This is a genomic window from Mycobacterium sp. ACS4331, from assembly GCF_001667265.1.
Taxonomy (GTDB): domain Bacteria; phylum Actinomycetota; class Actinomycetes; order Mycobacteriales; family Mycobacteriaceae; genus Mycobacterium.
This window is the reverse complement of the sequence record NZ_LZHW01000020.1, coordinates 1-56,799: the sequence shown is the minus strand read 5'-3', so window position 1 is coordinate 56,799 and position 56,799 is coordinate 1. Positions and strand designations below refer to the sequence as shown.

57 protein-coding genes (1 of these 57 only partly in view) are annotated in these 56,799 nt (G+C 67.7%); 33 read left to right on the top strand and 24 right to left on the bottom strand.

Annotated features, from left to right (window positions below; translation table 11 throughout):
* The 8 genes in view from paaE to A5727_RS06190 are tightly spaced (at most 42 nt apart) and all read right to left on the bottom strand, a layout consistent with a single transcriptional unit that may run on beyond the window.
* Positions 1–328, bottom strand: partial view of a 1,2-phenylacetyl-CoA epoxidase subunit PaaE gene (gene paaE, locus A5727_RS06225; RefSeq protein ID WP_068246258.1) — the start only. The gene continues 785 nt to the left of window position 1, outside the view; only the first 328 of its 1,113 coding nucleotides appear in the window; its start codon is at positions 326–328; its stop codon lies off the left edge, out of view.
* A 1-nt stretch (position 329) separates the two neighbouring features.
* On the bottom strand, positions 330–848 hold the full coding sequence (paaD, locus tag A5727_RS06220) for a 1,2-phenylacetyl-CoA epoxidase subunit PaaD (protein ID WP_197507604.1): 519 nt from the start codon (positions 846–848) through the stop codon (positions 330–332).
* Positions 848–1,759, bottom strand: a complete 912-nt coding sequence (gene paaC, locus A5727_RS06215; protein WP_068246254.1) for a 1,2-phenylacetyl-CoA epoxidase subunit PaaC — start codon at positions 1,757–1,759, stop codon at positions 848–850. Before paaC ends, paaD begins: the two co-directional genes overlap by 1 nt.
* A gap of 20 nt (positions 1,760–1,779) precedes the next feature.
* Complete coding sequence (gene paaB / locus A5727_RS06210) at positions 1,780–2,091, bottom strand: 1,2-phenylacetyl-CoA epoxidase subunit PaaB (RefSeq protein WP_068246251.1); 312 nt, start codon at positions 2,089–2,091, stop codon at positions 1,780–1,782.
* On the bottom strand, positions 2,088–3,056 hold the full coding sequence (paaA, locus tag A5727_RS06205; protein ID WP_068246248.1) for a 1,2-phenylacetyl-CoA epoxidase subunit PaaA: 969 nt from the start codon (positions 3,054–3,056) through the stop codon (positions 2,088–2,090). The genes paaB and paaA overlap by 4 nt, the downstream gene beginning before the upstream one ends.
* Before the next feature lie 42 nt (positions 3,057–3,098).
* Positions 3,099–3,899 carry an enoyl-CoA hydratase/isomerase family protein gene (locus A5727_RS06200; RefSeq protein ID WP_068246245.1) on the bottom strand — a complete coding sequence of 267 codons (801 nt, stop codon included), beginning with the start codon at positions 3,897–3,899 and terminating at the stop codon, positions 3,099–3,101.
* 24 nt (positions 3,900–3,923) lie between these two features.
* Entirely contained in the window at positions 3,924–4,793 is an 870-nt protein-coding gene (locus tag A5727_RS06195) for a 3-hydroxyacyl-CoA dehydrogenase family protein (RefSeq protein WP_068246242.1), read from the bottom strand.
* Complete coding sequence (locus tag A5727_RS06190; RefSeq protein ID WP_068246287.1) at positions 4,790–5,506, bottom strand: enoyl-CoA hydratase/isomerase family protein; 717 nt, start codon at positions 5,504–5,506, stop codon at positions 4,790–4,792. The genes A5727_RS06195 and A5727_RS06190 overlap by 4 nt, the downstream gene beginning before the upstream one ends.
* 162 nt (positions 5,507–5,668) lie before the next feature.
* On the opposite strand from A5727_RS06190, the gene A5727_RS06185 reads away from it, so the two are divergent.
* The 4 genes from A5727_RS06185 to A5727_RS06170 all read left to right on the top strand — a co-directional run bounded on the left by A5727_RS06185 (position 5,669) and on the right by A5727_RS06170 (position 11,268).
* Complete coding sequence (locus tag A5727_RS06185; RefSeq protein WP_068246284.1) at positions 5,669–6,289, top strand: TetR/AcrR family transcriptional regulator; 621 nt, start codon at positions 5,669–5,671, stop codon at positions 6,287–6,289.
* 74 nt (positions 6,290–6,363) lie between these two features.
* Positions 6,364–8,400 (top strand): phenylacetic acid degradation bifunctional protein PaaZ, encoded by a 2,037-nt coding sequence (gene paaZ / locus A5727_RS06180; RefSeq protein WP_068246239.1) that lies wholly within the window; start codon positions 6,364–6,366, stop codon positions 8,398–8,400.
* 26 nt (positions 8,401–8,426) lie between these two features.
* A complete protein-coding gene (locus A5727_RS06175) occupies positions 8,427–8,747 on the top strand; it encodes an EthD family reductase (protein ID WP_068246236.1) in 321 nt (106 codons plus the stop codon).
* Positions 8,748–8,877: 130 nt separating this feature from the next.
* Positions 8,878–11,268, top strand: coding sequence for a xanthine dehydrogenase family protein molybdopterin-binding subunit (locus A5727_RS06170; RefSeq protein WP_068246233.1), 2,391 nt, complete (start codon positions 8,878–8,880; stop codon positions 11,266–11,268).
* Positions 11,269–11,283: 15 nt separating this feature from the next.
* Here A5727_RS06170 and A5727_RS06165 read toward each other — a convergent pair whose 3' ends face one another.
* From A5727_RS06165 to A5727_RS06135, 7 genes are read right to left on the bottom strand one after another with little or no spacing between them, the layout of a single operon-like run.
* Entirely contained in the window at positions 11,284–12,195 is a 912-nt protein-coding gene (locus tag A5727_RS06165; protein WP_068246230.1) for a DUF1028 domain-containing protein, read from the bottom strand.
* Positions 12,192–12,590 (bottom strand): SCP2 sterol-binding domain-containing protein, encoded by a 399-nt coding sequence (locus A5727_RS06160; RefSeq protein WP_068246227.1) that lies wholly within the window; start codon positions 12,588–12,590, stop codon positions 12,192–12,194. Before A5727_RS06160 ends, A5727_RS06165 begins: the two co-directional genes overlap by 4 nt.
* Positions 12,587–13,123 carry a (2Fe-2S)-binding protein gene (locus A5727_RS06155; RefSeq protein ID WP_068246224.1) on the bottom strand — a complete coding sequence of 179 codons (537 nt, stop codon included), beginning with the start codon at positions 13,121–13,123 and terminating at the stop codon, positions 12,587–12,589. The genes A5727_RS06160 and A5727_RS06155 overlap by 4 nt, the downstream gene beginning before the upstream one ends.
* Complete coding sequence (locus A5727_RS06150; RefSeq protein ID WP_068246282.1) at positions 13,120–13,977, bottom strand: FAD binding domain-containing protein; 858 nt, start codon at positions 13,975–13,977, stop codon at positions 13,120–13,122. Before A5727_RS06150 ends, A5727_RS06155 begins: the two co-directional genes overlap by 4 nt.
* On the bottom strand, positions 13,977–14,789 hold the full coding sequence (locus A5727_RS06145; RefSeq protein ID WP_068246221.1) for an alpha/beta fold hydrolase: 813 nt from the start codon (positions 14,787–14,789) through the stop codon (positions 13,977–13,979). The genes A5727_RS06150 and A5727_RS06145 overlap by 1 nt, the downstream gene beginning before the upstream one ends.
* A 31-nt stretch (positions 14,790–14,820) precedes the next feature.
* The gene (locus tag A5727_RS06140; protein WP_068246219.1) at positions 14,821–15,261 is read right to left on the bottom strand and encodes a YybH family protein; all 441 of its coding nucleotides are present in this window, start codon (positions 15,259–15,261) and stop codon (positions 14,821–14,823) included.
* A 31-nt stretch (positions 15,262–15,292) separates the two neighbouring features.
* On the bottom strand, positions 15,293–16,273 hold the full coding sequence (locus A5727_RS06135; protein WP_197507603.1) for an LLM class flavin-dependent oxidoreductase: 981 nt from the start codon (positions 16,271–16,273) through the stop codon (positions 15,293–15,295).
* Positions 16,274–16,387: 114 nt separating this feature from the next.
* Here A5727_RS06135 and A5727_RS06130 point away from each other — a divergent pair, with 114 nt between their 5' ends.
* The 3 genes from A5727_RS06130 (at position 16,388) to A5727_RS06120 (ending at position 19,445) form a co-directional block, all read left to right on the top strand.
* On the top strand, positions 16,388–17,020 hold the full coding sequence (locus A5727_RS06130; protein WP_068246213.1) for a TetR/AcrR family transcriptional regulator: 633 nt from the start codon (positions 16,388–16,390) through the stop codon (positions 17,018–17,020).
* Positions 17,017–18,225, top strand: coding sequence for a metal-dependent hydrolase family protein (locus tag A5727_RS06125; RefSeq protein ID WP_068246208.1), 1,209 nt, complete (start codon positions 17,017–17,019; stop codon positions 18,223–18,225). The genes A5727_RS06130 and A5727_RS06125 overlap by 4 nt, the downstream gene beginning before the upstream one ends.
* A gap of 167 nt (positions 18,226–18,392) precedes the next feature.
* Positions 18,393–19,445: a Glu/Leu/Phe/Val dehydrogenase family protein gene (locus A5727_RS06120; RefSeq protein WP_068246206.1), complete on the top strand. Its 1,053-nt coding sequence runs from the start codon at positions 18,393–18,395 to the stop codon at positions 19,443–19,445.
* Between the two features lie 7 nt (positions 19,446–19,452).
* On the opposite strand, the gene A5727_RS06115 is transcribed toward A5727_RS06120, so the two are convergent.
* Positions 19,453–19,917, bottom strand: a complete 465-nt coding sequence (locus tag A5727_RS06115; RefSeq protein WP_068246203.1) for an Lrp/AsnC family transcriptional regulator — start codon at positions 19,915–19,917, stop codon at positions 19,453–19,455.
* Between the two features lie 155 nt (positions 19,918–20,072).
* Between A5727_RS06115 and A5727_RS06110 the strand changes: the two genes are divergently transcribed.
* The 5 genes from A5727_RS06110 to A5727_RS06090 all read left to right on the top strand — a co-directional run bounded on the left by A5727_RS06110 (position 20,073) and on the right by A5727_RS06090 (position 25,624).
* On the top strand, positions 20,073–21,197 hold the full coding sequence (locus tag A5727_RS06110) for a thiamine pyrophosphate-dependent dehydrogenase E1 component subunit alpha (RefSeq protein ID WP_068246200.1): 1,125 nt from the start codon (positions 20,073–20,075) through the stop codon (positions 21,195–21,197).
* Positions 21,194–22,198 (top strand): alpha-ketoacid dehydrogenase subunit beta, encoded by a 1,005-nt coding sequence (locus A5727_RS06105; protein WP_068246196.1) that lies wholly within the window; start codon positions 21,194–21,196, stop codon positions 22,196–22,198. Before A5727_RS06110 ends, A5727_RS06105 begins: the two co-directional genes overlap by 4 nt.
* A complete protein-coding gene (locus A5727_RS06100) occupies positions 22,195–23,391 on the top strand; it encodes a dihydrolipoamide acetyltransferase family protein (RefSeq protein WP_068246193.1) in 1,197 nt (398 codons plus the stop codon). Before A5727_RS06105 ends, A5727_RS06100 begins: the two co-directional genes overlap by 4 nt.
* Positions 23,388–24,767: a dihydrolipoyl dehydrogenase gene (gene lpdA / locus A5727_RS06095; protein WP_068246190.1), complete on the top strand. Its 1,380-nt coding sequence runs from the start codon at positions 23,388–23,390 to the stop codon at positions 24,765–24,767. The genes A5727_RS06100 and lpdA overlap by 4 nt, the downstream gene beginning before the upstream one ends.
* A gap of 83 nt (positions 24,768–24,850) precedes the next feature.
* Positions 24,851–25,624 carry a thioesterase family protein gene (locus A5727_RS06090; RefSeq protein ID WP_157521247.1) on the top strand — a complete coding sequence of 258 codons (774 nt, stop codon included), beginning with the start codon at positions 24,851–24,853 and terminating at the stop codon, positions 25,622–25,624.
* On the opposite strand, the gene A5727_RS06085 is transcribed toward A5727_RS06090, so the two are convergent.
* Together A5727_RS06085 and A5727_RS06080 are read right to left on the bottom strand one after the other, a co-directional pair.
* Complete coding sequence (locus tag A5727_RS06085) at positions 25,621–25,890, bottom strand: YdeI/OmpD-associated family protein (protein ID WP_068246184.1); 270 nt, start codon at positions 25,888–25,890, stop codon at positions 25,621–25,623. The two genes, A5727_RS06090 and A5727_RS06085, sit on opposite strands and share 4 nt — an antisense overlap.
* Before the next feature lie 40 nt (positions 25,891–25,930).
* Complete coding sequence (locus A5727_RS06080) at positions 25,931–27,136, bottom strand: cytochrome P450 (RefSeq protein WP_068246181.1); 1,206 nt, start codon at positions 27,134–27,136, stop codon at positions 25,931–25,933.
* 104 nt (positions 27,137–27,240) lie between these two features.
* Here A5727_RS06080 and A5727_RS06075 point away from each other — a divergent pair, with 104 nt between their 5' ends.
* Positions 27,241–27,870, top strand: a complete 630-nt coding sequence (locus tag A5727_RS06075; protein WP_082949625.1) for a TetR/AcrR family transcriptional regulator — start codon at positions 27,241–27,243, stop codon at positions 27,868–27,870.
* 121 nt (positions 27,871–27,991) lie between these two features.
* Entirely contained in the window at positions 27,992–29,452 is a 1,461-nt protein-coding gene (locus A5727_RS06070) for an aminotransferase class I/II-fold pyridoxal phosphate-dependent enzyme (RefSeq protein WP_068246176.1), read from the top strand.
* Position 29,453: 1 nt separating this feature from the next.
* Here A5727_RS06070 and A5727_RS06065 read toward each other — a convergent pair whose 3' ends face one another.
* Entirely contained in the window at positions 29,454–30,443 is a 990-nt protein-coding gene (locus A5727_RS06065; protein WP_068246173.1) for a tocopherol cyclase family protein, read from the bottom strand.
* A 512-nt stretch (positions 30,444–30,955) separates the two neighbouring features.
* Here A5727_RS06065 and A5727_RS06060 point away from each other — a divergent pair.
* The 8 genes from A5727_RS06060 to A5727_RS06025 are packed head-to-tail and all read left to right on the top strand — an operon-like array spanning position 30,956 to position 40,084.
* Positions 30,956–31,684: an MlaE family ABC transporter permease gene (locus A5727_RS06060; RefSeq protein ID WP_197507606.1), complete on the top strand. Its 729-nt coding sequence runs from the start codon at positions 30,956–30,958 to the stop codon at positions 31,682–31,684.
* Complete coding sequence (locus tag A5727_RS06055) at positions 31,681–32,535, top strand: ABC transporter permease (protein WP_068246170.1); 855 nt, start codon at positions 31,681–31,683, stop codon at positions 32,533–32,535. Before A5727_RS06060 ends, A5727_RS06055 begins: the two co-directional genes overlap by 4 nt.
* Before the next feature lie 5 nt (positions 32,536–32,540).
* The gene (locus A5727_RS06050) at positions 32,541–33,890 is read left to right on the top strand and encodes an MCE family protein (protein ID WP_082949624.1); all 1,350 of its coding nucleotides are present in this window, start codon (positions 32,541–32,543) and stop codon (positions 33,888–33,890) included.
* A 25-nt stretch (positions 33,891–33,915) separates the two neighbouring features.
* Positions 33,916–34,944: an MCE family protein gene (locus A5727_RS06045; protein ID WP_068246167.1), complete on the top strand. Its 1,029-nt coding sequence runs from the start codon at positions 33,916–33,918 to the stop codon at positions 34,942–34,944.
* Positions 34,941–36,188, top strand: a complete 1,248-nt coding sequence (locus A5727_RS06040) for an MCE family protein (protein WP_068246164.1) — start codon at positions 34,941–34,943, stop codon at positions 36,186–36,188. The genes A5727_RS06045 and A5727_RS06040 overlap by 4 nt, the downstream gene beginning before the upstream one ends.
* Positions 36,185–37,492: an MCE family protein gene (locus A5727_RS06035; RefSeq protein WP_068246161.1), complete on the top strand. Its 1,308-nt coding sequence runs from the start codon at positions 36,185–36,187 to the stop codon at positions 37,490–37,492. The genes A5727_RS06040 and A5727_RS06035 overlap by 4 nt, the downstream gene beginning before the upstream one ends.
* A gap of 29 nt (positions 37,493–37,521) precedes the next feature.
* Entirely contained in the window at positions 37,522–38,634 is a 1,113-nt protein-coding gene (locus tag A5727_RS06030; RefSeq protein ID WP_197507602.1) for an MCE family protein, read from the top strand.
* A gap of 1 nt (position 38,635) precedes the next feature.
* Positions 38,636–40,084 carry an MCE family protein gene (locus tag A5727_RS06025; protein ID WP_068246153.1) on the top strand — a complete coding sequence of 483 codons (1,449 nt, stop codon included), beginning with the start codon at positions 38,636–38,638 and terminating at the stop codon, positions 40,082–40,084.
* 4 nt (positions 40,085–40,088) lie between these two features.
* Here A5727_RS06025 and A5727_RS06020 read toward each other — a convergent pair whose 3' ends face one another.
* A complete protein-coding gene (locus tag A5727_RS06020) occupies positions 40,089–40,742 on the bottom strand; it encodes a TetR family transcriptional regulator (protein WP_068246152.1) in 654 nt (217 codons plus the stop codon).
* Between the two features lie 469 nt (positions 40,743–41,211).
* Positions 41,212–42,777 carry an aldehyde dehydrogenase family protein gene (locus A5727_RS06015; RefSeq protein WP_068246151.1) on the bottom strand — a complete coding sequence of 522 codons (1,566 nt, stop codon included), beginning with the start codon at positions 42,775–42,777 and terminating at the stop codon, positions 41,212–41,214.
* Between the two features lie 183 nt (positions 42,778–42,960).
* Between A5727_RS06015 and A5727_RS06010 the strand changes: the two genes are divergently transcribed.
* The 8 genes from A5727_RS06010 (at position 42,961) to A5727_RS05975 (ending at position 51,087) form a co-directional block, all read left to right on the top strand.
* Positions 42,961–43,152, top strand: coding sequence for a ferredoxin (locus A5727_RS06010; RefSeq protein ID WP_068246148.1), 192 nt, complete (start codon positions 42,961–42,963; stop codon positions 43,150–43,152).
* Between the two features lie 260 nt (positions 43,153–43,412).
* The gene (locus tag A5727_RS06005) at positions 43,413–44,279 is read left to right on the top strand and encodes an SDR family NAD(P)-dependent oxidoreductase (protein WP_068246146.1); all 867 of its coding nucleotides are present in this window, start codon (positions 43,413–43,415) and stop codon (positions 44,277–44,279) included.
* A 20-nt stretch (positions 44,280–44,299) separates the two neighbouring features.
* The gene (locus A5727_RS06000) at positions 44,300–45,532 is read left to right on the top strand and encodes a cytochrome P450 (RefSeq protein ID WP_068246142.1); all 1,233 of its coding nucleotides are present in this window, start codon (positions 44,300–44,302) and stop codon (positions 45,530–45,532) included.
* Between the two features lie 4 nt (positions 45,533–45,536).
* Complete coding sequence (locus A5727_RS05995) at positions 45,537–46,718, top strand: aromatic ring-hydroxylating oxygenase subunit alpha (protein ID WP_068246140.1); 1,182 nt, start codon at positions 45,537–45,539, stop codon at positions 46,716–46,718.
* Between the two features lie 7 nt (positions 46,719–46,725).
* Complete coding sequence (locus tag A5727_RS05990) at positions 46,726–47,622, top strand: hypothetical protein (RefSeq protein WP_068246138.1); 897 nt, start codon at positions 46,726–46,728, stop codon at positions 47,620–47,622.
* A complete protein-coding gene (locus tag A5727_RS05985) occupies positions 47,619–48,368 on the top strand; it encodes a Zn-ribbon domain-containing OB-fold protein (protein WP_068246136.1) in 750 nt (249 codons plus the stop codon). The genes A5727_RS05990 and A5727_RS05985 overlap by 4 nt, the downstream gene beginning before the upstream one ends.
* Entirely contained in the window at positions 48,368–49,534 is a 1,167-nt protein-coding gene (locus A5727_RS05980; RefSeq protein WP_068246133.1) for a thiolase C-terminal domain-containing protein, read from the top strand. Before A5727_RS05985 ends, A5727_RS05980 begins: the two co-directional genes overlap by 1 nt.
* 26 nt (positions 49,535–49,560) lie before the next feature.
* Positions 49,561–51,087 (top strand): class I adenylate-forming enzyme family protein, encoded by a 1,527-nt coding sequence (locus A5727_RS05975; RefSeq protein ID WP_068246130.1) that lies wholly within the window; start codon positions 49,561–49,563, stop codon positions 51,085–51,087.
* A gap of 47 nt (positions 51,088–51,134) precedes the next feature.
* On the opposite strand, the gene A5727_RS05970 is transcribed toward A5727_RS05975, so the two are convergent.
* Positions 51,135–52,574, bottom strand: a complete 1,440-nt coding sequence (locus A5727_RS05970; protein WP_157521244.1) for an aldehyde dehydrogenase — start codon at positions 52,572–52,574, stop codon at positions 51,135–51,137.
* A 383-nt stretch (positions 52,575–52,957) separates the two neighbouring features.
* On the opposite strand from A5727_RS05970, the gene A5727_RS05965 reads away from it, so the two are divergent.
* Positions 52,958–53,293 (top strand): hypothetical protein, encoded by a 336-nt coding sequence (locus A5727_RS05965; protein WP_231991971.1) that lies wholly within the window; start codon positions 52,958–52,960, stop codon positions 53,291–53,293.
* A gap of 38 nt (positions 53,294–53,331) precedes the next feature.
* On the opposite strand, the gene A5727_RS05960 is transcribed toward A5727_RS05965, so the two are convergent.
* A complete protein-coding gene (locus A5727_RS05960; RefSeq protein WP_068246127.1) occupies positions 53,332–53,739 on the bottom strand; it encodes a hypothetical protein in 408 nt (135 codons plus the stop codon).
* A 224-nt stretch (positions 53,740–53,963) separates the two neighbouring features.
* Here A5727_RS05960 and A5727_RS05955 point away from each other — a divergent pair, with 224 nt between their 5' ends.
* Entirely contained in the window at positions 53,964–54,563 is a 600-nt protein-coding gene (locus A5727_RS05955; protein WP_068246122.1) for a TetR/AcrR family transcriptional regulator, read from the top strand.
* A 452-nt stretch (positions 54,564–55,015) separates the two neighbouring features.
* Here the strand turns inward: A5727_RS05955 and A5727_RS05950 are convergent, their stop codons facing one another.
* A complete protein-coding gene (locus A5727_RS05950) occupies positions 55,016–55,870 on the bottom strand; it encodes a mycofactocin-coupled SDR family oxidoreductase (protein WP_068246119.1) in 855 nt (284 codons plus the stop codon).
* 452 nt (positions 55,871–56,322) lie between these two features.
* On the opposite strand from A5727_RS05950, the gene A5727_RS05945 reads away from it, so the two are divergent.
* The gene (locus tag A5727_RS05945) at positions 56,323–56,652 is read left to right on the top strand and encodes a cupin domain-containing protein (protein WP_068246116.1); all 330 of its coding nucleotides are present in this window, start codon (positions 56,323–56,325) and stop codon (positions 56,650–56,652) included.
* Positions 56,653–56,799 lie beyond the last annotated feature (147 nt).

Here is a 56,799-nt window from a genome sequence, read left to right as displayed (position 1 = left end):
CGATCTCATCCCCCTCGGCCACGTCGTGCACCAGCCAACCGGAGAACAGACCGCCGGGCACCGCCCGCACCCCGATCCGGGGCGCCGCCCCGACCGGCGCGCAGATCGAGTAGCTGCGGCGCTGCTCGGCGCCGTCGATCACGCGTCGCACCGTCACCGACTGTCCCGGCGCGAAGCGGAATTCGTCTTGGTACCGGTCGGGCACCGCGAAGGCGATCGCGGCCGCGTCGTCGCACAGCCGCTGCACGTGTGCGACGCGCACGGTGCGGAACGGGCGGTTGCGCGCGCCGCGGCCCGTCAAGGGCGCGGACAGTTCAGCGGTGGTCATATCAGTGTTCCTTGATCCGGTTGAACGGTTCACCGCAGCGCGTGCAGCGATGCATCGACGTGCACGGCGTTGCCCCGAACTCTGAGGTCTCCGCGGTGTCCAAGGAATCGCAGCGCGGGCAACGCACCCTCGGACGGCGACGGACCAGCGTCAGCGGGATGGGCCCGTCAGGCTGCTGTCGCACTGGCTCTGGCGGGGCGACACCGAGGCGCCTGAGCTTGCGCCGGCCGGTGTCGGTGATCCAGTCCGAACTCCAGGCCGGCGCCAATGCCGTGTGCACCTGCACGCGATCGAAACCTGCTGCGATGAGTGCATGTTCGAGGTCGGCGCGCATGGTGGCCATCGCCGGGCAGCCCGAATAGGTGGGCGTGATGGTGACGACGACGGTGCCGTCGGCGTCCTGGCGGACCTCTCGGAGGACCCCGAGATCGAGCAGTGTCAGCATCGGCATCTCGGGGTCGGGGACCCTGGCCGCGATGCCGAACGCGCGGGCCTGAACGTCGGCGCCGATGGTCGACATCACCATGCCCCAGCCGGATGTGCGCGGGCGACCGACTGCATCTCGGCCAGCAGCCGGCTCAGCTCCTCAGTGTGGATGCCGTCGCGGCCGGATCTGCCGGTGACCACCGCGGCCGGGCGCGAGGCCGGCACCGACAGCTTCGCGGCACGCAGAACCTGACCGATCACGGCGTCGAACTCCTCGCGCAGGCTGGATGAGTCCACGGCAACATCCGCCAGCGCCAGCTCGGCGGGGTGCGCGAGGAACAGTTCATCGACGAATGGCCACACCAACTCGATCGCGTCCGCGATCCTGCGGCGCGACTCCGCGGTGCCGCAGGCCAGCGTGACGAACCAGCGGGCGGCGTAATCGCGGTGATAGGTCAGCTCTTTGACGCCCTTGGCCGCGACGGCCGCAAGCACGGGATCGCGGGATTTCCGAAGCCGTTGCAGCGCGGCCAGGCGGTGGGTGCAGAACAGCAGCAGTCGGGTGATGCTGTGGGCGAAGTCGCCGTTGGGCAGCTCGACCAGTCGCACGCAATGGAACTGCGCGGTGTCCCGGAAGAAGGCCAGCGCGTCCTCGGCCGGTGCGGATGCGCCCTCGGGCAGGACGGGAACGACGGCCGGGTCGGCGGCGGCGGCCCGTGCGAGCAGCAGCCTGGCCTGGCCCAGCAGGTCCAGGCCGATGTTGGCCAGCGCGACCTCCTCCTCCAGTTCGGGCGCCCTGGTGCACCACTGGGTCAGGCGCTGCGCACTGATCAGCGCGTCGTCGCCGAGCATCAGGCAGTAGGTGGCCAGGTCGGCGCCGTCGACGCCATCCGGCAGCTTGGTGTCGACGCCGGCCAGCGGATCGTCGAACCCGGTCCCGAATGCCCACTGGTCGGCCGAGTCGGCGTCGATGAGCCCGGCGTACGCGGAGTCGTGGTCGTTCATCGTGATCGGTCCTCACCTGCTCACATGTGGGGGACGTGGTCGGGGATGGCGTAGAACGTGGGATGCCGATACACCTTGTCGCCGCTGGGGGCGAAGTACGGATCCTTCTCGTCCGGGCTCGAGGCCACGATGTCGACGGAACGCACGACCCACAGGCTGACCCCCTCGTTGCGCCGGGTGTAGACGTCCCGGGCGTGCCGCAACGCCATCTCGTCGTCGGAGGCACGCACAGATCCGACATGGACATGGTTGAGGCCGCGCCGTCCCCGGACGAACACCTCATACAGCGGCCAGTCCGCGGCGGCGCCGGTGCCTGTGTTCACGTGGCTCATGCGTGCTCACCCTCCGATTCACGATGGTCGGCGGCGAAGGCCGTGGCGGCCTCCCGAACCCACCGGCCGTCCTCGTGGGCCTGCCTGCGGGTGGCGATGCGTTCGGCATTGCATGGTCCGTAACCCGCTATGACGGAGAAGAATTCGTCCCAGTCCGGGGTACCGAAGTCGTAGCACCCGCGTTCGGTGTTCCACCGCAGCTGTGGGTCCGGCAGCGTCACACCCAGCGCTTGGGCCTGCGGCACGGTCATGTCGACGAAGCGCTGCCGAAGCTCATCGTTGGTGTGGCGTTTGATGCCCCACGCCATGGACTGTGCGGTGTTGGGTGAGTTGTCGTCGGGGGGCCCGAACATCATCAGCGCCGGCCACCACCACCGGTCGACGGCATCCTGCACCATGTCGCGCTGAGCGTCGGTCCCCGACATCATCGTCATCAGAAGTTCGTAACCCTGCCGCTGATGAAACGACTCCTCCTTGCACACCCGGATCATGGCCCGGCCATATGGACCGTAGGAGCTGCGGCACAGCGGCACCTGATTGCAGATCGCCGCACCGTCGACCAGCCAACCGATCACGCCGACGTCGGCGAAGGTCAACGTCGGGTAGTTGAAGATCGAGGAGTACTTCTGCCTGCCGTCGATCAGTTTCGCGGTGAGCTCCGCGCGATCCGCGCCGAGCGTCTCCGCCGCCGAGTACAGATACAGGCCGTGGCCGGCTTCGTCCTGCACCTTGGCCAGCAGAATCGCCTTGCGGCGCAGGGACGGTGCGCGCGTCAGCCAATTGCCCTCGGGCTGCATACCGATGATCTCCGAGTGCGCGTGCTGGGCGATCTGGCGGATCAACGTGGCACGGTAGCCGTCGGGCATCCAGTCCCGCGGTTCGATGCGTAGACCGTCGGCGATCAGCGCCTCAAAGTGATCGGCCGGCCCGGCCTCGGATTGATCCCGCACTGCGGTGTCGCTCATGGGAGCCTCCTCAAAGGATGTCGAGTTCGCGGCGGCGGGCGATCAGTGACCGACGAACACCGGTGCGGTCTTGGCCAGGAAGGCCGCCACCGCGGTGCTGTGGTCGTCTGATCCGCCAAGGTGCTGCTGGGCCCAGGCTTCACGCTCCAGCACGTCCGGCAGCGGTGCGCCCGCGTTGTCGCGCAACAGCGCCTTGACCGCTCGGAACGCAGCGGTGGGGCCGGTCGCGAGCCGGGCCGCCAACCCGGTCGCGACGTCCAGGACCGCGTCGTCGTCGACCACCTGGTGCACCAGTCCCCACGCCTGCGCGGTGCCGGCGTCGACGGTGTCACCGAGCAGGAACATCGCGGTGGCCCGGCTGGCACCGATGAGTCGCGGCAGCGACGCCGACAACGCGGAGTCGGCGGCCAGCCCGACCCCGGTGAACGCCGTGCCGAACTTCGCCCTCGTCCCCGCGATGCGGAGGTCGGCACCCAGGGCCAAGCCCAGACCGGCACCCACACAGGCGCCGTTGATCGCGGCGACCACGGGGACCTCGATGGCGGCCAGGGCCGTCATCATCGGGTTGTAGTGTTCGCGCACGGTGTCCATGGCGTGCGCGGGATCCGCCCGCAACGCCTCGACGTGTTCGGCGAGATCCTGACCGACGCAGAAGTTTCGCCCGCCGGCCGCGATGACGACGGCGCGCACTGACGAGTCGCCCTGCAGTTCCGAGAGGGACTGCAACAGTTCGTCTTTCATGGCGCGGTTGAGCGCGTTCGACGCGCCGGGGCGGTCCAGGGTGATGGTCGCGACGCCCGCATGCAGCTCACGGCCGACCAGGGCGGTCCCGGTTGTGTTCATGGTTCCTCCTTCGAGACGTGGGGGTCAGCTGGGCCAGCGGTGGAATCCGCGCCCGGTCTTTCGGCCAAGCTCGCCGACCGCGACCTTGTCGCGAAGCAGCTGCGGGGGCTCGAAACGCGGCCCGAGGGTGGCGTACAGGTGCTCGGCGATGGCCAGCCGCACATCGAGTCCGACCAGATCGGTGGAACGCAGCGGCCCCATCGGGTGGCGATAACCCAGTTCCATCGCGCGATCGATGGATTCGGCGTCGGCCACACCGTCCTCGAGCATGCGAATGGCCTCCAAGCCCAACGCCACCCCGAGTCGGCTGGTGGCGAAGCCGGGCGAATCACGCACCACCACGTGGGATTTCCCCAATGCTCGGACCCAGCTCAGTGCCGTCTGCACGACCTCATCGGCCGTCTCGGGCGCACGGACCAGTTCGACCAACTCGGCCACCGGAACCGGATTGAAGAAGTGCATTCCGATCACCCGCGCGGGATGCCGCAGGGCCGCAGCGAGTTCGGCGATGGGCAGCGAACTGGTGTTGGAGGCCAGCACTGCCGTGGGTGCGACCACCCGCTCGGCCGCCACCAGCACATCGAGCTTGGCGCTGATGATCTCCGGCACCGCCTCGACCACCAGTTCGGAGTCAGCGGGCAGCTCCGCGATCGAGCAGACGGTGGCCATCCGGGCCGAGACCCGCTCGGGCGATTCGGCCAGCGCGTCGCGTTCGGCGGCGCGGTGCAGGCCCGCCTCTACTCGCCGCAGCGCGGCCTCGGCGGCTGCGGGATCGGTTTCGACGATCGTGACGCGCGCACCGGCGACCGCAAAGACGTGCGCGATGCCGGCGCCCATCCGTCCGCCGCCGATGACGGAAACCGTTGCGGGGACACCGTTGTGCATTGCGTTCATCCCGCGCTCCGGTCGAGGAAATGGGTCATGCGCTTGGCCTTGTCCGGGCTGTCGAACAACACCGCCTGGGCGAGGTCGTCGAGCAGTGGGTGCGGGGACTCGGCGTCGAGCACAGCCTTGGACAGTCGCAGTGCCAACGGAGCCTGCCGGGCGATGCGGTCGGCAAGCGCGCCGGCCGCGGTCAGTGCGGTGCCATCGGCCACCACCTCGGCGACCAGACCGCAGGCCAGTGCGGCGGTGGAGTCCAGCACGCGGCCGCCGAGGATCACCTGCTTGGCGATCGACCCGCCGACCAGCCCGGGCAACCGGTAGCTGGCACCCGCCGCGGCCAGGATGCCTAGGCCGGGTTCGGGATTGCCGAACCGGGCACCGACTCCGGCAATCCGCAGATCGCAGGCGTAGCTCAGTTCAGCCCCGCCGCCGAGGGCGTTTCCCTCCACCGCGGCGATGGTCGGCAGCGACAGGGCGGCGATCCGGTCGAAGACCGTCCGGTTGATTCCGGCGAGCGCGTCGGCGGCACCGCGTGCACGCAGTTCGGCGATGTCGGCACCGGCGGCGAAGTCTCGGCCGGCCCCGGCCAGGATGAGGATCCGCGGTTGCGCCTCGATTCGGGCACAGACCGCGTGCAGTTCGGCGACCATCGCGGCATTGATCGCATTGCGCTGCGCGGGCCGGTTCAGTTCCACCACCACTCGGTCGGCAGCGGACCGCATCCGCAGAGTCGAGAACTCGTCGTCGCTCACAGCACCCGTTCCAAGCTGTACCCCACTTTCGTCGCGTCCATTAATAACCGATCGTTCGGTCGGTTGTCCAGACCCGCGGCCCCCAGACAACGAACCGCACCGCACAGCGGGCGCAATGGGATGATGTTCGACATGGCTTCGCCGCGCACACGGTCCACCGGCCAGGTGGGCCGCCCGGGCTACGACTTGGACTCCCTGCTGGCCGTCGCCGTCGGCGTCTTCAACCAGCGCGGCTACGACGGCACGTCGATGGAACACCTGTCCGCCCGACTGGGGATCAGCAAGTCCTCGATCTACCACCACGTCAGCGGCAAAGAGGAACTCCTGCGCCTGGCGGTCGACCGCGCCCTGGACGCACTGTTCGCCGCCACACAGACCCCTGACACCACCACCGGGCCGGCCATCCAGCGACTGGAGAACCTGGTCAAGCGCAGTGTTGTGGTGCTGGTCGACGAACTGCCGTACGTCACCCTACTGCTGCGGATCCGCGGCAACACCGCGGTGGAGCGGCGCGCCCTGGCCCGTCGCCGGGAGTTCGACCAGATCGTCGGCAGCCTGGTCGAGGAGGCCTGCGACGAGGGCAGCATCCGCCCGGACGTGGACCCCGGACTGACCAGCCGACTGATCTTCGGCACCGTGAACTCACTCATCGAGTGGTACCGGCCCAGCCGCGCCCTCTCCGGCGAGGAACTCGCCGACGCGGTCACCACGATGATCTTCGACGGGCTGCGCACCCGGCCCAGTTCGCACTGACCTCCTTGACGACAGCGGGCGGTCACTGCCACAGTGATTACCGAACGAATGGACGGTTGGTAAGGAGATCAACAGTGACCGCGGTGCTGCAGAGCTATGTGAACGGCAGATGGACCACTCCCGCCGACGAGGCCGATCCGCTGCTCAGCGCGGTCACCGGCGCTGAGGTCGCCCGGTATCCCTCCGGCGGCGTGGACATCGCCGGGGCCATCGGGTACGCCCGCAAGGTCGGCGGACCCGCACTGCGAGCGATGACCTTCCACCAACGGGCCGCGGCGTTGAAAGCGCTGGCCAAGCACCTGACGGCGGCCAAGGCCGACTTCTGGCCGTTGTCCGCGGCCACAGGCGCCACCACCGCCGACTCAGCCATCGATATCGACGGCGGGTTTGGCACTCTGTTCAGCTATGCCGCCAAGGGCGTCCGGGAACTGCCCAACGACACCATCCACATCGATGGTCCAGTCGAAAAGCTCGGACGCACAGGGACATTCGTCGGGCAACACATCTACACCTCCAGGCCCGGTGTCGCGGTACAGATCAACGCCTTCAACTTCCCGGTCTGGGGAATGCTGGAGAAGCTCGCTCCGGCATTCCTGGCCGGCGTGCCCTCCATCGTCAAACCGGCACACCAGACCGCATATCTGACCGAACTCGTCTTCCGGGCCATCATCGACTCCGGCACGCTGCCCGAAGGCTCGGTCCAGCTGGTGTGCGCCCGGCCGCCTGCACTGTTCGAGCACCTCGACAGCCAGGACACCGTCCTGTTCACCGGTTCCGCGTCGACGGCGGCCAAACTGCGCGGCCATCCCACGGTGGTGGCCGGTGGGGTGCGGTTCAACGCCGAGGCCGATTCGCTGAACTGCTCCATCCTGGGGCCCGACGCCACCCCCGACACCCCCGAATTCGGGCTGTACATCAAGCAACTCGTCGCGGAGATGACCACCAAGGCCGGTCAGAAGTGCACCGCGATCCGGCGCGCGCTGGTCCCCGTCGAGCTGCAGGACGCCGTGGTCGAGGCCACCGCGGCTCGGCTGTCGACGATCGTCGTCGGCAATCCGGAGCTCGAGCGCGTGCGCATGGGCGCGCTGGCCAGCATCGAACAGCGTGACGAGGTGCTTCGCGCCCTGAAGACGCTGCGTGACTCGGCCACACTGGTTTTCGGCGATCCCGAGTCGTTCCACGTGGAGGGTGCCGACGCCGAACGGGGCGCGTTCCTGCCGCCCCTGCTGCTGCGCGCCGACGATCCCACCGCCGCGGCGGTGCACGACGTGGAGGCCTTCGGCCCGGTGAGCACCGTGATCGGCTACCGTGACCTCGACGACGCCGTCGAACTCGCCGCCCGCGGCCGGGGCAGCCTGGTCGGTTCACTGGTCACCCACGATCCCGAGGTCGCGCGCGCGGTCGCCGTCGGCATCGCGCCGCATCACGGCCGCATCCTGGTGCTCGACCGTGACGACGCCGGGGAGTCCACCGGCCACGGCTCACCACTGCCCACCCTGGTGCACGGCGGACCCGGCCGGGCCGGCGGTGGCGAGGAACTGGGCGGCATTCGAGGAGTCCTGCATTTCATGCAGCGCAGTGCCATTCAGGCCAGCCCCGACATGCTGACCGCCATCACCGGGCGCTGGACGACCGGTGCGGCGCGCACCGTCACCGAGGTTCATCCGTTTCGCAGCCATCTCGAGGATCTGCGCATCGGTGACACCATCGTCGGCGGTCCCCGCGTGGTCAGCCTGGCCGACATCGACCATTTCGCCGAGTTCACCGGAGACACCTTCTACGCACACACCGACCCCGCGGCCGCGGAACAGAACCCGCTGTTCGGCGGCATCGTCGCGCACGGGTATCTGGTGGTGTCGCTGGCCGCGGGTCTGTTCGTCGAGCCCAACCCAGGCCCGGTGCTGGCGAACTTCGGCGTCGACGGTCTGCGGTTCCTGACCCCGGTCAAGGCCGGCGACGCGCTCACCGTCACGCTGACCGCCAAGCAGGTGACGCCGCGACTGTCCGCCGACTACGGCGAGGTCCGCTGGGACGCGGTGGTGACCAATCAGAACAACGAACCGGTGGCCACCTACGACGTCCTGACCCTGGTCGCCAAGCGGGCATCGTGAACCACCCAGCCGCCCAGGAGGACACCATGTTCCGCATCTCGGTCTGCTACGGCCATCCGGCGGATCCGGAGGCCTTCGACCGCCACTACTCCCAGACCCATATCCCGCTGACGCTGCAGATCCCCGGCCTGGCCGGGTTCAGCACCGGCAGACCGCGCTCACTGATGCCCACGCAGGACGCGCCCTATCACCTGGTCGCCAGCTTGAGCTTCACCTCGGCCGAGGAGTTGAAGGCAGCGCTGAAGTCGCCCGAAATGGCCGCCGCCAGTGCCGATGTCGCGAACTTCGCCACCGGTGGCGTCACCCTCTTCAGCACCGAGGAGATCGACCACCGAACCCAGCGCTGAGGCGGACGGCCGCGGCGCGGCGGAAATCGACGTGTGCCCAGCTCAGAGCAGTCCAGCAGTATATGGACGACTATGTTGACATGGTGTCACACCTGTCGTTACGTTCACCGGTGAGAGTGGAGGAGACACGATGACCAGGGCACCCCACGTCGGTCAGAGTCCGCCCGGCCAGAAGTTGCGGCGACTGGTCGCCGGCGGCGGCAGCTACCTCGCCGACGAGCAGTCCGCTGGTGAACTGCACCTGGTGATCGTGCGCTCCCGCGAGGCGCACGCGCGCATCTCGGTGGACACCACACGAGCCAGCGCCGCCCCCGGGGTGCACGCGGTGCTCGTCGGCTCCGATGTCCGGCCCCACACCGATCCGATGGGTTTGATGTGGACGACCCAGATCCAGGCCGACGCGCCGACCTGGTGCCTGGCCGGGGACAGGGTCCGCTATGTGGGCGAGCCGATCGCCGCGGTGATCGCCGACGACGCCTACCTCGCCGAAGACGCTGCCGAACTCGTCGAGGTGAGCTATGACAGGTTGCCGGCGGTGGTCGAGCCCAGTGCCGAGAGCCGGCCACTGCTCTACGACGACTGGACCGACAATGTCTTCGGTCGCACTCGATTCGAGGCCGGCGATCCTGGTGCCGCCCTGGCCACTTCGGCGCTGGTCGTGTCCGGCCGCTACACCAGCAGTCGGGTGGCCGGGTTGCCGCTGGAGACCCGCGGCGTCCGCGCGATGTGGGACGTCACCGGCGACTGCCTGACGATGTGGACCTCCACGCAGGCGCTGCACCAGGTCCGAGCCTCGTTGAGCGACACGCTGCGGATACCCGAATCCCGGGTTCGGGTGTGCTGTCCCGACGTCGGGGGCGCGTTCGGGAACAAGGTGTGCGCCTACATCGAAGAGACACTGGTCGCCTTCGCCTCCCGCGTGGTGCGTCGCCCGGTCCGGTGGATCGAGAGCCGGCCGGAGTCGTTCGTCGCCACCGTCCACGGCCGCGGGACGGCGGTCGACCTGGAGCTCGGACTCAACGCCGACGGCACCATCACCGGTCTGCGGGCCACCGTGCTGCTCGACTGTGGGGCCACCCCCTATATGGCCGGTGCGGGATCCGGCGTGGTCACAGCAGCCATGCTGACCGGACCGTATCGGGTCGGCGACGCGCTGGCCGAACTAGTGGCGGTGGTGACCAACAAGACGCCCATCGGGGCCTACCGCGGTTTCGGAATGCCCGAGGCGACGTTCGCGATCGAGCGGGCGCTCGACGAGGGGGCCCGCCGACTGGAGATCGATCCGATGGAGATCCGCCAGCGCAATCTTCTTCAACCGGAGGAACTTCCGTATTGGACGGCGGCCATGATGTGTCTGGACAGTGGCCGCTACGGCGAACTGCTGGGCCTGGTCGCCGACCGGCTCGACTGGGACCGGGCCCGGCGCGAGGCGGCCGATGCCCGCGCTGCGGGCCGGCTGGTCGGTGTCGGCGCGGCCTGCTATCTGGAGGCCTCGAACTTCGGCCCATCCACCTCCGCGGCCATGATGGGCATCAACAACCCCGGCCACGACCGCGCGGTGGTGCGGATGGACGCCTCCGGACTGGTGACCGTGCTGACCGGGCAGACCCCCATGGGCCAGGGCGTCGAGACGGCGCTGGCGCAGGTGGCCGCCGACGAGGTCGGCGTCGCGCTAAGCGACGTCACGGTGGTCTGCGGTGACACGCAGGCCTGCCCCTACACGGGCTACGCCAGCGGCGGCAGCCGCGGCGCCGGGGTCGCCGGGTCCGCGGTCATGATGGCGGCTCGCGGCCTGCGCACCCAGATGCGAGCGATCGCCGCACACCTGCTGGAGGTCGACCCCACGGCGCTCCTCGACAACGGATTCGGCTTCGAAACCGCGTCCGGGACGCGGATCAGCGTCGCCCAGGTGGCCGACGCCGCTTGGCGGGCAACGAATCTGCCCGCCGGACTCCAACCCGGGCTGGAAGCCGGGTACACCTACGATCCGCAGAACTTCGCGTTCACCTTCGGCGCGGTGGCCGCCGTGGTCGAGATCGACCGCGCGACCGGCACCGTGACGGTACAGCGACTGGTCTACGGGCACGACTGCGGCGTACAACTCAATCCCGCTCTGGTCGAAGGGCAGATCCATGGCAGCACGGCCCAGGGCATCGGTGCGGCGTTGTACGAGGAACTGCCCTACACCGCCGACGGGCAGCCCGTTGTGCAGTCGCTGTGGGACTACGCGCCGCCGCTGCCCGACAACATGCCGCCGATCGAGACGGTCCATCTCCAGACCCCGTCTCCGTTCTCACTCAACGGGGCCAAGGGCGCCGGAGAGAGCGGCGCCATCCCGCTGCCAGCGGTCCTGGCCAACGCCATCCGGGACGCCCTGGCCGCCGACCACGGTGTCGACACTGGTGTCGTCGACACCGTTCCGATCACGGCTGAACGACTGCTCGCCGCGATGTCTGCGGACTGCGCACCCGCCGCGGGGGCATGTGAGGCGTCGGTGCCGGTCGGCGGTCGTGCCTTCTGACAGCCGCCGCCGCACCTAGACTCCGCCGGAAACCTCTGCGGCGGTGAGGATCCCAGCTTCAGCCAACCGGACGAAGAAGGTCGGCAGCCGCGGATTGTGGCGCGCGGCGCTGTCCAGCAGCCGCTTGGCCTCGGTCGGGTTTCCCCACCGCGACTGCAGTACCGCGTTCCAGAAGACCGCCTCGGGGTTGTCCCCCAGCACCGCGGCGGCCTGGGCCAGCGCGGTCTCGGCGCCGCGATAGACCTCGTCGGGCTGAGGCGGGCCGAGAATGGGACCGTCCGGGTCGAACACCACCGCCGACATGCGGTCGAAGGCGTCGTTGAGGTCGAGCAGCCGGCTCAGCTCCCCGATCGGGTCGTGGTGGTCGTCGACCCGCAGCTCGCGCACCACGCCCTCCCACGGAGCATCGGTCGGTGCGCCGTCGACCACAATCACGGCTCCGGACTGGCGGCCACGGATGTCACCGCCGGCCTCGTCGCCGGCGCGCAACCCGGCCAGCAGCCGCCGGGCCAGATCGCCGGTCGCCTCCTCGAACCCGCGGACCATGGCCAGCGGCACGTCGTCGTTGTCGAGCATGTTGCCCAACCCGACCACATGCCGGCCCTGGGCGGCGCCGGCCGCCCCGACACACCGGGCGCCACTGTGGATGCCGAATCGTCCGGAGGTGTCCAGGAAGGCGACCTGCCTGACCTCAGGTGCCGGGTCCGACGCCAGCAGCTGCTCAAGCGCCTGCGGGGCCGCCGTGCCGGCCCGCATCGCGGCCAGCCCGCGCGGACCGTAGCCCTTGACCGCGAACGCCTGGGTGGCGACCACCCCGGCACCGGCCTCCGCCCACGTCACCACGGAGCCCACACCCATGTAGTGCGAGTGCGACGCGACACCGAGCTGACCGGTGACCGGGTCGTGCGCCAGCAGCGAGAAGGTCATGAGAAGTCCGTCTCCTCGCACAGTTGGGTGATGTGCCGCTTGTATTCGGCGGTCTGGGTCAACGGCATCAGCTTGCCCAGCTTGGCCACATCGCCGCTCAGTTTGATCCGGCCCTCCATGAACGCCGCCGTGGGCGCCAAGTCGCCGCGCAGGATCGCGATCGAATCGTCGAACGACGACGCCATGGTCCCGTCGGCGGCGGGATCCTGCCCCAACAGCTGTTCGACGATCCTGCCGTCGCGGACGTCGGCGTAGTACCAGATGTCCTCACCTCCGGGGGCGTTGGTCAGCCGATACTGCACCCGAGCCGTCGCCCCCGGGCGGGTCTGAAACGACTGCTGCAGTTCGCCCTGCCGGGTCAGCCATTCCTGCGAAACATATTTCAGTTGACTCACTGGTTCTCCTCCAAGCGGGTGGTGGGGGTGGTGGACGCGGCCGCGGCGCTGCGCTGGTCGACCAGCTCCTCGGCAGCGGCCAGGATCGGGGTGTATCCCGTGCACCGGCACAACGACGAACTCAGATGCCGGCGGATGTCGTCGCGGGACGGGCGCTCCCCCGCGTCCACCGCGGCCAGCAGCTCCTCGATCAGCACGACGAAACCCGGTGTGCAGAAGCCACACTGCAGCCCGTGGTGGCGCACCAGAGCCTCCTGCACGTCCGAGAGTCCATCGGCCGGGGTGAGACCTTCGACGGTGACGATCTCGGTGCCGTCGGCCTGCGCGGCCAGCATCAGACAGGACCGGGCCGAACAGGAGTCCACGAGCACATTGCAGGACCCGCACAGACCCTCACCGCAGCCGAGGTGAGTGCCGGTGAGGGCGAGCCGGTCCCGAAGAAGGTCGGCCAGGGTCATCCGGGCCGGCACGGTGCCCTGCCAGCGCCGGCCGTTGACCCGCACCGAGATGGCCGGTTGCTCGGCAGCTGTCATGGCAGGTCCTCTCGTAACCGACGCAACTGGCGGGCCACCACGTTGACCGCCAACTGTCGGCGGTGCTGCGCGCCGGCACGCGAGTCAGCGCCGAAAGCAAGTCGTGCGACCCAGGATTGGACCGCGTCGTCGATACTCCGATCGTCGAGCGATCCGGCCAGCGCGGCGGTGACCTCGTGGGGAGCCAGCGTCGGGGGCTGTCCCTCGGCGCCGAGTCCGATCCGCAGGTCCGGGTCACCGCCGGTGCGCGCACTGAGGGCAACGCTGAGCAGTGGCGTGTCACCGGCACCGCGCAGGGTCACCTCCTCGAAGCGGCCCACCGTATCGGCGGCCGGTCGATCGAACCGCACGCTGTGCAGCAGTTCGTCGTCGGCGAGGGCCGTGCGGCCCGGCGGGCCGAAGAAGTCGGCGGCGGAAATGCTCCTCTCCCCGCGCGCCGACACCGCGGTCACCTCGCCACCGAGGACCATCAGACACACCCCCAGTTCCGCGGCCGGATTGGCATTCGCCAGACTTCCGCACACCGTGCCGCGGTTGCGCGTCGTCACCTTGCCGACCCACGGCAGTGCCTGCGCCAGCAGGCCGAAGGACGCTGTGGCGGGGTGTTTCTCGGCGGTGCGCTGGGTCACCGCCGCACCGACCCGCAGACCTTGGACGGTGACGGCGAAGTCGTGCAGCTCGCCCACCCTGGTGATGTCGATGAGCCGTCGTGGGCGCTCCTGGCGCCGGACCAGCCTCGGCATCAGGCTCTGCCCGCCGGCCAGGACCCGGGTTCCGGCGGGGTCCTCGGCCAGTTCGGCGCAGACCTGCGCGACAGTGGTGGGCGCGACGTAGTCGAATGGCGCCGGACGCATCAGCACCCTCCCGTGGCCGCGCTCGGGCGGATGGCCTCGACTCGGCTGTGGTGTTCGGCGACCAGGCGGGCAACCTGCTCAGGATCTTCGATGTGCGCCAGGTGTCCGAGCCCGGCGAGCACCCGGCAATCAGTGCCCAGCGCCGCGGCGAGCGCCGAACCGACTGCGGGTGGGCAGGTCTGGTCATGCTCGCCGGTCAGCACCAGTGCAGGGGCCCGCACTCTGGCCGCCGCCGCGCTGACATCTGAGGTCAGCGCAGCGCGCAGCACCCGCTCGACCACGGCCTCATCCCGGCCGGCAGCCGAACGCACCAACTCCCGCACCATCTCGGCCGGGGCGCTGGGGCCGAAGCTCGCCGGGGCCAACTGCGCCAGGAACTTCTCCGTACCCACCCGACGCAGTTCGGCCACGGCAGCGTCCACGTCGACACCGCCGGCGATGCTCAGCGCACCGCCGATCAGGCTCAGCGATGCGACGCGGCCGGGATCGGCCGCAGCCAGGGTCAGGCACACACCACCGCCGAACGAGGAGCCGACCAGGTGCGCACGGGTGATGTCGAGGGCCGCCATCACCGCACTGATGTCGGCGGCATAGTCGGCCGCGCCGTACTCGCCCCCCGGCTCCGACTCGCCGTGACCGCGCAGATCCACCGCGACGACGCTGCGGTCGACGAAATACTCTGCGCATGGGGCCCATTCGGTGGCGGCCCCGTTGATACCGTGCACCAACACCACCGGGGTGTGAGCCGAACCGGCCTCGCTCCGGAGGCAGCTGATGCGGCCGTGGGGGCCCTCGACGTCGATCCGCCGCATGGTCAGCTCCGCTCACCCGTCGGCGGCACGGTCACAGGCCGTTCATCTGGTCGGGCACGTGCACCGAGAAATGAGTGTGCACCAGTTCCCAGTCTCCGTTGCGTCGGCGCCAGATCTCGGTGCTGCGCATACCGCCGTCGAAGGTGCCCATCGCGCCGAAGTCGCCCTGGTAGCGGCTGAGGTAGGTCACCCATGCGACATCGCCGTCCACCTCGACCCGCTCGTCGCGCAGTTCGGTGCTGACCGCCGGTGAACTCATGTTGGCCGACAACGTGTCCCACAACCCGGCGATGTGATCCTGGCCGATGTAGGCCGAGCCGTTGAGGTTGTACCACACCAGTTCCCCCGGCGTGGCAGTGACGCGACGCCGAAGGTAGCTGGAGTCCAACGGACCGTTGGCGTCGACGAATTCCCGGTGCAGTCGCATGATCTCGGCGACGTCGGCTTCGACTGCGGATGTGTTGGTTGTCATCTCTTCTCCCACTGTTGAGGCGAATGTGTGCTCAGGACATGGCGGCTGGGGCCGGCCGGCTCGCGGCCAGCAGCTTGACCAGATCCGGCACCTGATCAGGCGGCATGAGAGGGGCGATCGCGATCTCATCGACGCCGGTGCCGGCGTAGGCGGCCAGCGCTTCGCCCACACCGTCGGGTCCGCACACCAGTGCCATGGCGTCGACCACTTCGGCGGTGAGCACCTTCGCCACCGCGGCTGGTCCGCCGGAGGCCACCGCCTCCACCAGTGCGTTGGGCGCAATCGCACCCGCTGACAGGTGTTCCAGCGTCGGCGCGTCAAAGGTCGCCAGCACCGACGCGACCTGCGCCCGCGCCTGCGCGAGGTCGTCGCCGACGACCGCGGGCACGACGACCGAGATCCGGAACTCCTCGCGGGACCGGCCGTATTCGGCCAGCAACCGTTCCACTTCCGTGACGGTCTCGGTGAGATACGCCCGCGACGACCCGGCACTGAGACACAGGCCGTCGGCATACTGCGCCGCGGCCCGCACCATGCGCGGGCGCACCGCCATGATGTCCAGGGCCGGCGGCGGCGCCAACGGGTTCAGCTGGTACTGGGCGAAGCTGAAACCCGGGTACTGGTCGGTGATTTCGGTGCCATTCAGCGCCGCCTTGAGCGACTGATACAGCGCCACGGTGGTGGCGATCGGCTTGTCGACCGAGCGGCCGAGCTTGGCCACCATGTCGGGCACCCCGGTGCCGATTGCGGCACGCACCCGCCCGGGGGCGATCTCGGCCAGCGACGCCAGTTCCATCGCCGCGGCACCCGGGTGCCGGCTGGCGGGGTTGATCCCCATCAGCGCCAGCTCGAGGCGCTGCGTCTCCCGCAGGTAGATCGTTGCGGGCACCACCGCGTCGTGAGCGCAGATGTGTTCGGCGTACCACACGCCGTCGAATCCGCATTCCTCGGCGGCGTGCACCGCCGGCAGGTCGGCCAGGATCGGCCCGAACCCGGTGAAAGACAAACTCAATCGCACAGCGTCACGCCCTTCCGCAGCAGGATGGTGACCAAGCGAACTACAAGTGTGACACCATGTCAACGTTTGCGTCCAACTTCCTGTGTGGGGTGTGCGAGACTGGACCGCATGACCGCTCGCCAGTCAGATCTGCAGGCGCGCCGACGGGAGCACCGCCGCAATGCCCGCCGCCGGCTTCTCGACGCCGCCCACGGCCTGCTCGAGCAGAAGGCCTGGACCGAGATCTCGCTCGACGACATCACCTCGGCCGCCGACGTGGCACGCACCGCCTTCTACCGCCACTTCGACGATCGGCAGCACCTGCTGATGACGATGCTCAGCGATGTCGGCCTCGAGTTGGACCACGTCGCCGACAACTGGCTGGCCGAGTCCGACGATCCGGTGGCCGAGCTGCGCCGCAGCCTGGAGGCGCTCACGGCGCTCTGGGTCGAGCACGGCCGGCTGATCGAGGCGATCTCCGACACCGCGCGCCACGACCCCGAGATCGGCGCCCTGTACGGCGAGCTCGCCGATCGCCTGGCCGAGCGTACGGCGCGGCGCATCGAGGCGGATGTCGCGGCCGGGCGCAGCCACATCACCGACCCGCACGAGGTCGCGAAGGCGCTCACATGGATGAATGAGCGGTATCTGATCGCGGCGTTCGGCCAGCAGTCCGGCACCGACCCGGCCACCGCGGCCGCGGCGCTGACCACGATCTGGATCAACACGCTGTACGCACCCGCCGGGCACGACGCCGAATGACCGACCGCCTCGTGGTCCGGGGTGGCCACGTCTTCGACCCCGTCGGCGGAACTGCGGCACCGGCCGACGTCCTGATCGAAGGGGAGCGAATCATCGATGTCGGCATCGACCTGGACGCCGACACCGCCATCGACGCCACCGATCAGCTGGTCGTGCCGGGCTTCATCGACACCCACGTGCACGTGATGCTCGATGATGTCGACACCATGCGCCTGATCCAGACCCCGTTCTCCCTGAGGTTCTTTCAGGCCGCGCGCAATCTGCAGCTGACGCTGCGCGCCGGTGTCACCACCGTCCGGGACGCCGCGGGCGCCGACCTCGGCGTCAAGCAGGCCGTGGCCACCGGCCTCATCGACGGTCCCGACATGCAGATCGCCATCGGCATGCTGAGCCAGACCGGCGGGCACGCCGACGAATGGCTGCCCTCAGGCGAATGCGTGCACGCACTGTGGCCCCCGCACCCGGGCCGTCCCGCAACCGTGGTCGACGGCGCCGACGAGATGCGCCGGGCGGCGCGCGAACTCGTGCGTGCCGGAGCGGACGTGCTCAAGGTCGCCACCACCGGAGGCGTGATCAGTCCACGCAGCGACCCTCGCCGCGCACAGCTGTGTGATGAGGAGCTCGCGGTGCTGATGTCCGAAGCGCGAGCCGCCCACGTCCACGTCATGGCCCACGCACAGGGCGCCCAGGGCGTCAAGAACGCCATCCGCGCGGGGGTGCGCTCGATTGAGCACGGCGTGTACCTCGACGACGAGGCGGTGGACATGATGGTGCAGAACCGGACCTGGCTGGTGCCGACACTGTCCGCGCCGCACGCGATCCTGCGCCAATCCGAGATCTCCGGCGGGATTCCAGAGACCATGCGCCAGAAGGCACTCGCCGCGATCGAGGCCCACGAGGCGTCCGTGCGGCTGGCCCATTCGGCCGGGGTGCGCATGGCGATGGGCACCGATGCGGGCATCTCCCGACACGGTGAGAACCTGCGCGAGCTGGAGTTGATGAACCGGTTGGGCATCTCGGCGGTCGACGCGCTGCGCGCAGCCACCACCTCGGCGGCCGAGCTGCTGGACGCCGGCGCCGACATCGGTGAGCTGGCGCCGGGCAAGCTGGCCAACCTGGTGCTGCTGGCGGGTTCGGAGGTGTCGGTGCACGGGCTGCCCGAACGGGTTCGCACCGTCATCCGGCGCGGTGTCCCCGTCGGCTGACACCAAGCAGACTGTCCACCGTCGGCGCCCAGGCGCACGGGGCGTGAACAGACAGAGGCCGCGGCCGCCTCCACCGAGCAGTCTGTCCGGCATGTCGGCCATCCGCCGTCCACGCGGCGGCACCACCCCTAGCGTCGCAACTGTTCGTCGAAACAGGAGGCGGGACAATGAATTCCGAAGACATGCTGCGCTGGGGCGGGGAACTGACGCTGACCCGCCATGACCCGGACACCGGTGCCACGTTCATCATCCGAGTCGACTCGGTCCGGCACGGACGGTCCGCGGGCGGCACCCGGGCCGCCCGATACGACTCGCTGACCGACGCACTGCGGGACGCCGCCCGATTGGCCGAGGCGATGTCACTGAAGATGGCAGTCAGCAACCTGCCGATGGGCGGCGGAAAATCCGTGATCGCGCTCCCGACTGAGCGCCGGGACCTCGACGACGACACCTGGCGGCGGATCCTGCGGCTTCATGCCGAGAACATCGACAGGCTCAACGGCACGTACTGGACCGGCCCCGACGTCAACACCAACTCCACCGACATGGACACCCTCGGCGACACCACGAAGTTCGTCTTCGGCAGGTCCCCGGGCCGAGGTGGTGCGGGATCGAGCGCACACAACACCGCGGCCGGCGTCTTCGAGGCGATGAAGGCCACCGCGCGGTTCGCCGGGCTCGGTGAACTCGCCGGGCTGAGGGTCCTGATCCAGGGCCTCGGCGCGGTGGGCGGCCATCTCGCGCAGCTGGCGGCCGAGGCCGGTGCGCGCCTGCTGGTCGCCGACGTCGACGTCGAACGGATCCGGTGGGCCCAGGAGTTCGGTTGTCGCCCCGTCGATCTCACGGACATCACCACCACACCCTGCGACATCCTGGCGCCCTGCGCCTTCGGCGGCCTGATCGACGACTCCGTGGCGCCGTGGCTGCCGGCGGCCGCGGTGGTGGGTGCGGCCAACAACATCCTGGCCGACGACCGCGCGTCGACGATTCTGCACGAGCGCGGTGTTCTCTATGCCCCCGATTTCGTCAGCAACGCCGGTGGGGCGTATCACCTCGTCGGCCACGAGGTGCTCGGATGGGATGCCGACACCGTGGCCGACCGCATCACGGGCATCGGCGCGACGCTGACGGAAATCTACGAGATCAGCGCCGCGCAGGGGGTCCGCACCGATGTGGCGGCCCGAGATCTGGCCGGGCGCCGCGCCGCGGCGCTGTGCTGACCGGCCCTCACAACCATTCGCAGCGCTGGTCGCTCCACTCCTCGAACACCAACCACGTTCGGCTCGAACGGATTCCAGGTAGACTGTGGATCTGTTCGAGCACTACGTCGCGCAGCGTCTTGTTGTCGGGCGCGCGCACCACCACCAGAACATCGAAGTCCCCGCCCACGAGCGTGAATCGCTCGACATGACGCAGTGTCTTCAACTGTTCGGACAGGCCACGCCACGCGTCCTGCAGGATGGTCAGCGCGATCAGTGCCGATGTGGCGAATCCGGCTCGCTCCATGTTGATCCGGGCGGTGAAACCCTCGATCACACCGGCCTTCTCCAAACGCTCGATGCGCGCGTAGACGTGTGTCCGGGAGATGTGTGCACGTTGGGCCAGCGCCAGCATCGACTGTCGGCCGTCCCGGACGAGCTCCCTGATCAGCCGCCGGTCGACGTCATCGAGGGTGAAGCGGGTCTCGTCCATCTGTTCACCGGACACTTTCAATCGCCGTTGCTCACGCACATATTGCCACCGGTGACCCCCGATTTGCTCAATCCGTCCACAGAACCTGCATCAGTGTTGTCACCCAGCCACCGGATGCCGACGATCGTAGGACATCCAGCAACTTGGAGGAAGCCGTGACCGTCGTCGAACCGGCCGACGTTGCCCTGTATCAGAGATTCCTTCCCGCCGACTCGGCCGTGCAGTACCTCGACCCAGACGGGAGACCGGTGGTCAGCGAGGCCCGCTATCGGCGCCCCGACGGTCGGCGACTGCTGGCCATGTACCGCAACATGGTGCTCGGCAGGCGGTTCGACGAACAGGCGGCCGCCCTGACCAAGCAGGGCCGACTCGCGGTGTACCCATCCTCACGCGGCCAGGAGGCCTGCCAGATCGCCGCGGCCATGTGTCTGCGCAGCGAAGACTGGCTGTTCCCCACCTACCGCGACTCCATGACGCTGGCGGCCCGCGGCGTCGACCCGGTGGACGTCTTGAGGTCGCTGGCCGGCGACTGGCACTGCTGTTTCGACCCGGTCCGGCACCACACCGCGCCCCAGGCCACACCGCTGGCCACCCAACTGCTGCACGCCGCGGGACTGGCCCACGCCCTGGACCGCAGGTCCGCCGCAGCGGCAGTGCTCGCGATGTGCGGTGACGGCGCCACCAGCGAAGGCGATTTCCATGAAGCGCTCAACTTCGCCGCCGTGTTCCACGCGCCGGTGATCTTCCTGGTACAGAACAACGGTTTCGCGATCAGCGTGCCGCTGGCCCGTCAGTCCGTCGCACCATCGTTGGCACACAAGGGTGTCGGATACGGCATCGGCAGTGAGCAGGTGGACGGCAACGATCCGGTCGCGATGCTCGCGGTGCTCGACGCCGCCCGGGAACACGTGCTGGCCGGCAACGGTCCGGTCATCATCGAGGCGCGCACCTATCGGATGTCGGGGCACACCAACGCCGACGATCCGCGGCGTTACCGCACCGAGGAGGAAGTGGCGCAGTGGCTTCCCCGAGATCCGCTGCGGCGACTGGAGATCCATCTGCGCGCCGAAGGTCTGCTGGACGACGACTACGCCGCCACGGTGGCCACCGAGGCCGAGGAGCTCGCGACCGCGATCCGCGACGGCATGAACCGTGATCGCCCCGTCGACGTCGACGATCTGTTCCGGCATGTCTACGCCACGCCCACCAGCCAGCTTGTCGAGCAGCACGAACAGGCCCGCGCCGAAGCACTTCTCGAACTCTCGGAGGACCCCCGATGACCCTGACCACCATGGCCGAGGCGCTCAACGCCGCACTCCGCGACGCGCTGGCCGACGACGATTCGGTGCTGGTCTTCGGTGAGGACGTCGGCCGGCTCGGCGGTGTCTTCCGGGTCACCGACGGACTGGCCGAAACATTCGGCGGGGATCGCTGTTTCGACACGCCGCTGGCCGAGTCCGGAATCGTCGGATTTGCGGTGGGCATGGCGATGGGCGGCTTTCGGCCGGTCGTCGAGATGCAGTTCGATGCCTTCGCCTACCCGGCATTCGAGCAGATCGCCTCGCATGTCGCCAAGTTGCGCAACCGCACCCGCGGTGCGTTGTCGGCGCCGCTGGTGATCCGGGTCCCCTACGCCGGCGGCATCGGCGGCGTGGAGCATCACTGCGACTCCAGTGAGGCCTACTACGCCCACACCCCCGGGCTGAAGGTCGTCACCCCGGCCGGTGTCGCCGACGCCTACGGTCTGCTGCGTGCGGCGATCGACGATCCGGACCCGGTCGTCTTCCTCGAACCCAAGCGGCTGTACTTCTCCCGGGCCGACGTCGAACTGCAGCGTGGCCCGGGGATCGGACGCGCCCAGGTGCTGCGCTCCGGCACCGACGTGACCCTGGTGGCCTACGGCCCGACGGTGGAGCCGGCGCTGCGAGCCGCCGAGACGGCGGCCGCCGAGGGCCGCGACATCGAGGTGATCGACCTGAGGTCGATCGTGCCGTTCGACGACGAGACCGTCACGGCTTCGGTCCGCCGCACCGGCCGCTGCGTGATCGTCCAGGAGGCACAGGGTTTCGCGGGGGTGGCCGCCGAGATCGCCGCACGAGTCCAGGAGCGGTGTTTCCACCACCTGGCCGCTCCGGTGCTCCGGGTGACCGGGTACGACATCCCCTTTCCGCCACCACGACTCGAGCGATGGCACCTGCCGACGGTCGACCGCATCCTCGACGCGGTGGAGCGTCTGCAGTGGGACGATCAGCCCGACGACCGCTGGGTGGTCAGCGCGTGAGCGATCAGACCTTCGTATTGCCAGACCTGGGCGAGGGGCTGCCCGAGGCGGCGATCGCCGGCTGGCTGGTCGCCGTCGGCGACACGGTTGCGATCGACCAGCCGGTGGTGGAGGTGGAGACCGCCAAGGCATCGGTCGAGGTGCCGGTCCCCTTCGCCGGCACCGTGGTCGAACTGCACGGAGATCCCGGCGCCACCCTGGCGGTCGGTGCACCGTTGATCACCGTGCGCCCGGATGAGTTCGCCGAGCACCGCGCCGAGGAGCGTGCCGGATCGGGCAACGTGCTCATCGGCTACGGAACCAGTGTCGAGGAGGGACCGCGGCGCCGGCGGCGCCACGCGCCGGCACCCGGCCGCGGCACGCCCGTGAAGGTCATCTCGCCGATCGTGCGTAACCTGGCGCGGCGGCACGGGGTGGACCTGAACCGGCTGTCTCCCACCGGCGCCGGTGGCGTCGTCACCCGGGACGACGTCGAGCGGATGGTCACAACTCCCCCGTCCGTCGACCAGGACACGCACCGCATCCCGGTCACCGGCATCCGTCGGGCCATCGCCGAGAAGCTCGGCACCAGCCGCCGCGAGATCCCCGATGCCACCACCTGGGTCGACGTGGATGCAACCGGGCTGTTGCAGGCCAAGCGGCTGCTCGACCAGACCCAGCCGGTCAGTCTGCTGGCCCTGCTGGGCCGGCTGAGCGTCGCCGCACTGCGGCAGTTCCCGGAGCTGAACGCAACTTTCGACGCCGACCGGCAGGAGATTTTGCAGCACAATCACATTCACCTTGGAGTGGCCGTACAGTCGCCACGCGGACTGGTGGTCCCGGTGCTGGCGCACGCGGACACACTCGACACCGTGACCCTGTCGGAGAGACTGGCCGACCTCATCGCCTCGGCGCGCGACGGCCGGCTGACTCCCGCCCAGATGTCCGGTGGCACTGTCACCTTGAACAACTACGGGGTGTTCGGAGTGGACGGGTCGGCCGCGATCATCAACCACCCCGAGGCAGCCATCCTGGGCGTGGGCCGCATCATCGATCGGCCGTGGGTGGTTGACGGCGAGATCGTCGCGCGCAAGGTCACTCAGTTGTCGTTGAGCTTCGACCACCGCGTCTGCGACGGCGGATCGGCCGGCGGATTCCTGCGCCTGTTCGCCGACTACGTGCAGAACCCCGTGACGGCGCTGGGCCGACTGTGACGAAGCCGACGAACAGCGATGTGCTGATCCTCGGCGGTGGACCAGCCGGGTACTCATGCGCACTGCGGGCCAGCCAGCTGGGCCTGTCCGTGACACTCATCGAAGCCGACCGGCTCGGTGGGACCTGCCTGCATCGCGGGTGCATACCGACCAAGGCCCTGCTGCACACCGCCGAGGTGGCCGATGCGGCCCGCACCGCAGCCGCGGTCGGTGTCCGGGCCCACTTCGACGGCGTCGACATGGTCGCCGCGCAGACCCACAAGAATGCGGTGGTCGCGCGGCTGCACAGCGGGTTGGAGAGCCTGGTCGCCGACCGGAGGGTCAGCGTGCTGACTGGGACCGGGCGGTACCTGGGCGATCGCCGGGTCGAGGTGGACGGCACAGTCCACCGCGGCGACGCGGTGGTGCTGGCGACCGGGTCAACACCGCGCCAGGCACCACGGCTGCCGTTCGGGGGTCGGATCCTGTGCAGCGACCAGGCGCTGGAACTGACCGATGTTCCCCGCACCGCCGTGGTGGTGGGCGGTGGCGTCATCGGCGTCGAGTTCGCCAGCATGTGGACGTCGTTGGGTTCATCGGTGACCGTCATCGAGTCCCTGCCCCATCTGCTGGCCGGGGAGGACGCTTGGGTCGCCGACCGGTTGGAGCGGGCGCTGCGCAGTCGCGGTGTGACGATCCGCACCGGCGTCACCGTCACGGGTGCGAGCCAGACCGAGGCCGGTGTGACTGTGGGCACCGGAGACGGCGCCGCGGTGACGGCTGATGTCGTGCTGGTCGCCGTCGGACGGCAACCGAATTCAGCGGCGCTGGCCGAGGGCGGCATCGTCGTGGAGCGGGGGTTCGTCCGGGTGGACGACCGGCTTTCGACCAACCATCCCGGTGTCTACGCCATCGGAGATCTGGTGGCCGGCCGACAACTGGCGCACCGCGGCTTCGCGCACGGGATCTTTGCGGCCGAGATGATCGCGGGACACGACCCCGTGCCGGTGGCCGAGCACCTCATCCCCAGAGTCACCTACTCGAATCCCGAGGTCGCCTCGGTGGGTCTGACCGAGGCGGAGGCCCGGACCGCCCACGGCGAGGTCAGCACCGTCGTGTACGACCTGAATGGCAACAGCCGCAGCCAGATCCTGCGAGTCTCGGGCGGCGTCAAGGTCATTCGACGCGGACCCGCCGGTGCAGATGGTCCCGTGCTGGGGATCCACTGTGTCGGAGATCGGGTCGGTGAGCTCATCGGTGAAGCTCAGCTGATCGTCGGCTGGGAGGCGACTCCGGCCGATGTGCGTCCCCACCTGCACGCCCACCCCACCCAGAACGAGGCGCTCGGTGAAGCCATGCTGGCGCTGGCAGGTGCACCCCTGCACAGACATTCCTGACCGCTGCCTATCGTGAGTGGGTGAGCAGTGACAACACGGATGCCTTCTTCACCGTCGACGGTGAAGCGCTTGTCCCGGCACCGATGGCGCAGGGACCGTGGGGCAGCACGATCAGCGGGCATATCCTCGGTGGTCTCGCCGGCTGGGCGGTGGAGCAGGCCAGCCCGGATCCCGACCTGCAGCCGGCTCGACTGACCGTCGACATGCTGCGCCCGACGCTCATGCAGCCGGTGCGGGTGCACACCGAGGTCCGCCGGGAAGGCCGGCGCATCAAGGTCGTCGACACCGACATCACCCAGAACGATCAGGTCGTCTGCCGGGCGACCTCGGTGTTCCTGCGCCGCGGAGAGCATCCCGAGGACCAGGTCTGGTCACCGACGGCGGCTCTTCCGCCGGTCCCCACGGGACCGCCGACGATTCCCGAGCACATGCCGTTCGAGCTGTGGGCTTACGGGGTCGACACCCTGCGCGGCTCACTGGGCGGTACGCACCAGGAATGGCAACAGGCACACAGCCGCAAGTACGCCTGGGTCCGGGAAGTCCGTCCGCTCATCGCGGGCCACCCGCTGACGCCCTTCACGCGCGTCGCCCTGGCCGCCGACGTCACCAGCGCGTTGACGCACTGGGGCACCGGCGGTCTGCGGTTCATCAACGCCGACTTCACACTGTCGCTGAGCCGCCTGCCCGACGGGGATTTCGTCGGACTGGCATCGGACGGGCACAACGGCGCCGAGGGCGTGGCCTCCGGGTCGGCGACCCTGTTCGACCAGCGCGGCCCGATCGGTCACTGCATCGCGATCGCCCTGGCCCAACCCGCCGACGCGTTCCGGCCGCCCAGGCACATCGGGCTGAACTAGGGCCTGCCGGTGCGTTCCCGGTGCTTACAGCCGGGCCAGCAGCAGGGCCGCCGCTTCCCCTCCTCCAACTCCTCCTGGGTCCGGCGGATGCGACGCTCGCGCGTGGTCGGCTGCTTGGCGTCCTCGACCCAGCAGATGAACTCGTTTCTGGCCAGCGGCGTGATGTCGTTCCAGGCCGCGAGCGCGGTCACGTTCGCCGCCAGCGCCGCCCGGAGATCCTTGGGCAGGTCGTGCACCACTCCGCCCGAGACGCGTGGAAGACTCATGACTCCACTGTGACATGCCGGAGCGTGCAACCGCACCACGTCAGGTGAATCTGACTGGGAGCCTTGCCCATCCGCGGACACTCGAGGTGTGCGCCATGCGGACGTTGTCGTAGTCGACCTCCCAGTCGGTCCAGCGCTTGACCACCTCTTCGAACGCGATCCGCGCCTCGAGGCGGGCCAGCGCCGAGCCCAGACAGAAGTGCAGTCCCTGGCCGAAACTGAGGTGGCCACCCCTGCGGTGGATGTCGAAGCGGTCAGGATCGTCGAAATGCGCCTCGTCACGGTTCGCCGATCCGTTGAGCAACAACATGTATGAGCCCTCGGTCACGGTCTGCCCGTAGAGTTCGACGTCCTGTGCGACATAGCGGGCCTGCACGGGTGACGGAGCCTGATAGCGCAGGGTCTCCTCGACCGCCCCGGGAATCAGCGCGGGGTCCGCGACGATCTCGCGTCTCTGGTCGGGATTCTCGGCGAGGAGTTGGCCCATGAAGCCGATCAGCCGAGCGGTGGTCTCATTGCCCGCCCCTGCGATCATCGCGGTGTAGGCGAGGACCTCGGTGCGCTCCAGGGGGCGCACCGAGCCGTCCGGCTCCTCGACACGCGCGTTGAGAAGATCCGTCATCAGGTCGTCGGAGGGATGCGTCGCGCGCCACTCGATGTACTCAGCGAACATCGCGATCGCGTCCTGGAAGATCGTCGGGCTGACGTCCGTCGGCGTGCCGTTGGACGCACCGACTGTGATGTTCTGGTCGGTGCGGTCGCGGATGTGCTTCTGCTCCTCCTCCGGGATGCCCAGCAGGTAACCGATGGTCCGCATCGGCATGATCGCCCCGAGGTCGGCGACGAAGTCAAACCCCTCGCAGCCCCGCAGCGGGTCCAGTGCGCCGGCACAGAAGTCCCGCACCATATCCTCGACGGCCAGCATCCGGCGGGGCGTGAACACCTTCGACAACAGGCGCCGGTGCAGATCATGCAGCGGCGGATCCTCGAACAGCAGAATGCCGGGCGGCACCTCGATCCCGGCGAACAGGATGTCGGCGGTGGTGCCCCGGCCGGACCTGTAGGTCTGCCAGTCGGGCAGCGCCCGCGCCACATCGTCGTACCTGCTCAGTGCATAGAAGCCGAATCTGTCGTTGAAATACAGCGGCGCCTCGGCGCGCAGACGCTGCCACACCGGATACGGGTCGTTGTCGATCTCGACGTCGAACGGGTCGTAGTACACCCCTGTGGTCGGTTCAGTGGTCACAGATCCCGCCTTTTGGATAGTGCTTACTACCTAAAACTGTAGAACACCGCCCGCTATCTTGAAAGCACAGATTCGGCGAGTTCGGCATCAAGGAGTGGCGCACCGTGCCCCAGCGATCACCGGCCGTGCGCCGGCCACGAGGTGAGCCGCGCAGGCTGTTGCTCGACGCCGCACGCACCCTGTTCGCGCGGCAGGACTACCGCAGCACCACCACGCGCGAGATCGCCGAGGCTGCGGGCGTCACCGAGCACCTGTTGTTCCGTCACTTCGGCTCCAAAGCCGGTCTGTTCCGGGAGGCCCTGGTCCTGCCGTTCACCGAGTTCGTCGAGGAGTTCGGCCGGACCTGGCAGTCGGTGGTGCCCGAGGAGACGGTTGAGGAGGATCTCGCGGGCCAGTTCGTCGGCCGGCTCTACGACATCCTCGTCGAACACCGCGGACTTCTCGTGACGCTCGTCGCCGCCGACACGCTCAGCGCCGAGGAGAAGGCCGACGCCGGAATAGCCGAAATCGCCAGGGCCCTCACGACACTCGGTGAGATCAGCGCTCAGGGCATGCGCCTTCGCGGGATACCGGCGGAGTCACCCGACCTGCCCGCGCACTCGACCGTGGCGATGATCGTCGGCATGGCCGCGCTGCAGTCGAGCTTCTTCGGACCCACGCCACCGCCGCGAGACGCCATCGTCGACGAACTCGTCCAGGCCGCCCTGCACGGCTTCCTGCACCGCAACGAATAGACCCTCCCACACCACCGGCACCGTGCCGAGCCGCCGCCTTCGCCGATTCACCGAGGCCGGCTCGGGTGTCTTTCCCGTTCGGGTTTCGTCCGGCGCGTGCCGGGGCAGTCTGCACGACAGAATGGATCAGTCGAAGGCGCCGTTTCTCGATGCGGTCGCGGGCTATCACGGCTCGGACCGCTACGGCTTCACCCCGCCCGGCCATCGACAGGGCCGTGGGGCTGACCCGCGCGTCCTTGCGGTCCTGGGTGAGGCTCCGTTCCGGGACGACACCCTGGCCACCAACGGGATCGACGACCGTCTTTCCCGCGGCGGATTTCTCGCCGACGCCGAACAACTCATGGCCGACGCCGTCGGTGCGGAGACCGCCTTCTTCTCCACCTGTGGCAGCTCGCTGTCGGTCAAGGCCGCCATGATGGCCGTGGCAGGCGGCTGCGACGAGGGCCTCCTGGTCAGTCGGGACAGTCACAAGTCCGTCGTCGCCGGACTGATCTTCTCCGGAGTGCAACCGCGCTGGATCACTCCGCGCTGGGATCGTGAGCATCACTTCTCCCATCCCCCGTCCCCGCAGCAGGTCGCCGAGGCCTGGGATCGTCATCCCGATGCGGCTGGCGCGCTCGTCGTGAGTCCCAGTCCGTACGGCACGTGTGCCGATCTTCAGGGCATCACCGAGGTGTGCCATGCGCGCGGAAAACCGCTGATCGTCGACGAGGCGTGGGGCGCGCACCTCCCCTTTCACGAAGACCTGCCGACCTGGGCGATGGATGCCGGGGCCGACGTGTGCGTGGTCAGCGTGCACAAGATGGGAGCGGGATTCGAGCAGGGGTCGGTGTTCCACGTCCAGGGTGACCTCATCGATCGCATCAAGCTCTCCGCGTGCGCCGACCTGTTGATGACCACGAGCCCCAACGTCATGATCTACGCCGCGCTCGACGGGTGGCGGCGACAGATGGTCGAGCATGGGCACGACCTGCTGGAGCACGCATTGCGGACGGCCTCCGATCTGCGGGCGCGGTTGCAGGAGATTCCCGATCTCGAGGTCCTGGAGGAGGAACTGCTGGGCGCACAGGCGTCCGCGGATCTGGATCGACTGCAGGTGCTGATGGACGTCGCCGCGACCGGGACGTCGGGCTTCCAGGCCGCCGACTGGCTGCGGGAAACGTGCCGGATCGACATGGGAATGAGTGACCACCGGCGGACTCTGGCGACCCTGTCGTTCGCCGACGATGAGAGCAGCATCGGGCGTCTGGTCGAGGCCATGACGCGATGGCGCGACGCAGCCAGGTCCTTCGAAGCTACCCCGTCGATCAGGCTGCCCAGCCCCGAGGAACTGCAGCTGGAGACCGTGACCCTGCCGCGGGACGCCTTCTTCGGCGCGACCGAAATGGTGCCGGTGTCACAGGCGGCGGGACGTGTTGCGGCTGAACAGATCACACCGTACCCGCCGGGAATCCCGGCCGTGGTACCCGGCGAGCTGATCAACGACGCGGTTCTCGACTATCTGCGCGACGGGCTCGAGGCCGGCATGGCCCTGCCTGATCCCGCGGACTCGAAGCTCGAGCACGTCCGAGTCGTCGCCTGACTCAGTCGGGTCGGCTGCCGACCTCCAATGCGGCGAGATCGGTTGTGCCCTCGAAGATCACGCGCCCCCACTCTCGAACGGTGCAGCGCAGAGTGCCGGCCAGGTACTCGAAATCGCTGTCGATGTTTCGACGTTCGGCCGGAAGCGGCACGGGCAGCACATGCGGCCCCTCAGCGGTGCCTCGACCGTCGAGCTCGACACTGTGGCGCAGCGTGCGCGCACGAATCCGCCAGCTGTCCTCACCACCGGTGTAGGACACCCACGCGGGGGGCGTGATCCGCAGCAGTCGGTCCGGCAACCGCACGACCACACCCGTCACGTGCCCACGCAACGGCCCGAGTTCCAGAAGGCCACCGGAGAAGGCCACGCAGACATCGGCGTCGCCGAAGTCGTGGGCCTGCCCCCACCACCACCGTCGGGGGAATCCCGCGCCCCAGTTGCGTTCGCAGTACAGCGTCGCGTCGGTGAACGTCCACTCCTGATCACCGCATCGCGCGGTGCCCGTCGCGTGCCCGCCCAGTCGGTAGGGATGCCAGTACTGATTGAGAAACGGCACCGCAGAGACGAATCCGCTCCCACCGAACGCGCCCGACCACTCGTGCCGGTCTCCGAAGGTGAGGTCAAGGGAGCAGTCACCGATGGACATCACGAGCGCCTCGCGCGAGGCGTCGACGAAGTCACCGCCTGACCGCGCCTGCACCCGGAACTCATTCTGGTCCGCCCGAACAGAGTCGATGGCGCTCGATCGCACGACACCACCGGGATGCAGGGCGATGGCCGCGGTCGACCAGTCGCCGTCGGGATGCCGGTTGGCGCTGCAGAGAGCGATGACGACGCGTCCGGTGGCGGGGTCGGAGAGGCGCCAGAACCAGCCCTCCATCTCGGTGCCATGCGAGGGCAGCGGGTCTCCGAAGGGCAGGTCGGCACCGGTGCGCCGATACATCGCCGCCGCGGAGCGGCCGGCCTGTTCGAGTGTGCCCACGATGTCCATGGGTTCCCAGGTACCCACGGCGTCGCGCGATCAATCGGGACGGCCGTCGGGGGAACCGCCTCAGGACCGACCGTTGCGGGGCATTTACCTACCAACTTTCGGTTATAGACATATGAACGCAGGCAACCCCAGTCCGTCCGGAGAGCCCGACCACTACGCGCCTGAACTGCTGGTTCACCGCTCAAGCCGCCCGCTGTGAGCACCCTTCATCACGACACCCGAGAACCACTGTTGACGCACCCGTAGGTGTGACTTAACCTAAAGCCCGCAGGTTTCTGGAAGGGTGGCGGGGCCTCACCGGGGACAGTTCAGGGCGCCACGCGCAGCCCAGCGGAGCGACGCTCGACATCGACCCAAAGGGGAGCAATGGAGTTCGGACACAGCTGTCCCCTGGGACCGTCGTGGCCACGCTGACCCCGGACGGCACCGAAACCGTGGCCGCGGACCCGTCGCCGGACTCCAAGGCGCGCCGGGACGTTGCGCTGAAGCTTCTCGGCAGGACCGTACTGGCCATGGGCGGGTTCTTCTCCATGGCCCTCGACGTCTTCGCCCTGATGCCGCGGCGACCGTTCGCCTGGCGAGAGTTCCTTACCCAGGCGTGGTTCGTCTCGCGCGTGTCGCTGCTGCCGACGCTCCTGCTCGCGATTCCGTTCACCGTGCTGATGGTGTTCACCTTCAACATCCTGCTGGTCGAGTTCGGGGCCGCCGACTTCTCCGGCACCGGCGCGGCCTACGGCACCGTGACCCAGATCGGGCCCGTGGTCACCGTTCTGGTGGTGTCCGGTGCCGGCGCGACGGCCATGTGCGCCGACCTCGGTGCACGCACCATCCGCGAGGAACTCGACGCCCTGCGCGTGATGGGCGTGAACCCGATCCAGGCCCTGGTCGTGCCCCGTGTGCTGGCCGCCACCGTAGTCGCCACACTGCTGTCGTCAATCGTGATCCTCGTCGGCCTGATCGGCAGCTTCGTGTTCTCGGTCTTCATCCAGGATGTGACACCCGGTTCGTTCATCGGCGGACTCACCGTCCTCACCGGCGCCTCCGACGTAATCATCTCCCTGATCAAGTCGACACTGTTCGGTCTGGCCGCCGGACTGATCGCCTGTTACAAGGGCATCTCGGTCGAAGGCGGCCCAGCGGGTGTCGGCAACGCCGTCAACGAGACCGTGGTCTACACCTTCATGGCGCTGTTCGCGATCAACATCGTGGCCACCGCAGTCGGCGTGAAGGCGACCCTGTGACCAGCAACGCGCCGAGCAGGCCACACCCGCGCATCCGCCGCACCACCACCGGTTGGGTCGCGGGCCTGCGGCGCATCGGCACACAGACCCAGTTCTACTTCGAGACCGTGACGTCGATGCGAGACGCTCTGGTGCACTACAGGTTCGAGATGGTTCGCCTGATCGCCCAGATGAGCCTGGGCACGGGAGCGTTGGCCATCATCGGCGGCACCGTCGTGATCGTCGGATTCCTGACCCTGTCCACCGGCGCCCTCGTCGCGGTCCAGGGTTACAACCAGTTCTCCAACGTCGGGGTGGAGGCCCTGACCGGATTCGCCTCCGCCTACTTCAACGTCCGCCTCATCGCTCCCATCATCGCCGGTATCGCCCTGGCCGCGACGATCGGCGCTGGCGCCACCGCTCAACTCGGCGCCATGCGCATCAATGAGGAGATCGACGCCCTCGAAGTGATGGGTGTGCGTTCGGTGGCCTACCTGGCGTCGAACCGCGTGATCGCCGGGGTCATCGTGGTCATCCCGCTGTACTGCGTTGCGATGATCTCGTCATTCCTGGCCGCCCGTTTCGGCACCACCGTGGTCTACGGACAGTCCAGCGGCGTGTACGACCACTACTTCAACACGTTCCTGAACCCGACCGACATCGTGTGGTCGTTCTTCCAGGCGGTGCTGATGGCCGTCGTGATCATGCTGGTGCACACCTATTACGGCTTCACCGCCAAGGGCGGGCCCGCCGGGGTGGGAGAGGCCGTAGGTCGTGCGGTCCGCACCTCGATGATCTCGGCGGTCTTCGTCGTGCTGTTCCTCTCCCTGGCCATCTACGGCAAGTCCGGCAACTTCAATCTCTCAGGGTGACGAATATGGCAACCGGAAAGGGTAGGCGTGGAGTCGACCCGTTGTGGTGGGCCCTGGGCCTGCTGGCGACCATCACCACTGCGGTACTGGTGTGCTCGGCGATCTTCGCGGGCACGTTCGGCAGTTACATGCCGGTCACGCTGTCCTCAGACCGCACGGGCCTGGTGATGGAGACGGGCGCCAAGGTCAAGATGCGCGGCATCGAGGTGGGCCGGGTCGCGGGCATCACCGGCGGCAGCCAGCCCGTGAGTCTCAAGCTCGAACTGTTCCGCGATCAGGTCCGCTACATTCCGGAGAACATCGAGGCGGAGATCAAGGCCACCACGGCCTTCGGCGCCAAGTACGTCGACCTCGTCTATCCCGACCACCCCAGCACCGCGCGCCTGTCCGCAGGTGCGGTACTGACCTCGCGCAACGTCGGCACCGAGGTCAACACGGTCTTCGACAATCTGGTCGGGCTGTTGAAGCAGGTCGACGTGCCCAAACTGAACGGCATACTGACCGCACTCGCCGAAGGTGTGCGTGGTCAGGGTGAGCGCATGGGTGAGGCCACCACGGCCGCCAACCAGGTTCTCTCGGAACTGAATCCGAAGATGGACACCGTCGCCGCGGACTGGCGTTCCTTCAAGGGTTTCACCGACGCGTACGGCGCGGCCGCACAGGACATCCTGTCCACCCTCGACGCCGCGAGCACCACCAGCGCAACGATCACCGAGCACTCCGACGAACTGCAGGCCCTGCTGCTCAACGCAGTCGGCTTCGCCAACAGCGGTGTCGAACTGTTCGCCCCGAACCTCGACAACTTCGTCACCGGCGTCAACGTTCTGGAACCGACGACGCGCCTGCTCAACAAGTACACCCCGATCTACACCTGTACGTTCGAGGGCGCCAAGGTCTTCCTCGACACCGCGGGCAACACCTGGTTCGGCGGCAACGGTCGCACCGTGTACCTCGACGCGGGCATCGCCTTCGGTGACGACCTCTACCGCTACCCGGGGAACCTCCCGATCGTGGCGGCCAAGGGCGGCCCCGGCGGGCAGCCCGGGTGCGGTTCCCTGCCCGACGCGGCCAAGAACTTCCCGGTCCGCCAGCTCATCACGAACACCGGATGGGGCACCGGACTGGACTGGCGACCGAATCCCGGTATCGGACAGACCTGTTCCGTCGACTACTTCCCCGTCACGCGCGCCATCCCCGAAGCTCCCCACGTGGGCGAGTGCCTACCCGGTCCCGCGCCTGGCCCGGCTCCCGCTGTGCCAGGCGGTCCGCCATACGGCGCGCCGTGGTACGGACCCGACGGCGCCCCGCTGTGGGCAGGCGTGCCGCCCGCCCCGACCGCGCCCCCGGCACCATGAGCGCTGAACAGGTGAGAGAACCATCGTGAACGACAATCTGCGACGCGTCGCCGTCAACTTCACGATCTTCGCGATCGTGTGTGTCGTGGGCACATTCGCGCTGATTGCGGTATTCGCCCAGCTTCGGTTCTCCGATGAGCAGCTCTACCGCGCCGAATTCACCGACGTCAGTGGACTCGAAGTCGGCGACTTCGTCCGGATTGCGGGTGTCGAGGTGGGCAAGGTGAAGAGCATCGCCGTCAGCCCGGACGCCACGGCCGTCGTGGAGTTCTCGACTGACCCCACCGTCACCCTGACGCGGGCCACCAATGCGGCAGTGCGCTGGGAAAATCCGATCGGCGACCGTTACCTGGCACTGCTCGAGGGTTCGGGAGACTTCACCCGGATCGACCCCGGCACCACCATCCCTGTCGATCACACCACGCCGGCACTGGATCTCGACACGCTGCTGGGCGGTTTCCGGCCGCTCTTCAAGGCGCTGGATCCCGAGCAGGTCAACACGCTGTCGGCGCAGCTCATCTCAGCCTTCCAGGGTGAGGGCGCAACCGTGAACTCGTTCCTGACCCAAGCCGCAACCGTGACGAACACGCTGGCCGATCGTGACGAGTTGATCGGTCAGGTGATCGACAACCTCAGCACTGTCCTCGGTACCTTCGGTGACCACAGCGGACAGTTCGCCAAGGCCGTGGACTCACTGTCCGACCTCGTCGACGGGTTGGCTGCCCGCAGAACCGACATCGCCACCGCGGTGGCCTATACGAACGCGGCTGCCGCGTCGGTCGCCGACCTTCTCGACCACAGTCGGCCCGCACTGAAGAACACCGTGGCACAGGCCGATCGCGTCGTCTCGATCATCGCCGCCGACCATGAATGGGTCGACCAGTATCTGGAGACCCTTCCGCAGTCCTACAAGGTGCTGAGCCGCCTGGGCATCATGGGCGACTTCTTCACGTTCTACCTCTGCGACCTGGTGCTCAAAGTCAACGGAAAAGGCGGCCAACCGGTATACGTCAAACTGGCCGGCCAGGACACAGGACGGTGTGCGCCCAAGTGAGATCCTTCGCAGACCGCAACCAGTACGTCATCGGGGCCGTGGGCATTGCCGTGACCGCGGGAATCGTGGTGACCGCCCTGCAGTACGACAAGCTGCCATTCCTGGGCGGCACCCGACACTATTCCGCGCACTTCACCGAGGCGGGTGGACTCAAGGCGGGCGCGGCCGTACAGGTGGCCGGCTACCGGGTCGGCGAAGTGACATCGGTCGATCTCGACGGTGCACAGGTTCTCGTCACGTTCGACGTCGACAAGGGAGTCCACCTCGGTGATCAGACCGAGGCGAACGTACGAACCAAAAGTCTTCTGGGAGCGAAGGTCCTGCAGGTGATGCCGAGAGGTGAGGGACAGCTGCGCGAGACCATCCCGCTGTCTCGGACCAAGGCGCCCTACGACCTGCCCGATGTCCTCGGCGATCTGTCCAACACCATCGACAACCTCGACACCGAGAGTGTCTCCGACGCGCTGTCCACGCTGTCGGAGACGTTCAAGGACACCCCCGAGAGTCTGCGGGCCGCAGTCAGCGGCGTCGGCCGGTTCGCCGCGGTGCTCGACACTCGCGACGCCACACTGCGCAAGCTCCTCGCGAACGCGAGTAGGGCGTCCTCAGTGCTCTCCGAAAGGGCCGACAAGGTCGCCACGGCGGTCGCCCACAGCAATGAACTGCTGGTGGAGCTGCGTGGTCAGAGTGCGGCGCTGGAACAGATCTCGGGGAACCTGGTCGCCTTCGCGCGTCAACTCCAGGGTTTCATCGACGACAACCAGACCCAGCTGACGCCCATGCTGGACAAACTCAACGTGGTGCTCTCGATCGTCGACAACCGCAAGGCCGGCCTGCAGCAGGCGATCAAGTACCTCAACCAGTACGCCATGTCGCTGGGTGAGTCGGTCGCATCAGGCCCCTTCTTCAAGGCCTACATCGCCAATCTGCTTCCGGGCCAGTTCATCCAGCCCTTCGTCGACGCCGCGTTCTCCGACCTCGGCCTGGATCCGAACGTTCTGCTTCCCTCGGTGCGCACCGACCCGCAGACCGGGCAGATCGCCACCCCGCCGCTGCCGGTGCCCTATCCCCGGACCGGTCAGGGCGGCGAACCCAAGCTGAACCTTCCCGACGCGATCACGGGCAGTCCTGGCGATCCTCGCTATCCGTACCGCGAGCCCGAACCCGCACCCGCGCCCGGCGGCCCGCCACCGGGGCCGCCCGCACTCCCCGACCAGCCCGCCGAAGAGGGAGGCAGCCGATGAGCGCACGCACCCTGCGTCTCGTGCTGGCCGTGCTGTTGCCGGTCACCCTGCTCGCCGGTCTCGGCGTCCAGATCCGCTCGGCCGTAACGAAGTCCAATCGGACCCACATCGTCGCCTACTTCGACAACACAAACGGCCTGTACCGCGGCGACGAAGTGCGCATTCTCGGGGTCCAGGTGGGCAGAATCGACCGCATCGACGCCGAACCGAGGCGGGTCAAGGTCAGTTTCTCGGTCGACGCCAAATACACGGTGCCCGCCGATGCCAAGGCCGTCATCGTCTCACCGCAATTGGTGACGTCCCGAGCGATTCAACTCACGCCGGCCTACACCGGTGGTCCGGAGATGGCCGACGGCACGGTCATCCCCCAGGACCGCACCGCGGTGCCCCTTGAATGGGACGACCTGCGTGAGCAGTTGGAGAAGCTCACCGCCGCACTGCAACCCACCGAACCGGGCGGCGTGAGCACCCTCGGCGCCTTCGTGAACACCGCGGCCGACAACCTGCGTGGTGAGGGCTCCAACATCCGCGACACCATCCTCAAGCTGTCGAAGGCGTTGTCGGCGCTCGGCGACCACAGCGACGACATCTTCTCGACCGTCAGGAATCTGTCGGTGGTGGTGACCGCCCTCGAGGACAGTTCCGGACTGCTGAGCGAGCTCAACCAGAATCTCGCCTCGGTGAGCGGATTGTTGACCGACACTCCCGGCGCGGTCGGCGAGGCGATCAAGGAGTTGAGCGCGGTGGTCGGCGACACCACCCGGTTCATCGCCGAGAACCGCGAGGCCATCGGCGTCACGACCGACAAAGTCGCGTCGATCTCGGCCGCGGTGAACGACAGCCTCGGCGATGTCGAACAGTCCCTGCACATGTTCCCCAACACACTTCAGAACTTCATCAACATCTACCAGCCGACCCAGCAGGGCATCACGGGCGCATTGACCATGCAGAACTTCGCGAACCCCATCTCGTTCCTGTGCGGTGGAATTCAGGCGGCCTCGCGTCTGAATGCCGAACAGTCGGCCAAGCTGTGCGTGCAGTACCTGGCGCCGATCATCAAAAACCGGCAGTACAACTTCTTCCCGCTGGGAGCCAACTACGTCGTCGGTCAGTCCGCACGACCCAACGAACTCACCTACTCCGAGGACTGGCTGCGCCCCGACCACGTTCCCCAGGCGCCGGTGGCGCCCGTCCCGGCCGATGTGGCGCTGCCCGCGGAGGGGACTCCGGTGACCGGTGCCGTCCGCACTGATCCGGCCACCGGACTGGAGGGCATCATGGTGCCGCACGGGGCGGGCTCATGAGCGCGCTCGGCCGAAAGAGGCGGAGCCACATGCTGTTTGGGGTCGCGCTGATGGTCGTCACCACCGTGACGGCCTGCGAGTGGCGGGGCCTGAACTCCGTGTCGCTGCCGGGCACCCAGGGCGGCGGACCCGGTGCCTTCGTGATCCAGGCCCAGATGCCTGACGTCGGATACCTCCAGCAGAACTCCCGTGTCCGTGTGGGCGATGCCAACGTCGGCACTGTCACCAAGATCGAACGTCAGGGCTGGCACGCGCTGGTCTCGATGCGACTCAACGGTGACGTCGTGCTGCCCGGGAACACCGTGGCGACCGTGGGACAGACGAGCCTGTTGGGCTCGTTGCACATCGAACTCACGCCACCGACCGATTCGCCTCAACAGGGACGTCTGCACGAGGGCTCGCTCATCCCACTGGCCAACGCGGGCGCCCATCCCGGGACCGATGAGACGCTCTCGGCGTTGTCACTGCTGCTCAACGGCGGCGGAATCGGCCAACTGCAGGACGTCACCGCGGCGTTCGCCAAGGCATTCGCCGGCCGCGAGAAGGACCTGCGCAGCCTGATCGAACAGATCGATCGGTTCGTCGGCCACGTCCATGAGCAGACCGGCGACATCATCGCCGCGACAGAGAGTTTCGACGGCCTCGTGGGCCAGCTTGCCGAACAGGACCCCGTTCTGGACAAGGCGATCACGACGATCCCCGAGGCCCTGGCCGTGCTGTCGGAACAGCGCCAGAATCTGATCGAGGCCATCGACGCATTCGGCAGGTTCAGTGCGCTGGCGGCCACCGCGGTCGATCAGACCAAGGAGAGCCTCGCCCAGGAGCTGGAGTCGATCGGCCCCGTGCTGGCGGCACTGGCAGACGCGGGCCCCGACCTGACCCGTTCACTGGACTTCATCGGCACGTTCCCATGGCCGAAAGGTCCGCTGGACAACTGGATTCGCGGCGACTACGCCAACATCACCGCGATCCTGGACCTGACGCTCAGCCGGATCGACAACACGCTGTTCACCGGAACCCGCTGGGAGGGCAACCTGACCGAACTGGAGATGCAGTGGGGCCGCACGATCGGCCAACTGCCCAGTCCCTACACCGCAGGCAACCCTCTGGTTGCCCCCTACCACCTGAACCAGGGGCCATGACATGCGTCTGACCAGATGGGTGAAGGCCCAGTTGATGGTGTTCCTCACCGTCGCGGTGGTCGCCGGGTCGGTCATGCTCTTCGGCTACATCAAGGCGCCAGCATTGATCGGCCTCGGGCAGTACACGGTCACTCTGCAACTTCCCCAGGCCGCCGGTCTCTACGAGCGGGGCAACGTCACGTACCGGGGCACCCAGGTCGGCCGAGTCACTTCGGTCCACCTGACCGACACCGGCGTCGAGGCCACCCTGACGCTGCGTTCGGACGTCCGCATTCCGTCCGATCTGGACGCTCAAGTGCACAGCACCTCAGCGATCGGTGAGCAGTACGTCGCCCTGTTGCCGCGCAGCACCGACGCGCCCCCGCTGAAGAACGGTGACGTGATCGGGCCGGACCGCACCTCCGTCCCACCGGACATCAACGAACTGCTCGATGCCGCCAACCGCGGCCTGCAGGCCATCCCTCACGACAACGTGAAGACCGTGATCGACGAGGGACACCTCGCGGTCGGCGGCCTCGGGCCCGAGATCGCGCGCATGGTGCGGGGTTCCACCGATCTGGCCATCGCGGCCCGAGACAACCTCGACCCGATGCTCTCCCTGATCGACAAAGCCCCAGCGGTGCTGGATTCGCAGTCGAACACCGCCGACTCGATCCAATCCTGGGCCCGGCACCTCTCGGATCTCACCGATCAGGTGCGCAGCCAGGACCAGGGCGTGTCGCATCTGCTGGAACGGGGCGCCGCGGCCGCCGACGAGTCCCGTGCGCTCATCGACCGCCTCAAGCCATCGCTGCCGGTGGTGCTGGCCAACCTCGTCTCGACCGGCCAACTGGCGCTGACCTACAACCCCGCCATCGAACAGCTTCTGGTTCTGCTGCCGATGGGCGTTCAGGTCATGCAGGGCGGCACCGTCGCCAACCGCGGCACCAAGAATCCCGGTCTGGTGCTGTCGTTCAACCTCAACCTGAATCTCCCGCCACCATGCACCACGGGATACCTACCGGCACAGCAGCAGCGCACCCCGAGCCTCGTGGACACCCCGGACCGCCCGTCGGCCGACCTGTACTGCCGCATTCCGCAGGACTCCTGGATGGCGGTCCGCGGCGCCCGCAACCTGCCGTGCCTCAACCGCCCGGGTAAACGCGCCCCCACGGCCAAGATGTGCGCGAGCGACGAGGAGTACATCCCCCTCAACGACGGCTTCAACTGGAAGGGCGATCCGAACGGAACCCTTTCAGGACAGGCCATTCCCCAACTTCCACCCGACTCAGCCGCAGCCGAATCGGACGCTGCCGCAACGCCACCCGCCGGCATCGCCGCGGCCTACTACGACCCCGCGACGGGCCGCTACATCGGCCCCGACGGACAGGTCTACACCCAGACCGATCTGGCGTCCGCCGACGAGAAGAAGACGTGGCAGAACATGCTGGCGCCCCCAGCGCCGAACTGATTCGTCAGGCGGTGGGCTGCGGGGTCTTCGGCGCGCCGGCGTCGTCGTGGACGACACCGTAGAGAAAGCTGCGGACCCGTTCGGCGAACAGTTCCTTGACGGTGAGTTCGTTGGCGGCGAAAGCGTCTGCGAGACGGGGGAACCGGCGCCGATCCAGGGCCGGGAACACGCCCTGGCGACCGCGCGGGTTGCGGCGAGCCTCCATGAGAACGGCACCGACACACAGCGTCTCCATGCCGTCGAGGATTCGGGCGTGCAGGCGCAGCGGAACCCCGGAGGCCTCCAGATACTCCGCCGCGTCCTCGTAACTCTGCATCAGCACCTCGCGCGGCAGATGCTCCAACAGCACCGGTGCGGCATTGCGGTGCCGCAGCACGGCCTGGCGGAAGTTGAGCGCCAACGTCACGAAATACTCGGGCCAGTCCGGACCCGGCGCGCGGCGCGGTTTGATCACGGTCTTGCCCGCGATATGACGCGCGATCGCCACCATGATGGCGTTCTTGTCCGCGAAGTGGTGGTACAGCGACGGCGCCGAGACGCCCATATGCTTGGCCAACTTCGGCAGACTGAATGCCTCGAGTCCATCACGATCGATGATCTCGATCGATGCGTCGACTGCCGTGGCGCGGGTGATCAACGCCTTGGATGGTCGCGGCATATCAGCGCTCCTTCATGTGTGAGCGACTCCGCATGGCCCCCGCCAGTGCCGAAACCATGCCAATCGCCCCCCGACTGATGTTCACAAGTTCGTGACTGTGTCGGTTGTTGACCCGACGTCATCGCCGGTTGCTCAGTATACGGACCTTTGACAGCCGCGGGCCTTTAGGTTTTGCGTGGGTTCCGTCACGGATGAAACATGGTCGGATTCGGCATCTTCGGTCAGATGGCCGTAGTGACCTGCTGAGATCAATCGGCCATTAATCTATGAACGTGAGGTTTTTTGACCATTTCGTGCGGAGACTGGCGTTCCGGTGACCGCAGACTCCGACGCCGGGAATCCGGTTCCACACTGGACTGAGATCGACTGCGCGCCGTTCGCGCGTTCCCACCTGCGGCCCAGTCCGCAGATCGAGGCACCGCGCTGATTCTCCGACGCGGTGCTCGAATTCACGGCCTCTACAAAAGAATTAACGCTTGGCGGGTCGCCCCAGGCGGCGGCGCCAGTCGCGGGCGCCCAGCATTCGAGACATGCGGCCGATGAGTCGCGACTTCGACGGCACGATCGGGTACCACAGCGGTTCGGACTTGAGCGATATCCGCTCTTCGACGACGGCCTGCTGCCTACAGTACTTCAGCACGCCCTGAGCGCCGCCGAACCGGCTGCCGAGTCCCGAGTTCTTCCAACCGCCCATCGGCACGGGCATCTGGAACGTCGCCACCAGTGCATTGTTGACCGACACCGAACCAGCCTCGATACGACGCGACAACCGCTGCGCCCTGCGCGGATCGCCCGTCCACAGGCTGGAACTGAGCCCGTACTCGGAGTCGTTGGCCAGGGCGATCGCCTCGTCCTCGTCGGCGACACGCATGATCGCCACGGTGGGGCCGAACGTCTCCTCGCGCATACATCGCATCGAGTGGTCGACATCGACCAGCACGGTGGGCTCAAAGAAGTTCCCGTGCTGGCCGCGCTTTCCGCCGACGAGGACACGAGCCCCCTTGGCGACCGCGTCCTCGACGTGCGCCTCGACGATGTCGACCTGGGCGGTCGTCACCATCGCGCCGATGTCACAGGCGAAGCTGCCAGGCTGATCCATGCCCTGGCGCAGGGCGGCCACCTTGGTCGTGAGCTTTTCGACGAATTGGTCGTAGACGGGCGCCTCGACGTAGACCCGTTCGACACCGATGCACGCCTGTCCCGAATTGGTCATCGCGCCCCACACCGCGGCGGTCGCAGCGCGCTCGACGTCGGCGTCGGCTAGGACGATGAACGCGTCCTTTCCGCCGAGTTCCAGGCTGCAGGGGATGAGACGTTCGGCGCAGCGCACGGCGATGGCACGCCCGGTGCGCACCGACCCGGTGAACATCACCATGTCGGCGTGGTCGACGACCGCGGCACCCGTCTGACCGGCTCCCGTCACCGCCGCCAGGATCGGCGGTGCGCCGATCTCCTCGCGCCATCCGCGGATGGCTTCAGACCAGGTCAGCGGGGTTGCCTCGGACGGCTTACTGACCACGGCGGCACCCGCGACCAGGGCCCCGACGACGTCCATCATCGGCCCGCCGAGGGGGCCGTTCCACGGGGTGATGAGCCCGACCAGCTGGTGCGGCCGCACCTGGACGCGGAGGCGCCGAATGGCATTCGCCGCTCCCGCCGGACGGACCCGGCGGTCGGCGAGGAAGGCCTCGGCATTCTTGGTGAAGTAGTTGATGACGTCGACGGCCACCGCCATCTCCATCGAGGCATCGGCCCAGGATTTACCGGTCTCCGCCTGGATGAGCTTGACGAGGCGTTCCTCGTTGTCCAGCAGCCAGTCGAGCCATCGCAGCAGGTGCGCCGCGCGGCTCTTCGGGCCGATCGCCTCCCATGCCGGTTGCGCGGCACGCAGTTCGGAGCACACCCGGGCGACATCCGCGGCACCGAGCGCCTCCACCTCGCCGACCACACGGCCATCGGCCGGACACCGCACCGTGATGCGCTCGGCGGCCGGCACGTCGGGCTGACCGTCCACCGCGCTGTGGTCCAGTGTCATCGCGTCTCCTCACGTGTGGCCACTCTGATTTATCTAACACCATAAGTTTTATTTCCCGACGTCCGCAACGCTTCACGCGGGATGGCGGTCCGGCGGCCCGTCTGGACTCACGGGCACTGGAGTTCTATAGTCCAGTTAGCCTAAAGGCGATAGGTTAAACACCCGAGCGAGGAGGGATGGGCGATGCAAGTCCACCTCGAACGCGGCAAGTGCGCGGGCCACGCCCAGTGCTACGCCGTCGATCCGGATCTGTTCCCCATCGACGACGAGGGGTACTCGATCCTGGAGCCGTACGAAGTGTCACCCGATCATCAGCAGCTGGTGCGCGACGGCGTGGCCTCCTGCCCCGAACTCGCCCTGATCATCGAAGACTGACCGAGAACCTGCGCCCTGATGGGCGCATCAGCACGATCGCGCCGCATCCGCGCCTTTCCTCAGAAATGCGGCTTGACCTGGTCCATTCGTGCCGACTGGCCGTCCGCCAGGACACCTCATTGACGCGTTATACCTATGGGCGTAAGGTTTAGCGCCAGGGTGGCGCAGGTCACAGGCCAGACGTCCACGCCCACCGCCGCAGGCCCCTGAGACACCTGCACCTTCCGACAGACACTCCAGCGCCCCACCGAAGGAGAAGCATGAAGCTCAAAGACAAAGTCGCGTTGATCACCGGCGCAGGATCGGGACTCGGGCGGCACTCCGCCCAACTGTTCTCGGCCGAGGGCGCGAAGGTCGCCATCGTCGACATCGACGCCGACCGCGCCGAGCAGACGCTGAAGCTCGTCGAGCAGCAGGGCGGCGAAGCCATCGCCATCACCGCCGATGTGGCTCAGCGCGACCAGATCGCCTCCGCCGTCGACGCCACCGTCGAAGCTTTCGGCAAGCTCGACATCGCCTGGGCCAACGCCGGCATCGTCTCCCGCGGTGGCGTGCCCACGGTGGCCGGTGGCGAGTTCGTCGCCTTCGAGGACCTCACCGAGGCCGACTGGCAGCACGTGCTGGGCGTCAACCTCTCCGGCGTGGTGTACACCGCTCAGGCCGCGGTGCCTCACCTGAAGGCAAACGGCGGCGGCACCATCCTCGCCACCTCCTCGGCGGCATCGCACGTCGCCTACCACAACATCGCGATGTACTCGGCCACCAAGGCCGGCGTCAACGGCCTGGTGCGCGGCCTGAGCCTCGACCTCGGCCGGTTCGGCATCCGCGTCAACGCCATCGCTCCTACGCACGGCATGTCCCCCAACTTCCTGATGCCTCCGGGCTCGCCCGTCGTGGGCGCATCCTACGAAGAGGTCGCCGGCCCGTGGAACCCCACTGTGTCTCCCATTCCGCTCAAACTGCAACGCCCCCCGTCACTTTCGGACAACGCCAAGGTGGCCCTCTTCCTGGTGTCCGACGATTCGGCGTACATCTCCGGTGCCACGATCGGATCCGCCGACGGCGGCACGCTGGCCCGCGTCGGGATGTGGTTCGAAGAGGACCTCAACCCCGAAGCCGCCAACTAAAGGACCACGAGGAACATCCGATGACCACCACTGAACCGGCACCGGCAGCGCTGACGGTCGACTTCGACGTCTACGACGCCACGCTCGCCCACCCCGTCGACGTCATGCAGGACCGCGTCGCCGAACTGGCCGCCAAGGGCCCGATCGTCTATTCCACCGCGCACGGCGGGCACTGGGTCGTCACGCACTACGACGAGATCCACCAGATCCTGACCGATGCGGAGACCTTCTCCAGCTACCCGAACAACCTGGTGACGCCGGCCGACTTCGGCCGCTTCATCCCGTTGGAGCTCGATCCGCCGGAGCACACCGCCTACCGGCACGCGCTGCAGCCGCTGTTCAGTCCGCAGCGGATGAAGCGCCTCGGAGATGACATCCGGACGCAGGTCAACGAACTCATCGACGCGTTCGCCTCGAAGGGTGAGGCCGAGTTCATCTCGGAGTTCGCCCACGAGTTGCCCGCCCGAGTCTTCCTGTCGCTGATGGACTGGCCGATCGCGGATGCCCCGATGTTCACCGAGGCCACCGACGCGGTGCTGTTCGGAAAGCCCGGTGGCACCAAGGAGGAGTCCGACCAGGCCATGATGATGGCCGCGATGACGGTCGCCGGCTACTTCAACAACGTCATCGCCGAACGCCGCGCCACCCCCGGTGAGGACGCCACCTCCAAGCTGATCCACACCGAGGTCGAATTCGACGACGGCAAGCGGGTGCTCAACGACGAAGAGCTGTTCCGGATGTTCTTCCTCCTGCTGATGGGCGGACTTCACACCGTCCAGGGTTCGCTGGCCTGGACCCTGGCTCACCTGTCCCGCAACCCTGAGCAGCGCGCCGCGCTGATCGCCGACCCGACCCTGGTCCCCAAGGCGGTCGAGGAGATCCTTCGCATCGAGGCAGCGGTCATCCCGGGCCGTCGCGCCACCAAGGACGTCGAGATCGGCGGTGTGCGGATCGCCAAGGACGACATGCTGATCCTGTTGCTGTGCGGCGCGAACCGCGATGCCACGCAGTTCGCCGATCCGCACACGCTGGACATCACCCGCAGCCCGAACCGGCACCTGTCCTTCGGCGCCGGCGTGCACCGTTGTCTCGGTTCGCATCTGGGCCGCATCGAGCTGACCATCGCGCTCGAGGAACTGCACCGCCGAATCCCGGATTACGCACTGGTGGAGAGCGATCCGCCGGTGTGGCACTCCACCCAGGTGCGCGGCTGTGCTCGGATGCCCATCACCTTCACCCCGGAAGCGAAGTGATCCGATGACCACGTCACTGCCTCGGCAGGACAGGATCCGCCGCGCCATCGAACTGCTGCGCAACGACACCACCGACAAGTTCGACGAGGTGGTGGACTTCGAGGCCCGCGAGTTCACCGATCCCGTCTTGGCGCAGGAGGAGCGCGACTTCATCTTCGGCACCGTGCCGTCCATCATCGCGCACGGTTCCGAGATCGGTAGGCCGTACGACTTCATCACAGTCCAGATGCCGCGCAACAACATCATCGCGGTGCGCCAGCAGGATGGTTCGGTCCGCACGTTCGTCAACCTGTGCCGACACCGCGGCGCGATGCTCGAGGAGCAGGAGAAGGGTCGCTGCCGATTCTTCTCCTGCCCATACCACCGCTGGTCCTACGACCCCGACGGCAAGCTGCGGATGATCACCCGCGACAACACCTTCGGTGAGATTGACCGTGCCGAGCACGGCCTGGTCGAGATCCCCTGCGAGGAGCGGCACGGGTTCATCTGGGTGGTCGACAATGCGCACGCCGACATCGACGTCGCGTCGTGGCTGGGCCCCGAGATGGACACCATCCTGGCCGGGTACCAGTTGGACAAGCTGGTGAGCTTCCGCGCTGCGGGCTTCGACGAGCCCACCAACTGGAAGATCATGCAGGATGCGTTCCTGGACGGCTACCACATCCAGTACGCGCACCCGAACACCGCCGGCAAGGTCATCCACACCAACGTCATGGCGTTCGAGGACTTCGGCCGACATCTGCGGTTCATCGCCCCGCGCAAGACGATCGACCGCTGGCTCGAAGAGGATCCCGGTGACACCCCGCTTGACGACTATGTCACCGAAACACACTTCCTGTTGCCCAACAGCACGCTGCTGCGGCAGCCAGATCACTTCCAGCTGTTGACGTTCCGTCCCCATCCGACCGACCCGACGAAGTCCCGCATGGAGCAGCGCCTCATGGTGCCGCCGCTGGAGGAGTCCGGTATGGAGGAGGACCACTGGAACCGCCGGTGGGAGAAGAACTGGGACATCCTGCTCGCGGTCCTGCACAACGAGGATTTCCCGTTGCTGCGCAACTCCCAACGCGGCATGGGCAGCGCGGATGCCGGCCCGATGCTGCTGGGCCGCAACGAGACCGCCAACCAGCTCTTCCGCCGGGAGACCAAGAAACTGCTCGCCGAGGGGCGAGCAGCCGCCAAGTGATCGCATCGTGATCAAGTACGAATGGCGTACTGAGTTCGACTCGCAGGAGGCCGCCGAGCTGGCAGACATGCTGGCTCGTGCGGCGGCATACGACGCCGAACCCGAGTACAGCACCATCGATTTCGCCGACGTCACCGCAGCCATGGAGCGTCGCGATCCACACATCCGGCACCTGCTGATCTGGATGCTGCCGCACGCCACGGCGATGGCGGCACCGGACGAGCCCGAGCGGATCGCCGCGCTGCTTCGACTCGAGATCGCCGACGGCGGCACCGCCAAGGCAGTCCTCGTGGTGGACCCGACACTGCGCTCCATCGGTGTCACCACCCTGTTCGTCGAGCAGGTGGGCCTGGACACCGGCGGCCCCGACGGCTGGCTGGGCACAGGCGCCCGCACGATCTCGGCGTGGGCGCGGGGCAACCACCCCGCAACCGGACGGCTGAGCAACCGGTTCCTCATCCCCCGCACGCGGCGGATCTGGAAGCTCATCCGGGCATGCGACTCCGTGCCGAACGTCGCCGCGGCACCGGTGCTCGAACAGCTCGACCGATCGGTGATCGAGCACCTCGACTGGGCGACATCGACTCCCTCTCACGGTGATGTCTACGCTCTGCGGGTCGCGGGATCGATCACCGGCCTGGTTGCCCTGGACTTCACTCCCCTGGAGTCAGAAGAGTTCGGCGCCTGCGCGACCGCCATCGAGGTGGTGGCCGCCCCCGGCACCGATTCGGCGGCGCTGCGCCTTCTGCTCGACGGTGCCGCAGCGGTGGTGCACGACCACGGCCTGACCGGACTGATCGTGCACGTCGACTCGGGCGACAGCCGACTGGTCAACTCCTGCCGACTGGTCGGATTCCAACATGACCGCACTGACGTGCAGTACGAATTGAATGAGGCTCGGTGATCCTAAGCACTTCCGTTCCCCCTGACCTGCTGCGCATTGTCGAGGCGCACGGCCGGGCAGTGGCCGCCGGTGACAACGCCACCGTGTTGGCCGACTTCCTTCCCGACCGGATCGGCCAGTTGATCGCCGCACCCAGCCTGCCCCCGGCCCTGAAGGACTCGGAGGTGCAGTCGATCACCGAACTCCCCGATGGCCGTTACGACGCGATCATCAGGTACACCGCACCCGACGACACGTGGACCGAACTTCGGTCTCGGTGGGTGAAGTTCGACGACGGCACGTGGCGAGTGTTCAGCGTCCGCAACATCCCCGACACACCGCCGTGGATCGAGCTCACCGGTCCGGCCGAGGACGGTCTCGACGAGCCGCACTGGGACGGCCTGCGGGCCGGGCAGTTTCTTCTCCAGCGCTGCCGGCAGTGCCACACCTGGACGTGGGCGCCACTACCCATCTGCCCGTCCTGCCACAGCTTCGACATGGGCTGGGAACGCGTTGACCTCGACGGCACGATCTACTCGTGGACCCGCACGTGGCAACCGTTCACTCCGGAGAGTCGCGGCCATCTGCCCTACGTCAACGTCCTGGTGGACCTTCCGTCGGCTGGCCACCGCCGCGTGGTCGGTGTGCTGACCTCCGCCGACGGCGTCACGCCGCGGATCGGCCAGCGGGTTCGAGGGACCATCGAGCAACCGCCGGACGACAAGTACTGGCCCCTGGTGCGGTGGCACCTCGACGAGGAGCAGTGATGAGCGGATTCCGGGGCGCGACCGCAGTCGTCGGGGTCGGTGCGACCGACTACTTCAAACGCGGCACAAGCCCGCTGTCGTCGGCGCAGCTGACGCTGCAGGCGATCCTCGCGGCCTGCGAGGATGCCGGAGCGGATCCCCGCAAGATCGACGGATTCGTCTCCTACGCAGGCGATTCGAGCGATGGATTGACGCTGGGCGCCGCACTCGGCGTCCATGAGGTGCGCTGGTCCAGCCAGGTTCTCAGCGGCGGGGGCGGGGCGGTCGCCGCTGCCGTCAACGCCGCCGCCGCGGCCGTGTACAGCGGCCAGGCCGAATGCGTCGTGGTGTACCGCGGACTCAGCGAGGCCACCGACGGCCGGGCCGCGTTCAACAAGGGCCATATGGGTCATCTGTACGGTGCACACGGCGTGATCGCGCCCCCGCAGATCTGCGCCCTGCGCACGCAACGCCTGCTCGAGGTGGACGGGGTCCCCCGCTCGGCGTTGGAGGCCATCTCGATGGCCGGATATCACCACGCTCAGAACAACCCCCGCGCGGTCGCCTACGGACAACCCCTCGACCATGAGCACTACACCGGCGCCCGCGTGATCGCCGAACCTCTGCAATTGTTCGACTGCTCACGCGAGAACGACGGTGCCGCCGCCGTTCTGGTGGTGCGCTCCGACCGAGTCGGTGACTACGCCGGCACCCCCGCCCACATCCTGTCCGGGGTGCAGGGGGCCGCTGCGGGGTGGACCGAGTCGGTGGAGAATGAGGCCCACTACACCAGCGCGGGATTCCACCCCGCCCTGGTGCGGAGGCTCTGGGACGGCGCGGGCATCACGGTGGACGACGTCGACGTCGCGCAGGTGTACGAGAACTTCACCGGCCCCGCGGTCGCGGCGATGATCGACCTCGGCCTGTGCCCACCAGGTCCCGCCGCGGGCGCCTTCCTCACCGTGGACAATCTGACCGTGGAGGCCGGACAGCTGCCGATCAACACCGCGGGCGGCAACATCGCCGAGGGCTTTGTGCACGGCATCGGCCTGGTGATCGAGGCCGTGCGTCAAATCCGCGGGGGTTCACCGAATCCAGTGTCGGACGCCGACATCTCACTGCTCATCGGTGGCCCCATGGCGCCGCTGGTGAGTTCGACAGTGTTCGGCTCGCCGGCCACCGTCTGACACACCTGAATCTCACGAGGAGGAAGATGGCCGCGACAGTCGCGTCCGCCATTCGGTGGTGGGCCAAGACCGACGGCGACAGGACTGCGATCGTCATCGACGACGAGACTCTGACCTACCGGGAGATCCACGAGTGGACGGGCCGGTTGGCCCGTCGTCTCGCGGACTCAGGCGTCAAGCCCGGTGACCGCGTCGGCCTGCTGGCGCCCAACAGCCTGCACTGGCCCGTGGCCGCATTGGCGATCGTGCGCGCTGGTGCCATGTTGGTGCCGCTGAACTCCCGGCTGCGGCCCGCCGAGGTCCGCAAGGTGGCCGACGACGCGGGCATCTCGTGGGTGTTCGCACCCGCCACACACCTCGAGGTGGCCCAGGAGGCCTCAGCCGCCGGAACATCATTCGAGATCATCGACCTCGACGGCGTGGCGGATGAGCGCACCGGTGATCCGGATGACTTCGGTGTCGACACCGCGCCCGACGACCCGATCGCGGTGATCTTCACCAGCGGTTCCACCGGCATGTCCAAGGGCGTCATCCTGACCAACCAGACGCTGCTGTCGATCGTGCTGGAACAGACCCTGACCGAGGAGGGCTTCCGCCCGGGCACGGTGGTGCTGCTGGTCCTGCCGCTGGCCTTCACTCCCGGCCTGGTCTACGGCCTGCTGCAGACCAGTGTGCTGGGCGGAACCCTGGTGGTCGAGCGCGAACTCAATCCGTCGCGTGCGGTCACGCTGCTCGAAAGGCATTCGGTGCGCGCGATCTTCGGCGTACCCCTGATCTTCGAGGCGATGGCACGGACCCCGGAGTTCGCCTCCGCCGACCTCAGCGCGTTGACGACCGCGGTGGTCGGCGGCGCCGCAGTCCCCACTGACCTCCTCAAAACCTGGGCCGACAAGGGCGTGCTGCTTCGCCAGATCTACGGCATGACCGAGGCCGGTGGCATTGCCACCGCGACGCTGAAATCCGAGGCGCTCGAGCATCCCGGATCGTGTGGCATCGGGTCGATCTTCACCGAGATCGACGTCGTCTCACCGGACGGCACGTCGCTGGGTCCCGGCGAGGCCGGCGAGATCGTCGTCCGCAGCCCGCTGGTGACGCCCGGATATTGGAATGATCCGGAGTCCACGGCCACAGCCCTCCGCGACGGATGGCTGCACAGCGGCGACCTGGGCACCCTTGATGAGTCGGGGCGCATCACGTTCGTCGACCGCATGAAGGACCTCATCATCTCGGGCGGGATCAACATCTCCCCCGTCGAGTTGGAGGCCGCGATCGGCTCACTGGAGGGCGTCGCGGAGGTGGCCGTCATCGCCGCCCCCGATCCGCGCTTCGGTGAGACACCCGCCGCGATCATCTCGGTGTCCGACACGACCCCGAAGCTGAGCCCCGAAGATGTTGTGGCGCATTGTGAACGTGTGCTCTCGGACTACAAGGTGCCGCGCTACGTCGTGCTTCGCTCGGAGCCGTTGCCGCGTCTGCCGAGCGGCAAGCTTGCCAAGCGGACCATCCGCGACGAATACGCCGACGTCGCGGATCGTTACCCGCGGGCACGCTGAGAGACCACCCGCTCCCCCGGCAGCGTCGGGGGAGCGGGGATCCACAGTCAGACCTGCCCGGACTCGGCGCAGTAGATGGACTTCAGGCTGACGTACGCGTCGAGCCCCTCTGGCCCAAGCTCACGGCCCAGACCGCTGTTCTTCACGCCGCCGAATGGCGCTCGGACGTCGAGTTGATAACCGTTCACACCGATCGAACCGGTGTGCACCGCACGCGCGACGTCAAGCGCACGGTCCCGGTTGGTTGACCACACCGTTCCGGCCAACCCGAACTCACTGTCATTGGCGATGCGCACCGCATCCGCGTCGTCCTCGTAGGGAATGACGACGAGCACGGGACCGAAGATCTCCTCCTGAGCGATCCGCGCGGAGTTGTCCACGTCGCCGAACACCGTCGGCTCCACGAACCAGCCCTTCGGCTGCTCCTGCGGGATTGCACCTCCCACAACGCATGTGGCTTCAGCACGGCCGATCTCGATGTACTCCAAGACGCGCTGGCGCTGCCTATCGCTCACCAGCGGTCCGATCTCGGTGGCGGGGTTCAGCGGATCCCCCACCACCAAGCTGGCGGCCAGGCCGGCCACGGCACCGAGCACCTCGCGATACCGTGACGCCGGCGCCAGGATGCGCGAACTGAGGTGACACGTCTGTCCGTTGTTGACGAACGACGCCTCCCGCAGGCCGGCCAGCGTGGTCTCGAGATCGGCGTCGTCGAGGATGATCGCGGCGGACTTCCCGCCGAGTTCGAGTGTCACGGGCCGGATCAGCCGGGCGCACACCTCGCCGATGGCGCGGCCCGCGGGCGTCGACCCTGTGAACGCCACCTTGTCCACACCGGGATGCGCGACGAGATGCGCGCCGGGTTCCGCGTCACCGGGAACGACGTTGAGCACCCCGGAAGGCAGCCCCGCCTCGGCCGCCGCCTCGGCGAAAACGCGGGAATCCAAGGCAGTTTCGGGCGCGGCCTTGAGGATGACCGCGCACCCGGCGGCCAACGCCGGTGCCAGCTTCATGACCGCAAGCGCCTGCGGGTAGTTCCACGGCGTGATCGCACCCACGACACCGACCGGTTCGCGCCGCACAACGGTGTGGCCGATCAGGCTGGGGCGGACGTCCTCGACGGGAGTCTGGGCGACCAGCTTGGCGTAATAGGCCACCAACGCCGCGGGGAACAATCCGTTGACCGCCGCCGAGAGCGTGATGGGCATGCCGTTCTCACGGCTCACCAGTTCCGCCGTGGCCTGTGCGCGGGCCTTGAGCGCCCCCGCGAATCGCGTCAGCACCGCGGCACGCTCTGCCGGATCCTGACGTCGCCACTGCTGCGCGGTGCTCGAGTGCGCCGCCGCCACGGCATCGTCGATGTCGGTCGGCGTCGCGCACGGTCCGTCGGCGAGATGCTCTCCGGTCGCGGCCTCGATCACGGGCACGGTCTTGAGCGCCGAGCGGAACTCGCCGCCGATGAACAGCTCGGGTTGGGCGGGAATCACAGCATTAAACCTTACTTCATTAGGTTAATCGTGGGCCCGCGCGCCGCGACCACATCGGCACCACAGGGTGGGCGGCCACCACCGAAGAGGCCCCGGCGACGCGGCATCCGCGAAATGTGACGTATCCCACAGGCACGGCGCGCGCCCTTTGCGGGGCCACAGGCCAGATTGACGCCAGCGCAACAAAACCGCAGGACAACGCGGTGGCTAACTCCCAGAAGGGCCGTATGTGCCGATTTCCCAGGCACGACCGCAACTCGACACAATCATGGCAACGAGACTGTTGATCTTGATCAACGCATGGCGCCGCACGCAGACGTCGGATAACTTATCGGCCACGGGGAGATCGTCGCCCACTCACTCATTATCGAGAGGTGGCTTACATGGCTGTGCTGCATCCTGCGGAGCCCATCCGCATCGGACGCGATACCGACGACGATCCCCATCTCTTCTCCGCGGCAACCGGCACCGCACGGCCCGGGTTCTCCCTGCGAGACCTGCGAATCGCGGCGGCGAACCAGCTCGAACTGTGGGCGGCCGGCCACGAATGCGACGACTTCCGCCACGATTACCTCACCGCCCTTGTCACCGACCTGCGCGCGAACGCCCTCGACGTCGAGGCGAATCAGCTTGACCTGTGGAGCGCCGGCAAGGTGTGCGACGAGCAGCGTCGCAGCCACGTCCTGGAACTGGTCGCCGAACTCCGCGCCCTGACCTGACGGGCCCGCGAGATCGTCGTCGCTCGAGTGTCTTTCCTCTACCCGGCTGCGACCCCTGCGGGATCATCCTGGGGCCGGGCCGTGAAGGTCTCCTTGCGCCATCGCCAGACCCCCCGACTCAAGATGGGCTCGCCCTCCACACCGAGGGCATCCTCCGGTGACGGCGCGACTGGAGCGCTGTAGGGCGAATCGCCGGGAAGGACCGACAACCAGCGCTCCGCGAGGGCGATGAGTTCTCGCTGTTCAGCGTTCGCCCGGTGGGGGCGCCGGCGCACGTAGGCGATGATCTCGTCGAGGCGCTCCCGCATACGACTGCACGTCATCCCGAATCGGGAGAACACCTCACCGGGGTCCGGCCCGCCATAGCGCGCCCATTGCACGACGAAAGTCACCAGCTCCCAGTCGAATTCCGAGACAGTGTCGATGTGATCGTGCGGTGCAGTCATGACTGCACCCTCCTTTCCATGCTCAGCCCGCCCCGGTATCCCTGCCGTGCGAATGGGTTTGGTTGCCGCGCGGCCGGCTCGCCCCGAGACCCGCTTCGATCACGCCGAGAAGTGTTCCCGCCAAAGGCCTCAACGGTGATGCCACCGAGGTGCCGCGCTCGCCCCGCTGGTAACCTGAGCTCCGGAAATGCGGTGCAGGCACGACGCGGAGAGGCAGAGTTCAGGTGTCCCGAGACAGTGTTCGATCCGAGCCGACCCGAGCCGCGCTGCGTCAGGCAGCCCTCGACGTCGCCTGCGAATACGGGGTCAAGGGAGTCACCCATCGACGAGTCGCCGCCGCCGCGTCCCTTGCGCTCGGTTCCGCCAGCTACCACTACGAGAACATCGACGAGCTGATGTTCGAGGCGTTCGCCTCCTGGGTGCAGAGACAGTCCGACCGCTTCGTGCCTGCGTTTCGCGCCGCCGAGGACGAGGACACGCTGGTGGCAGCCATCCTCAATCTGCTCTCGGTCCTGTACGGCGACGAGAAGGACCGAATCCTGCTCTTCGAGGTCTATGCCCATTCGGTGCGCGATGCCGCCTACCACAAGCTCGTCCAGAACTGGTCGGTGTCCACCCGCGCCGAACTGACGCGCCTCTACAGCAGCGACATGGCCCAGCGACTGGAGGCGACCTGGGAGGGCATCGGCGTCCAGCTGGTCCTCGGCGGGTCCGTGGCCTCGGAGAAGGATGCCGAACCGCTGCTGCGGCTGGTGCTGAGCCAGGAGAAGCCGAAGACGCGCAAACGCCGCAGCTCCTCCACGAAGGCGGCCAAGGCCGGCTGACCGCAACCCCCACCCCGACCTGGGGTGGCGCCGTTTCCCCGACCAGCCGAGCTGGCACACTTCCGCGGCCACGCCCCGGTGGGGATCCTGGCTGTCGGTCATCTCGATGCGTTCTCTTCCGAGGCGGTGCTGGTTTCATTACTTTGAACATAAGTTCAAGCACTGGCAAATATAGGGCTCCGGTGTGATCCACGTCAATGCCCAATTTGGTCAACTGTCCAACTCACATCCTGCGCAGAGGCGCAGGCCTTTTCACTCCACGGTGAGGGACGCTTCGACCAGTCTCAGTCGATCCCCGGGAGACGACGAATCCGCGTGACGTCACCCCAGTGAATGGCAGGCCCGCGGTGCAGCGAACCCATCGGCGTGCCTCACGTGGTCAGTGGCGTTGCCGCTGGGAGCTTCCGCGGCTCGCGTTGGGGCTGAATCGACTGAGTGCGCGAACTCGTGCCTCAGCGGACGGGGTCGTGGTTGTAGCCGGCGAGCAGCATGTGACCGGCGTCCACCAGCGACATCGTGCCCGTGACCTTCGCCGCCAGATCCGAGTGAAGGTACACCGCGGTGTTCGCGATCTCCATGGGGTCCAGCAGCGCGGTGCCCTTCAAGACGTTGAAGCGATGACCTCCCTCGACCAGGTCGTCCCGCGTCCCACCGGGGTGACCCGAGATGAGGTCGTACCCGGGCTGGTTGTCGAGCATCGGGGTGTCCACCGCGCCCGGGCTCACGGCGTTGCACCGCGCACCATGTGGTGCAAGCTCCAGCGCGACGGCCTTGGCCAGACCGATGACGCCGTGCTTGGCGGCGGTGTAGTGGGCGTAGATGCCGCCCGGCTCCAGCCCGTCGACGGACGCGGTCATGACGATGGAGCCGGACTGACGTTCGATGAAGTGCGGCGCAACGGCTTTCGCCGACCGCCATACACCGGTCAGGTTGATGTCAATCATGTCGGACCAGGTCTCGTCGGGCAGTTCCCAGAACGGGCCGGTCGACCAGATGCCCGCGTTGGCGTTCAGCGCATCGATCTTCCCGAACTCGGCGATGGTGGCCGCGACCGCTCCGTCGAGTTCCGCCTGCGACCGAACGTCACCGGTGAACGTCAACGCACGTTTTCCGAGTCCCCCGACCAGCGCCGCCGTCTCCTTGAGATCATCGGGCGTGCCCAACGGATAGCCGACCGAGTCAAGGTCCTGCGTACGGTCGAAGAGTGCCACGTCGGCGCCTTCACGCGCCGAGGCGATGGCGTGGGCGCGGCCCTGGCCGCGGGCGCCGCCGGTGATGAAGACGACCTTCCCGTCAAGCAATCCCATTGTCAGAACTCCTCGTTGTCGAGTGGATCTCGGAGCGGACCCTGATCAGCCCGCGGTGGTGTGCCCGTCGACCGAACGGGTGCGGCAGGGGGTGCGCTCGGGGGCCCACGACGTTGCGGTGGACGAACCACGAGAACGATTTGAACTTTTGTTCAGCACGGGTTCGACCATGATCACCCGCCCCCAGTGGACTGTCAACCCAACATCACCCGATGGCCATCGCGATTCGTCTCGGCCCGAATTCTCCTGAGCGCCGGTTGACGACCCGTATGGCTGCGAGTACTTTCAACCGAACTTGAACAGATGTTCACATGCCGTCTCCGGCCCCGGAGCCCTCGGCACACCGACATCCCACGGGTGCCACCGCAGCGTCGAACTGACGAGCACCAGGGTTCAACCCGCACTCTTCGACCTCACCGGCGAATGAGCGCCAGCACAAGAGAAAGAAGGATATGTCCACCATCCGCAGGTTCGACCCCAACACCGTCGAACTGACCGAGGCACCTCGGGAAGACAGCAACGCCCCCGTGTACTCGAATCGGCTCTACGCCAACGACACTGAGACCCAGTTCCATGGCATCTGGAAGGCCGAGCCCGGCGTGCACGCGAACCTGCCCGGCCAGGAGACGGTCGTCATCCTCGCCGGCAGGGCCACAGTGACCGGCCAGAACGGCGACAGCATCGATGTCGCGGCCGGCGACCTCGTGTTCGTCGACGCCGGCGAAGTGGCGACCTGGACCGTGCACGAGACACTGCGCAAGGTCTTCGTCATCAACAAGTAGTCATTCCGGTGTGGGGGGCCCCCCCCGGCCCCCCACACCACTTTCGGGCAATGTCTGCAGCGCGACCCAGGCATTGACCCGAAGTTGTGGATACGACAGCCGAACACCCACCGTAGTAGCCGTAAAAGGCCATCTGGTGGGCACCGG

Bases quoted from the DNA above. Each gene is read 5' to 3' on its own strand.
- A5727_RS06085 (WP_068246184.1), bottom strand. From the start codon at position 25,890: ATGAGTCTTCCACGCGTCTCGGGCGGAGTGGTGCACGACCTGCCCAAG.
- A5727_RS06025 (WP_068246153.1), top strand. From the start codon at position 38,636: ATGCGTCTGACCAGATGGGTGAAGGCCCAGTTGATGGTGTTCCTCACC.
- A5727_RS06000 (WP_068246142.1), top strand. From the start codon at position 44,300: ATGACCACCACTGAACCGGCACCGGCAGCGCTGACGGTCGACTTCGAC.
- A5727_RS06090 (WP_157521247.1), top strand. From the start codon at position 24,851: ATGGCGCAGGGACCGTGGGGCAGCACGATCAGCGGGCATATCCTCGGT.
- A5727_RS05975 (WP_068246130.1), top strand. From the start codon at position 49,561: ATGGCCGCGACAGTCGCGTCCGCCATTCGGTGGTGGGCCAAGACCGAC.
- A5727_RS06115 (WP_068246203.1), bottom strand. From the start codon at position 19,917: ATGGACGAGACCCGCTTCACCCTCGATGACGTCGACCGGCGGCTGATC.
- A5727_RS06130 (WP_068246213.1), top strand. From the start codon at position 16,388: ATGACCGCTCGCCAGTCAGATCTGCAGGCGCGCCGACGGGAGCACCGC.
- A5727_RS06145 (WP_068246221.1), bottom strand. From the start codon at position 14,789: ATGCGGCGGATCGACGTCGAGGGCCCCCACGGCCGCATCAGCTGCCTC.
- A5727_RS06170 (WP_068246233.1), top strand. From the start codon at position 8,878: ATGACCAGGGCACCCCACGTCGGTCAGAGTCCGCCCGGCCAGAAGTTG.
- A5727_RS06065 (WP_068246173.1), bottom strand. From the start codon at position 30,443: ATGGACATCGTGGGCACACTCGAACAGGCCGGCCGCTCCGCGGCGGCG.
- A5727_RS06015 (WP_068246151.1), bottom strand. From the start codon at position 42,777: ATGACACTGGACCACAGCGCGGTGGACGGTCAGCCCGACGTGCCGGCC.
- A5727_RS06140 (WP_068246219.1), bottom strand. From the start codon at position 15,261: ATGACAACCAACACATCCGCAGTCGAAGCCGACGTCGCCGAGATCATG.
- A5727_RS06105 (WP_068246196.1), top strand. From the start codon at position 21,194: ATGACCCTGACCACCATGGCCGAGGCGCTCAACGCCGCACTCCGCGAC.
- A5727_RS06030 (WP_197507602.1), top strand. From the start codon at position 37,522: ATGCTGTTTGGGGTCGCGCTGATGGTCGTCACCACCGTGACGGCCTGC.
- paaC (WP_068246254.1), bottom strand. From the start codon at position 1,759: ATGAACGACCACGACTCCGCGTACGCCGGGCTCATCGACGCCGACTCG.
- A5727_RS06175 (WP_068246236.1), top strand. From the start codon at position 8,427: ATGTTCCGCATCTCGGTCTGCTACGGCCATCCGGCGGATCCGGAGGCC.
- A5727_RS06120 (WP_068246206.1), top strand. From the start codon at position 18,393: ATGAATTCCGAAGACATGCTGCGCTGGGGCGGGGAACTGACGCTGACC.
- paaA (WP_068246248.1), bottom strand. From the start codon at position 3,056: ATGAGCGACACCGCAGTGCGGGATCAATCCGAGGCCGGGCCGGCCGAT.
- A5727_RS05995 (WP_068246140.1), top strand. From the start codon at position 45,537: ATGACCACGTCACTGCCTCGGCAGGACAGGATCCGCCGCGCCATCGAA.
- A5727_RS06060 (WP_197507606.1), top strand. From the start codon at position 30,956: ATGGGCGGGTTCTTCTCCATGGCCCTCGACGTCTTCGCCCTGATGCCG.
- A5727_RS06070 (WP_068246176.1), top strand. From the start codon at position 27,992: ATGGATCAGTCGAAGGCGCCGTTTCTCGATGCGGTCGCGGGCTATCAC.
- A5727_RS06150 (WP_068246282.1), bottom strand. From the start codon at position 13,977: ATGCGTCCGGCGCCATTCGACTACGTCGCGCCCACCACTGTCGCGCAG.
- A5727_RS05945 (WP_068246116.1), top strand. From the start codon at position 56,323: ATGTCCACCATCCGCAGGTTCGACCCCAACACCGTCGAACTGACCGAG.
- A5727_RS06050 (WP_082949624.1), top strand. From the start codon at position 32,541: ATGGCAACCGGAAAGGGTAGGCGTGGAGTCGACCCGTTGTGGTGGGCC.
- A5727_RS06165 (WP_068246230.1), bottom strand. From the start codon at position 12,195: ATGACCTTCTCGCTGCTGGCGCACGACCCGGTCACCGGTCAGCTCGGT.
- A5727_RS05980 (WP_068246133.1), top strand. From the start codon at position 48,368: ATGAGCGGATTCCGGGGCGCGACCGCAGTCGTCGGGGTCGGTGCGACC.
- paaB (WP_068246251.1), bottom strand. From the start codon at position 2,091: ATGAGCCACGTGAACACAGGCACCGGCGCCGCCGCGGACTGGCCGCTG.
- A5727_RS06125 (WP_068246208.1), top strand. From the start codon at position 17,017: ATGACCGACCGCCTCGTGGTCCGGGGTGGCCACGTCTTCGACCCCGTC.
- A5727_RS05960 (WP_068246127.1), bottom strand. From the start codon at position 53,739: ATGACTGCACCGCACGATCACATCGACACTGTCTCGGAATTCGACTGG.
- A5727_RS05950 (WP_068246119.1), bottom strand. From the start codon at position 55,870: ATGGGATTGCTTGACGGGAAGGTCGTCTTCATCACCGGCGGCGCCCGC.
- paaD (WP_197507604.1), bottom strand. From the start codon at position 848: ATGTCGACCATCGGCGCCGACGTTCAGGCCCGCGCGTTCGGCATCGCG.
- A5727_RS06195 (WP_068246242.1), bottom strand. From the start codon at position 4,793: ATGAACGCAATGCACAACGGTGTCCCCGCAACGGTTTCCGTCATCGGC.
- A5727_RS06010 (WP_068246148.1), top strand. From the start codon at position 42,961: ATGCAAGTCCACCTCGAACGCGGCAAGTGCGCGGGCCACGCCCAGTGC.
- A5727_RS06155 (WP_068246224.1), bottom strand. From the start codon at position 13,123: ATGACAGCTGCCGAGCAACCGGCCATCTCGGTGCGGGTCAACGGCCGG.
- A5727_RS06185 (WP_068246284.1), top strand. From the start codon at position 5,669: ATGGCTTCGCCGCGCACACGGTCCACCGGCCAGGTGGGCCGCCCGGGC.
- A5727_RS06035 (WP_068246161.1), top strand. From the start codon at position 36,185: ATGAGCGCACGCACCCTGCGTCTCGTGCTGGCCGTGCTGTTGCCGGTC.
- A5727_RS06020 (WP_068246152.1), bottom strand. From the start codon at position 40,742: ATGCCGCGACCATCCAAGGCGTTGATCACCCGCGCCACGGCAGTCGAC.
- A5727_RS06005 (WP_068246146.1), top strand. From the start codon at position 43,413: ATGAAGCTCAAAGACAAAGTCGCGTTGATCACCGGCGCAGGATCGGGA.
- A5727_RS05965 (WP_231991971.1), top strand. From the start codon at position 52,958: ATGGCTGTGCTGCATCCTGCGGAGCCCATCCGCATCGGACGCGATACC.
- A5727_RS06200 (WP_068246245.1), bottom strand. From the start codon at position 3,899: ATGAACACAACCGGGACCGCCCTGGTCGGCCGTGAGCTGCATGCGGGC.
- A5727_RS06190 (WP_068246287.1), bottom strand. From the start codon at position 5,506: ATGCGGTCCGCTGCCGACCGAGTGGTGGTGGAACTGAACCGGCCCGCG.